Raw genomic sequence first — 56,611 nt, 5'->3', positions numbered from 1 at the left:
ACTCGGCGGCGTGGTCACGGTACTGGCGGTAGACCGAGACGCTCTTCCGTGTCGGCTCCACCACCAGGAAGGTCATGTCGAAGCGTGTGAACAGACCGGAGGCGAAGGCGTCGGCGCCGGCCGTCATGTCGACGACGACGTACTCGCCGGGCTCGTCCACGAGGTGGTTGAGGTAGAGCTCGACCGCGCCGAGCTTGGAGTGGTAGCAGGCTACGCCGAGGTCGCTCTCGTCGAAGGCGCCCGTCACCATGAGTGATACTCCGCTCACCTCCTGGACGTGGTGGGCGTGGATCTCGTCGTCGCCCAGCAGGCGCAGCAGGCGGGAGCCACGGCCCGGCGGGGTCGTCTTGACCATGGCATCGCGGGACGGGATGCGCGGGTTCGTGCCCCGCAGATGGTCCTTGATCTCACCGGTGCGCGCGCTGAGCGGCGGCGCGGCGAAGGATTCGTCCTCGTCGAGGCCAAGGGCGTACGCCAAATGCTGGTTGATGTCGCCGTCGATGGCGACGACCGGTGCACCGGAGCGCGCCAGGTGACAGGAGAAGAGCGCGGACAGGGTGGTCTTCCCGCTCCCGCCTTTGCCGACGAATGCCACGCGCATGACTAAGACTCCTTGTTGAAAATGGATGTCATGAGCATAGACTGGGTGTGTGGCGGCGGCCTGTCAAATCACGACCCGCCAACTGCCCGCGTGGCACGGCGAGTTGGTTCGCCCGATCGGGCTAACGGCGTCTGGCGGCGCATGGAGCCGGGCCGGTGTGAGCACGCAGGCGTTGGATGCGCTGCGGCGGCACGTGTCGGCGTGCACGCATTGCCGTCCGAATACGGCGCTCGGCTTCCTGGAGTAGGTCGCCGAGCGGGCCGACTGCCGTAGCCGGAGGGTGATGACGTGGAGTTTCTGGAGCCGGACACCGCAGAACCGGGCTGAACGCATGCGAATGAGACCAGGGCTGAGATCAGCGTTGAAGTCGACTCGGTAATCGAACATACCGCACCCGCGGCGAACTCGTTCGTCACCATTCGGCTGGCACTCGTGCGCCGTGGGCCCGGAGACGGCCCGAGCGGGGGCCGCATCGTGGAAATAACGCAGAATGGGTAGAAATATCCCATACCGCAGGGGAAGCCCCCTGGCGGCCGTGCGGCCGTGGAGAGTCCAACGACCGGGCGAAGGCGGAGTCCCGCGCAGTACATGGCGGATGCACGCCCCCATGCCTGCCCCGGAAGGAGCACGACACCATGGACATCGGCATCGGACTACCAGCCCTGCGCCCTGATCCGGACCTCTCGATCGCGGCCTGGGCGAGACGCGCCGAGGAGCGCGGCTTCACCACACTCGGCACCATCGACCGCGTGGTCTACGACAACTACGAGTCTCTGACCGCACTGGCCGTTGCGGCCGGAGCCACCTCCCGCATCCGGCTGACCACCGCCATCCTGCTGGCGCCACTGCGGTCGAACCACACCCTGTTCGCCAAGTCCGCCGCCACGCTCGACCGCCTCTCCGGCGGCCGGCTCGTCCTGGGCCTCGCCCCCGGCATCCGCGAGGACGACTACAGCGCGAGCGGGGTCGACTACCAGCGCCGCGGCAAGCTGTTCGACGCACTGCTGGAGCAGGCCGCCCGGCAGTGGCAGGACCCTGGCGATGGCATCGGACCACGCCCGGCCACAGTCGGCGGCCCCCCACTGCTGTTCGGCGGGTCCACGAAGCCAACGCTGCGCCGCATGACCACCCACGGCGTCGGCTGGATCGGCAGCGCCAGTGGGGTGGCGGACTTCCGTGCCCTCTTGCCACAGGTCAAGCAAGCGTGGCATGACGCGGGCAGGACGGGCGCGCCCCGCCTGATGGGCACCGCAAACTTCGCGCTGGGACCGGACGGGGAACAGCGCCTGCGCACCCGCATCCTTGACTACTACGCCTCCGCCGACGAAACCGCAGGCGCCTACGCCGAGCAAAGCGTCGAAGCCGGTCTGACCACGCCCGAACAGGTGGCCCGCGAGGTCGCTGCCTACGCCGAGGCGGGCTGCGACGAACTCGTCCTCTTCCCCAACGGTGGCGGCCTGGAACAGGTGGACCTGCTCGCCGACGCGGCCGGGCTGTGACCGCCCGTCGGAAAGCGCCACGTCGCTTCGCTCGATCACGTTCGAACCTGCAGGCCCCGCTTTGTATGGGCGGATGTGAGGGGCGACCGTGGCGCGCAGGCCACTCCGGCTTTGGAGGGTCGCAGGCCATCGGCGTATCTCGGCTGGGGCGCAGCCGTCGCTGCGGGCGGGCAGGGCGAACAGGACTGGTGGGGCGATCCAGGGCGTGACCTACGGGTTCTCTGCCTTGGCCGGAGCCCGGCGGCCCGTACCCCCACGCACCCCGAGTCCCCGTCAGTCTTCGTCCGTTCTGGCATGAGAGCGGCACGGCTCCGGGGGCCATTTGGGCGTGGCTGGTGGTCGCAGGGCTGCTTATGCGTACTCGACGGCTTCCTGTCCACGGATAGTCCACGGGCGCTGATGCCTGTTCGCATGTGCCGGACCGGACTACGGGACGAGTCGGGGCGGGGCTGCTGTTGTTGGAGGTGATCGCGGACAAGTGTGGGGTGGGGAGCTCGGTTTCGGCAAGATCGTGTATGCAAGTTCACCCTGGTGGACGGGGGGAGCGGGCCTCCGGTTCGCGCGCGCGCGTGACGCCGACACGCCTGGCGCCGGTTCCTGACTCAACACACACCATCACAAAAGGTGTCTTTGGTCAGAATTACTGCTCAACGGGACAATTTGGCTGTAAACATTGATGTGCCGACTAGGCAGGCGCATCAGGCACCTGCCGTGAAAGGAGCACGGAATGCGGGTTTCCCGTTTTGCCGCCGCGCTGGGCGTCGCGACCGCCGTCCTGCTGGGCGGTGCCACTGGTGCCAGCGCCGCAACCTATGCGCCCTCCGTGGTATCTCATGCCACGCACGACCGTGATCACGACCATGATGACTACGGGCGCGGCGACCGCGAGGGCCGCTGGGACAACCACCACGAGGGCCGTTGGGGCAACCACCGCTGGGACAACCACCGCTGGGACAACCACCGCTGGGACAACCACCGCTGGGACAACCACCGCTGGGACAACCACCGCTGGGACAACCGGCACCACTGAAGCCACGGCCGCAACGGTCACCGCTGACCGCCCTTGGGGTGCCCTCCGCTGTTGGGGGAGGGCACCCCTTCCGTGTGCCCCGTATGCCTACTGCATGACCGACGAGATCTTCCGCGGCTGGACGCGATCTGCGATCCACTCGATTCCGACCGCAGCGATCTGGATCCGTACATCGGTGTCGTGCCCGCGTTCAACGCGCGTTGGGTGCTGGATATCGGCTGCGGGGCGATGTGCGACACCCGCTTCAGAGTTCGATCCGTGGGTGCTCTGACGCACCTCCGCCCGGGCCACCCAGTCCCCGGCTGGCCGCTGGACTCCGGGGGTGTTCGCCGACGTTGATGTCAGCGATGGATGTCAGCAGGCGGGCGTTGACCCCGGATCTTGGACACTTGAGACGTAGATCTTGAGGATCTGAGAACGGACATCTCATGGTCATGAAGCACTACCCACCGGAGTTCAAGGCGGACGCGGTCGCGCTGTACCAGTCGCGTCCCGGAGCGACGATCAGGTCGGTCGCCGCTGATCGTGGAGTCAATCCGGAGACGCTGCGGAACTGGGTACGGGGCCGGGGCGAACCGGCCGAGGGGGCGCCGGACGGAGGCGCCGGTGGAGCCGCCCACGCCGCTGGAAGCAGGAGAACGCGGCCCTGCGCGAGAAGGTCCGCGAGCTCGAAGAGGAGCGCGAGATCCTGTGGAAGGCGGCGAAGTATTTCGCCGGGGAGACGCGCTGGTGAGGAGCCGTCAACCAACTACTGCCCGATTTGATGTTGCATTCGTGCTCGGCGGTCGCGCTCTGGAGGGCCTCGATCGTGCGGGGTGGGTGGGTCCGCCGGGGCTGGGCGAGGACTGCGGCGACGTCGGGGGCGGCGAAGGCCGGCAGCGGCATGGTCCGGTGGGCGTGGTAGCTCAGGGTGTTGCGGTCTCGGCCGAGCAGTCGGGCCGTCAGGGTGAGGGTGACGGTGTTCCGGCGGCTCAGGACGACGGCCGGCACGCGGTGGCGGTCGTCGAGGAAGCCGAAACCGGGGTTGTACCCACGCGCCAGGCCGACGCCGAGGGCGGGCGCCTGCACCGCGACAGTCATGGCGAGGGCGGCGCCGATCGCGGCGAGGGCGGTGCGGTTGGTGGGCGGCGGGGTGGACGGCAGGCGAAGGCATCCGGGATATCGGTCGGAACGGCCGTCGGTTGGCGAGCCGCACCGACCTTGGAGGAGCGGGCAGTTAGCCCCGCAACCCCGGCCGCCCCTATTCCGCGTGAGGCCGGTCACAGGCCCCGCGGCCGCCGTCCGGCACGGGCCGCCCGGCCGGTCTGCCGCATCAGCAGGGTGGGGTTGTCCCGCCAGGGCAAGGTGCCGTCGCAGGCACCGCCTCGCCACCGCAAGGACGTCGGGACCGTGCAAGGTCGACACGCCGCCGATGTTGCACGGCCCGCGATGCACTGAGACCCGCACCCTCCCCGTTGCGTGCGGGTCTCGTCATGTCCGGCCCGCGCCCGCCCATGGACTCCGGATGACCTCCCCATTTCCGAGCTGCATGCTGGGTAGAGCGGCTGTTGTCGCCCGTACGATGATCGCGTGACAGCCCGCCGCACCCTTGGCAATGGCCCCCAGGACGCGCACAGCATCCGCGCCGCCCAGGCCGACCTCCTCGACGCGCTCCCGGGATTCCGTCTCCCCGACCTTGACGAGCTGCGGGCCCGTGGAGTGTTCGGTGCCCACCCGGCGACGTCCCCGAGCCGGCAACCTAGGTCAATGGCGCATCTCGACTGCGGCGAGCCGTAGTTGGCCGTGGTTGACCGCACGATGTGACACGGCTGCGGCACACGACCGCTTCGTCCCGAACGCGATCGGGCCCCTTGGCGACCTTGCTCAGGAGGCACTGATCTACCCGTTCCGGCTCCAATGTTGTCCGTTACCGTCCGGGACGGTAACGGTGCGGCCGTCTCGGTCGGCCCCCTGTTTGGCCCCCTCATCCTGTCCGCCCACGGTTTGTTTGACGTCCTGTTCCATGACGAACCCCGCTGCCGCAGGGCGGTCAGCGGTCGCTCTGCGACAGCGGGGTGTGGAGCGGGGGCGGGTCAGGCGCCGGTGCCCGCCTGGAAGGCCGTCAGGTTTGCGGCGGAGGAGACGGGCACCGCGCCGCCTGTCCAGTCCACCTTCAGGGAGTCCTTCTCGTCCGGCGGGGTGATCAGGATCCCCGTGGGCGTGGCCTTGCTGGCCCCACTGACCTCGGGGTTGCCGAAGCTCAGTCCGGCCCAGGCGCTCTTGCCCGGCGCCAGCGTGATCTTCGTGGGGCTTCCGGAGCCGCGCTTGGGGTCCGGTCCCAGCTGCTTACCGGAGGCGTCCACGAAGGCGGCGCCCGGGTAGCCCTCGATGGTGCAGGTGCGCCCGGAGAAGTTGGTCACGATGAGGGGGAAGTTCTCTTGCCCGGCGCCCGGGTTGTTCTCGCCGACGTGCCCGCGCAGTTCGGACGCGTTGCAGCGAGTGCTCGCGGCGCCGCTCCCGGAGGTCGGCGTGCTGCCGGAGCCATTCGACGAACCGGTGTTGGCGGAGGTGCCGCCCGTGTTCGTCGTGGTGTCGGCGGCGCTCGAGTTGTCACCGGAGTCCGGCTGGGCCGTCCCGGACGCCGTCTGCGGAGCACTAGCGGTGCCTTGGCCGTCGTTGCAGGCTGTGAGCAGGCTCAGGGCAACTACCGCGCCGAGCGCGGACACCACGCGTCGTGCCGTCAGGAAGGTGGCCGTGCTGCCGGGGTCCGGGCTCGCCGTGTCGCGCCGGAAGGTCGCCATGTCTGTTTGCTCCTTGGAACTTACGGCCCGAGACGAGCCTGTGTGTGAACGGTGCTGTGCGCCCGGTCATCCCTGTCCGATGCGTGCCGGCGCGGGAAAGTTCGCGTGTATCTCCGTGCTGTGGGGGGCGTTCCCGCAGTGCCGTGTCAGCTGGTGACCCGCACCCAGTCCAGGACGCGGTCGGTCGCGTCGCTGCCGCCGTCCTGGCGCAGCTGTACATACACCCGGGGCTGGTTCTGGCCACCGGCCGGACTGAGGGCAGCCTCCGTGGCGGGTCTCTTGCCGCCCGCGCAGTCGTTCCAGATGTGTATCCGCCCCTGCCAGGCGGTGCCCCGGCGGTCGTGGCCGATGGCGTCCTTCAAGTGGTGTAAGCGATCAATGTAGTAAGCGCGTTGGCTTCTGGCCCACACGAAGCCGTCCAGGCGAGCGGTCGGCGCAGCCAGTCTCAGGGCCACGTTCACAGGGTCTCTGGGTCCACCGGCTGACCCCCGGACCCCAGGTCCATCGCGCTCCTGCTCTGCTGGATGGTCTCCTGGACGTGACGCTCGATCTCCCTCGGATTCAGGCCGAGTGCCTTGCCTGTGTGCACCGCCCAGACTTCGGCGCGAAGATTGGTCTCGAAATCCAGATCGGCCCGCACGTTCTCCCGTGCGGCTTGCCGATTCTGGCTCACCATCACGAACGTGGACAGGAAAATGGCTTCCAGGCTCACGATCATGGTGAGCAGCCCGAACGGGTAAGGATCGAAGACCGCTACCGAGCCGAACAGCCCGAGGTTGAGAGCGATCCACACCGCAAACCAGACGGCATGGACGTAGACGAACCCCATCGTGCCCGCGAGGGCAGTGATCGCGTCTGCGAACCGGTCTTGCGACGTGCGCATCCTGGCGAACACGAGCTGCTCGTGGCGCAAGCGGGGATCGAGGCGATGAGTACCGCCGGAAGCGGAGCTCGATCGGAAGGCGCGGTCTCCGGAGCGTGCGGTCATTGTGGCAGCCGTTGTTAGCCTTCCCGTGTCGAACCCGTTGCTTCGCAGGGAAGACAAGGCACGGCCCGTATCTGTGACACCCCCTGCGCCTTCTGCCTCGTGCGGGACCGAAGGACGCCAAGCTTCAGATCGACCACATCGTCGCGGGCGGGAGCTCCGGCACAGCTTCGTGTCGCTGCTCTCAGACCATGGCATCCCGCTTCCAGCCGGGCGAACTGTTCGTCAGGCATTTTGGGCAAGTTCGCGGGGCCGGCGGACTTCAGTGCCGCCACCCCACCCTCACGCCATGCACGCCGCCAGCGTTCCACCGAACGCTCACTCACCCGCAGCTCCCGGGCGACCAACGCAGTCCTGTCACCCCGGGCGAACCTTGCCGCGGCCTCCAGCCGGATCGGTTCACGAACGGCCGCCGCTCAGCGGTCAGACCCCCACCCTGCGCATACCGCATGCTTCCGGCATACCGCAACGATCACCCGCCGTCACGACCCGACGCTAACCCGAGAACCTCAGTAGACACTCAGCTGCGCGCACAACCCACAGAAGGAAGTCGCCTCCAGCGCCTGCGACCTACCAGGGTCGGCTTCGCCGACGGGCTGCAACACCCCCCGTGTTGCAGCTGCCTGTGACCGGACAGCCTGGACAGCAGCAGCAGCTTCGCCTACAGCTGTCCGGCTGATTTTCACTGGTCACGGGCCCAACCGGACAGCCGGACAGCTGGGACACCCACAGCGACCTCAGCTGGCCTTGGCCGGCCGCCTCGCGACCACCAGCATCGCCAGGCCGATAAACCCCCTATCTCTCCCAGGCCGCCGAACGGGAAATGCGTCTTCGGGCTGTCGAATATCTGGAGGGCAAGGCACGCAGCGCCATCAGCAACGACGCGTAGCCCCACAGGCGCGGCCGGGACACCTTGTTGCGCAGCCACGGCCGCAGGTCCGCGGTGCCGCTGATCGGCATGAACATGATGCGCCGGGCCGGCGGTCTGGACCAACAACCTGGTGTCCCTGCTCTTCGGTATCGGCATTTACGCGCAGTTCGCCTTCCTGCCCGGGTTCGTGCAGACCCCGAAGTCCACCGGCTACGGCCTCGGCGCCAGCATCACCGAGTCCGGGCTGATCCTGCTGCCGCAGAGCGCGACCGTGTTCCTGACGGGCCGGGGCTCCGGCCGCTTGGCGGCGCGCATCGGCGGCAAGGCCGTCGTGGTGCTCGGCGCGCTCATCAGCACCGGCGCGATGACAATGCTGGCCTTCGCGCACAGCCACACCTGGGAGCTGTACGTGGCCACGGCTGTCATGGGTGCCGGCTTCGGGCTGGCCTTCCCGGCCATGTCGAGCCTGATCGTGAAGGCGGTGCCGCCCGAGCAGACCGGTGTGGCCAGCGGTATGAACGCCAACATCCGTACCATCGGCGGCTCCGTCGGCGCCGCCCTGATGGCCAGCGTGGTCACCGCGAGCCCGGCCGCCGACGGCCTGCCCCGCGAGGCCGGCTACACCAACGGGTTCACCATGCTGAGCGGCGCGCTGCTGATCGCCGCGGTCGCCGGGTTGCTCATCCCGGTGGGGCGCCGGAGCAGCCGCGTCGAATACGTGCAGGAGTCGCAGGAGTCGCATCCATTCCGGACTACGCCGGCGACCCGGCCGGGACCTTGAAGCCGACCACGTTCTACTACAAGGCGATTCGGACAGCCGGGCAGTCGACTTCGTGCCGATGAGGCCGTGGGCAAAACAATGACCGGGCAAGCCGCTTGCACTGAATAAGACGCTTACAAGGAGACCCCATGACGCTGTACGACATTCCCCTCCACACGCTGACCGGCGAGCCGACCACCCTTGGCGCGTACCGCGGCCAGGCGGTCCTGCTGGTGAACGTCGCCTCCCGGTGCGGGCTCACCCCGCAGTACGCAGGCCTGGAGCGGCTTCAGAAGACGTACGGGGACCGCGGCTTCACCGTGCTCGGTGTGCCGTGCAACCAGTTCGCGGGCCAGGAGCCGGGGAGCGCGGAGGAGATCCAGACGTTCTGCTCGGCGACGTACGGGGTCAGCTTCCCGCTGCTGGCGAAGGTCGACGTGAACGGTGACGGACGGCACCCGCTGTACGCGGAACTGACGCAGCTCGCGGACGCGGACGGCGAGGCGGGCGACGTCCAGTGGAACTTCGAGAAGTTCCTGATCTCCCCGGCGGGCGAGCCGGTGGCCCGCATCCGCCCCCGCACGGAGCCGGAGGCCCCGGAGCTCGTGACGGCGATCGAGGCCCTGCTCCCCGCCTGACGGGCAGCATTGTGCCGGGCGGGCTGATATTCAGCCCGCCCGGCACAATCTTCTAAGCGCATGCCCCCCATGGGGCCGAACGCCGCCGATCATGGCACAGCCAATTCACCCCGCCCGCGAGACGTGGCACCGTCGGCGGACCTCAGGCACGAGCAAGCTCCCGAACGCGATCGGGCGTTCCCTGACCGTGGTTGGGGACCGCTGACATGGCCGTTTGACTCCAGCAGTGTCCGTTACTGTCCGGGACAGTCTTGGTGCGGCTGCCTCACTTGGCCCCCGAGTTGGCGACACAGTGGCTGTATCCGCGCTGGTCAGCACCCATGCGTTGCGCGGCTTGCCGGGTTCAGCACAGCGTCCAACCCGGTAGAAAAGCTTGTAACTCAGCCGTGGTCGGGGGACGGAAACCAGGCTGAGTCACGGGTGCTTAGATACGACGCGGCGCGGGCCCCACCGCAACCGGGCGCCGCAGCGCGAGCGGCGACCGGCGCGCGGCAGCGCCGGTCGGTGTCGTACGCGTGGGTAGGCGAACCAGGGCGTTCGGTGCTCAGAGGTGTGGCCCCTAGGCGGCGAGGTCGCTGGCGCGGAGGCGGAAAACCTGGAGCCGCATGTCGTAGTACTTGTCGGTCTCGCCGACCCACTCCATGCCGATACGGCGGATGGTGGCTTCGCCCCGGTTGTTGGTGGGCCGGGCCACGGCGAGGATCTCGTCGAGTCCTTCGTCAAAGGCCCACTTGGCGATGGCAAGGCCGGCCTCGGTGGCGTACCCGTGCCCCCAGGCGCTGGGCAGCAGTTGCCACCCCATCTCCATGTCCCCGCCACGAGGCGGCAACGGCAGGAGCACGGCGCCTCCGATGAGGCGCTGATCGTCACGCAGTTCGATGGCCCACCGCCCGGCGGGCCACAGGAGCCGGTGGTCCTCCCCCATCCACTGCTGGAGCACCAGCCGCATGGCGCTGACATCCGGAACGAGATCCATGGCCGGACTCAGCCAGCGTGAGACCCCTGAGTCCCCATAGATGGCAAGCGCCTCTTCGGCGTCCTCGATCCGCCACGGGCGAAGGGTCAATCGTTCAGTTACCAGCTCAGCTGACATGCATCAACTCTAGCTGTACGTGCGGACGGCGGCCGGAGAGGTGCTCGTGGAGGCGTCGGGGGCCGGTACCGGTGACCGGGAGCCGGAACCGGGGATCCACTGGGCCGCAGGAGCACCCCCACAGTCTGGGGTGCCTCGCCTGCGACGCCGCATCTTCATGGTGTAACGCGCCGGGACAGACGACGCCTTGCTTGAAGACCGCTTGCTCCCGAACGCGATCAGACCCCTCGTAACCTTGATCTGGAGGCACTGACCAGCTCGTTCGACTCCGGTGCTGTCCATCACTGTCCGGGACGGTCTTGGTGCGGTTGCCGCGTTTGGCCCCCTGTATGGCCCTCCGAAGTTCGTACCTCCAGATCGCATCCGAGCTGTTCAGGGCCTGATTACCAGGTGAGCGGGTGATGGTGGCGTACGTCAGTGGTCGCACCGTTACTCGTCCCGGGCGACATCGCGTGGCGTCGATGTCCGCCCGAGGGATGGGAGTCGGGCAGGTTCTCAGTCACAGTGGACGTACTCGGTCGAGGGGGAAGCCGTGGCGGGGGAAGGAAGACCGATGACGGAACCCGGTCTGTTCGAGCTGGAAGCCGTCGTGGTGGGGCAGCCGAAGCGTTCACGGTGGCGCAGATACGTGGGCCCCGCCCTGGCCGTGTCCACCGTGAAGGGGACCCCGCTCGCCTGGGTCACGTACACCGACGACACGTACTCCGTCCTCACGAAAACGTCCGGCGAGTTCATCGTCCGTATTGAGCAGTTCGGGCCGGTGGAGTTCCGCTTCACCGACGCCGCGGACCGGGAGGTCGGCACCGCCGGTGCCCGTGGACTCATCAAGACCCGGCAGCTGAGCCTCCAGACGGAGCAGGGACGCCAACTCCTCCTCACGCGGCCGGGTCTCCTGTACGCCGAATGGCATCTCACGGAGACCGATCCGGAAGGGGGCCCGGCGCCGGAGATTCTCGGCCGGGTCACGGTGAGCACCATCGACTCGTGGATCGGGTTGCAGCAGTACGTTGTCGAAATGGACCCTCGCCTGGACGCCTCCGAACGGCGGACCGTCGTCGCCTCGGTCGTCTGTCTGCACCTGCTCCGCCGGCCTCCGGGTGCCAGCACCGCGCCGGCGTGAGAGGGGCCCTGGTGCTGTGCCCGGGACGGTTCACCGGGTCGTGTTGGGTGTCAGCGCGGTCGCCGGAGGAAGGCGACAAAGGCGCAGAGCTGGTCGTCCTAGCCGCGACGTACTCCTTCTCGGGCGGTAGCTGATTGGTTTAGCGCGCCGGCCGGGTTGGATCGGGACGGGGACAGGAGCGGAGGCCCGGCTGGCGGCCAGACCGCGCGCGGTGAGCGGAACAAGCTGTCCGTCCGTCGCGCTGGCGATTGCCTCGGCTCTCGCCGCACAGGCTCACTCACCCCCGCTGGGAGTGACGTTTTCCTTGATCCACTCCCCGCTCACTCCCCAGAGGCTTCCCAAGAACGCATCAGGCCCGGTCTCCTGAGAAGGAGACCGGGCCTGACCTGGTGTTTCAGCTGTCGGGGTGGCGGGATTTGAACCCACGACCTCTTCGTCCCGAACGCGATCAGGCCCTTTGTGACCTTGGTTCGGGGTTACTGACCTGCTCGTTCGCCTCCGGCACAGTCCATCACTGTCCGGGACAGTCTTGATGTGGTTACTGCGTTTGTCCCCCCGTTTGGCCCCCGAGCTCCGGCCCATCCAGGTCACATCTGCGCTGCTCAGAACCTCAATACGACTGCCTCGTACTGGCGGGAGAGGGTTATTCCGACCGCGCACAATTCCCCTCCGAACCAGGAGTCCTCTCGTCGGGACTCGGCAACTTGTCAGGAGACCGTCACCGGGGTGTCCCGCAGGGTGACGTTGGCGTGGCTCTCCTGGAAGCTCTGGTCTGAAACGAGGGTCAGCCGGGCCGTGGACTGGAACTCCTGCAGGGCTTTGGAGCCGCAGGAGACCATCGTGGTCTTGAGCTTGGCGATGGTCAGGGCGAGCCCTTCGTTGAGGTCGCCTGCGTAGGGGACGTAGCCGTCCACGCCTTCCTCGAAGACCAGCTCCTGGCCTCCCTGGCCGTAGCGCTGCCAGTTGCGGGCCCGGTTCGAGCCCTCTCCCCAGTACTCCTTCACGAAGCCGTCGCGGGTGGGCAGCTTCGCGCCGGCCGCCTGGTCGAAGCGTGCGAAGTAACGCCCCATCATGACGAAGTCGGCTCCCATCGCCAGCGCCAGGGCCACGTGGTAGTCGTGCACCAGCCCGCCATCGGAGCAGATCGGCACGTACTCGCCGGTGCGTTCGCGGAAGGCATCCCGGGCTGCCGCGACGTCCAGCACAGCGCTGGCCTGGCCGCGGCCGATGCCTTTCTGGTCCCGAGTGATGCAGATGGAGCCGCCTCCCACCCCGACCTTGACGAAGTCCGCCCCCGCCTCGGCGAGAAAGGTGAACGCCTCGCTGTCGACCACGTTGCCTCCACCGACCGGGATCTCTGGATAGTGCTTCTTCACCCAGGTCAGAGCTTGCGCCTGCCAGTCGCTGTAGCCGTCGGACGAATCGAAGCACAGCGCGTCCACGCCCGCCTCCAGCAGGGCTTGGACGCGCTCTTGATAGTCGTGGGTGTTGATACCCGCGCCCACGCGCAGACGCTTGGCAGCGTCCACAAGCTGGTTCGGGAAGCGCTTGTTGTCCGTGTAGTCGGAACGGAACACCAGATGCTGAAGGTGACCCTCGGTATCCAGTACCGGGAGGCAGTCCAGCCGTTCGTCCCACAGCCGCGCGTTGGCCTCGGAAAGCGTGATGTCGGGCCCGGCATGGGCCAGGTCGGCAATAGCGGTCATCCGGCCACTGACCGGTCCGTCCAGGTCATGGCGCTGGGGGTGGAAGTCCCGGGAGGTCACCATGCCGAGCAGGCGGCCGGTGGCGGTCCCGTCGTGGGTGACCGCGGCGGTGCTGTGACCGGTGCGGCGCATGACGTCGACCAGGAGGCTCAGGCTGTCGTCGGGACGGACGTTGGTGTCGCTGGTGACGAATCCGGCCTTGAAGTTCTTCACCTGGCGGACCGCTGCAGCCTGGTCCTGGATCGGCTGGTTGTGGTGCAGGAAGCTGAGACCGCCGTTGCGCGCGAGCGCGATCGCGAGATCGGGTGTGCTGACGGCCTGCATGATCGCGGATGTGAACGGGGACTGCAGCTCGATCGCTGACGCCTCGCCCGCGATGTGCCGCACCAGGGGCGTGCGCAGGTCAACGGTCGCAGCCGAGCAGTCGGTCCGAGTCCGGTTCGGCAAGAGCAGAAACTCGTTGAACGTCCGTGAGACCTCGGCGATGATCTGTGCCACTCGTTCCTCCTGGCCCGTCGGCCGGGGCCCGACTGCCCCGCCGTGAGGATCGCCCCCGTATCCCAGGGCCTGGGCAGGCAGAGACCCGCACAGCAGCCGTGGAGGTGCCACCAACTGCGGCAGAGCTCTGACCGGCCCGTGGATCGAACGGGGTGCGGTCGTGACCTGGCACCTTATCGATTAACCCAGCCACTGTACGAATCGTGGCCCTCACCGGCAGCCGCCACCCCTCTAGAAGGCGGCGCAATCTGAGTTCAGATCGAGGCCCTTGAGCCCCTAACCTCTGACGATGCGGAAGGGATGCCCAGCCGGATCGGTGAGGATCCGCCACCTGTCCTCATGCGCCTGATGATCCGGCTTGCTTTCCTGATACCGACCGGTCCCCCAGCCGACCCGACTTCGTCCCGAACGCGATCAGGCCGCTCCTGACCTTGCTCTGGGATCTCTGACGTGCTCGTCCGGCTGCGGCACAGTCCATTACAGTCCGGGGCGGTCTTGATGGGGCTGCCTCGTTTGGCCCCCTGTTTGGCCCCCCGACAGTTGGCCTTCAGGTCGTATCAGGGCTGGTGAGGGACGGATGGGGTGTGGGACTGTCAGGCGTCCGTCGTCCCGTGCCGTACGGCCTTCTTAACTGCCTGCTCGGCTTCGTGCCGCGGCGAGCTGAGCCTCACCGTGCGTGCGCAGGAGAATGCACGGGCCCTGATGGAGCAGCCCGGGCTCGTTGTTCCCGAAGGTGATGACGGGCACCGTGGGGAGGCGTTAGAGGCCGGTGATGTCAAGCCAGAGGCCGTCGTCGGGGTCCGGCATGCACAGGCTGCCGGTGACGCGCACGACGCTGCCGGGCTGCAACTCCGTGAGGACGACGCGGGCCCGGTCGGGGTCGCCCGCGAACGCGAAAGGCCGTGTCTCTCACTGAGAGACACGGCCTGACCTGCATTTTTCGAGTCGAGGTGGCGGGATTTGAACCCACGACCTCTTCGTCTCGAATAATGTGCGGAAAGATCGCTGGCCAGGACTACTTGACTCCTGTGCAGGTCAGGGCGTTGGTACGAGTTGGTTCCCGTGGGTGGCGATCCGCGCGGCTTTCTTGATCCACTCCCCGTTCACTCCCCAGGGCCGGCGCGTTGCCTGGCCATCCGACTACGGCGCCCCCGCCGGTCGGTCGTTGGTGCTGCTGGCCGTCGGGCCGCCAGCCCTGGGAGACCCCACGCTGGCTATGGAGCCTCAAACAGACTGTGGGAGATCAGGGCCGCAAGATTCTCTGCCCGGGACTCGATGACACGCATCCGAGTCAGCCATTCCTCAACCTGCGGTTCACGTCAAAGACGCAGGTCGGAGCGTTGGGAGGTGTCGGTCTCGGGTGGGGGTGTCGGAGATCTGATCTCAAGATCATCTCCGGGCTTTCTCCATAGCTGCCTTCAGTTTTTCAGGCGAGCCCTGGCCCCACCAGGGTGGGGCATTGAGCGACACTGCCGCCACACGTCCCCTGCCCATCACAGGGTTTACGCATTCGAGCGAGAGCTAGGGAGTGTCTTCAAATTCCCGTCTGCCCGGCGCTGTGTGGTGCGCACGCTCCCTAGGGCATTCCGGGAGGGACGGGCTCCGCGGTACCGTGCCGCGCCACGAACACGAACTCCCTGCCCGGCCGGTCGGGTGCGTCGCGTACGTCCTCGACGACGAAGCCGTGCTCGTGCAAGTCCCGCTCGATCTCCGTACGTTCGCGGAAGCGGAGTGTCGATTCCGAGGTCAGTACGTCCCCGTCCGCAGCGAACACGTGCGTACCCCGGAAGCTCACCAGCGGCAGGCTCACGTCCGTCAGCTCGGCCCAGGTCTCGACGTGGCCGACGCCCGGGATGTCCGTCATGCGGTACGTGGTCTCGCGCGTCCACTCCGCCCACTCCTCCCACACGCGCTGCGCCGGATCGCGCGTCTCGAAGACAAGCCGCCCGCCGGGCCGCAGCGCCTCGTACGCGCCGCGCAGCGTCGTACGCCACGCCTGCGGATCGGCGATCGCCTGGGCGACGTTCCCGGTCATCGTCACCAGGTCGATCTGCCGCACAGTCCTATCGTTGGCTGATGCGAGCACACCCTATTGACCGCCCGGCTGATCTCGACATGGTTCGTGAGTTCCTATGACCGCGTGGCCGACAACTACGCCCACATGGTGGTGACGACGGGGGTCGGCGACATCCGTCGCCATCCATGGCTCAAGGCGTCGATCGACGCCTTCGCCGACACCGTGAGGGAGCTTGGGCCTGTCCTCGACGTCGGCTGCGGACCCGGAACGGTGATCGCCTACCTCGCCGAACGCGGACTCGACGTGTCCGGGGTGGATCTCTCTCCCCGCATGATCGAGAACGCGCGCCGTCTTCATCCGCACTGCCGCTTCAGTGTCGCCTCTGCCACTGACCTCGACCTTGGTGAAGCGTCCCTTGGCGGCGTGCTCGGGTGGTGGTCACTGTTCAACCTCCCCCGTGACGTCCTTCCCCAGGTTCTCGCCCTGTTCGCGCGCGAGTTGAAGCCGGGCGGGCACTTCATCACCGGGACACACGTCGGCGACGAAGACGCGGTGCGCACCGAGGCCTACGGGGGCGTACCCGTTCGTTGGACGACACACAAATGGCGACCGGAACAACTCGTGGACCTGATTGAGCAGGCCGGCCTGCACCCGGTCGCCGAACTCCGCCTCCCTCCGGAGGAGTACAGCGGGCCGGGGCTAGTCGTCATGGCCAGGCGCCCCGGCTGACGATCAGGCGTCGGAAGCGGCACAGGGTTTCCTGCCGGGACCCATCACCTACGATCCGGTTGATCACCGAATCGGGGAGGGGACATGGCCGAGGGCCGGGAAACGGACGCGGTCGCCGAGAGGCCGGTGGAGCTGGCCTACCGGCCGACCGTCGGCGAATTGGCGTCCGCGCTGCGGGCACGCGCGAGGAGCACCGGCGCGGGACGCTTTCAGCGCGGGGCGCTGGTCTGGACGGTGGCGGTCACGACCGTCGGCGCCCTGCTGTCGGCGGCTGGCTCCGGCCACCGGGACACACCGTGGCCGCTGTATGCGGGGGTGGTGGTCTTCGTCGCCTTCATGACTGCGGTGCCGTGGTTGCAGGCGCGCCGCCTCCACCGGCTCGCCGAACGGCAGGGGGACATCTGCGGGACGGTCGACGACACCGGAGTCCGGCTCACCACCGCGCACAGCTCGGCCAGCCTCGACTGGCACCTCTACTCGCGCTATGTCGAGACGCCGGAGCTGTTCGTGCTTCTCAGCGCCGACAAGTCCGCCGTCGGCTTCGTCGTCCTGCCCAAGCGGGCCGTGGCGGACCCGGAAGAGGTGGACCGGCTGCGGGCGGTCCTCGACCGGCGGCTCGTGCGCGCGGACGACGCCGAGGCGTCCGGAAGCCCGCGGAGCCGGGGCCGGGCCGTCGGCCGCGGGGTCGGCTCCGTCGGACTGTTGCTGCTGGGGCTGCTGCTGTTCTTCTTCGCCTTCGCCGCCGTCCAACACGCCGCGCACCCGGGCCGCTTTCCCGGGATCCAGAACAACACCGCCCCGATATCGGCCGTCATGCTGGGGCTGGGGGCGCTTGCGGTCGCCGGGGCTTGGTGGCTCGTACGGCGGATGACGGCCATGCGGATCGTGACCGCCGTGCTCGCCGTCCTTGTCCTGCTGGCCGGTGGCGCCGCCCTGTACCGCGTTGGGCCGATGCTCCACTGCTGGGGCTCGGACCGGATCGCCCGCGGGCCCGAGGGCGCCTACGTCTGCTACGACTTCTGAGCGGGCCACGGTCTCCGAGCGGGCCCGGAGATCATCTCTCGGCGGTGGCCCGCAGAAGCCGCGCAGTCAGCTGCGCCCGGTCGCCGAACTTCGGCTCCCTGCAGATGAGCAAAGCGGGCCGGGCCTGGTCGTCATGGCCAAGCGCCCCGCCTGAAGACCTACATCCTGCGCGGGAGCGCTGTGCCTTCCGTGCAGCGAGGGCTCCTCGCCCAGTGCCAGCTTCTCGACGACACCCAAGGCGTCCAGGTCCAGCGCAAGGCCCGTCGCGAGTACGAGAACCCGCTGGAGATGAGGGCCTCCAGCATGGCCCGGCCGGAGACCCCCAGGATGTCGGAGACCACCGCGGACAGTTTGATCCCGGCGTCCTCCAGCAGTTTCTCCAGCCGCTGTGCCTCGCGGGTGCGTTCGCGGATGACCTCGGTGCGGTAGCGGGTCAGGTCACGCAGCTGCCGGATCGGCTCCGGAGGCACGAACGAGGGCCGCACCAAGCCGTGTTCGACCAGGCGGGCGATCCACTCGGAGTCCTTCACGTCGGTCTTGCGGCCGGGCACCGCCTTCATGTGCCGGGCGTTGAGGAGCCAGGTCTCCATGTCGTGTTCGAGCAGGTAGAACACGGGCTTCCAGTAGGCGCCGGTGGCCTCCATACCGGCCACCGTGATGCCTTCGTCCAGGAGCCAGTCCCGCATCGCCAGCAGCCCGGAGGTCACCGAGGAGAAGGTACGAGTCTCACGGCGACGACGCTTTCCCGCACCGGGCACGCGGATCGTCACCTTCACGTCCACCTTGCTGATGTCGATCCCCGCACAGCGTTCGTGGATCACGTCCATTGCCTGGCACCCCCTCCCGATCGCGGCCGCGCGAGCACGTGACCGGCCGGCGGGGGTCCGGCAGGCAGAAGAAACTGATTCACGTGCTCGAAGCAACACATCCGGGTGCCTGACGTTGGACCCCCAGCGTCCTACTGAGACACAGGCTCGGATCGCACCAAGTTTCCTCGACGTCCGCCGGGCGGCCACACACCGATTTTCACGCCCACCGGGTGGGGCCGTCAGGCCCCCGGAGTACTGAGACGGCCGCCCATGGTCCTGGAGCGGACCTTGCCACCATGGCACGTCCAGGCTGTCAGCCGGGATGACCTTGACTCTCGCCAGAATTTTCTCGTCGAGGGCCCATACGAGTGCGCGCAACTCACGCGCTCTCTTCCTGGGCAGCGCGTGAAGCACGGCTTCGAGGTGACCGCGGAAGTCGACGCTGCAACACCCGCACTCAAGGATGCCGCAATCAGGACCGGTCCGCGCCCAGGCCGTTGCGGTGGCCGGCCGGATGGTTGCGGCAACCACTGTCCCCGGTCACTGCTGTCGGGGCCGATCTCTGTGGCCGGGAACATGGACAACCTTTTCCCGCATAGTGATGATCTTCTTGACCCTTTCTTGTCGTTGTGAAGCGGACGTGCGGCCGAGTTGGGACAACGCGGCTCTTCGCGTGCTGTTCCGACTCTGTGGAGATCCGCATGCTGCATGGCTACACCTATCCGCTGTCGCCGCGGTGCACGGCGAATCTCGCTCCTGCTCCGCCGTGGCGTTACGCCGGGGACACCGTCGGCGTGGAGTTCTGGACGGATCCGGCGGCCGCGGAAGCGACGCTTCCGGACGGGCTGAGTCCGGACCCGGACTCCGCAGGACGCGCGGTGACGCTGTTCGTCGATTGGCAGTTATCCGCGGGGCACGAGGAATATCCCGACCCGGTGCGCAGCCTGTACCGCGAGTTCATGGTGCTGGTGGACGCCCGGTGGCGGGGCCGACCGGTCGTGTGGTGCCCGTACATCTATGTCGACAATGACCTGCTCATGGCCCGCGGGTGGGTGCAGGACTTAAAGGCCGAGGGCCTGGTGAACTTCGGGACCGATCTGGACAACCCGAACTTCGCCGACGTGGCCACGGCGCTGGGCATCCACGGCCGCGGAGTGGAGCCACCGGATGAACCGGTGGAGGCGCTGCGCGCCGCGTTTGACCACCGGGGCCCGGCCCTGGCGGAGGCGATGACCGCGCGGCAGGAGCTATCCGTACCGCCGACCATCACGTTCGACCAGGTCAAGGGATTCGCCCTCTACGCGGCCCGCACCGTGCTGTCCGGAAGGGGCGACGAACTTCTCGATCCGGCCCGGACCGACGTCATGCGACGCCACTCCTCATCCGTTTGGCGTGCGTAACGGGCACCGCGGAAACCGAACACGGGCAACCGGGTGGCGGCCCACGGCACTCGTGGCACATCGGAGGACTCGCCCTGCCGTCGGCAGGGGCCGCCGCCGTGCGACGCCCCAGGGCCAAGACAGGCGATGACCGTACAGAGCAACGGACCGACGGTCCACGACAACCCTCAAGGAGCTCGGTGCCGGCGATGCCCGGTGCCGTGGTCACCGTCCGGTCGCAGGAGGGGACTACGCACCATCGGGGCTCGTTTCCTCGCCGTCGTCCGGTTCATTACGGCGGGCGGCGCCGCCCGCCCCGACGACCTGGCCGAGGCGAGGGCCAGTCACGCGCCGGGCCTTGATCGTCTCAGATCGAATGAGCAGTAAAGGGAACTCTTCCTTGCCGATCCATCAGTTTTTTTCTGGCAAACAGCATCGAGACGGGCAGCGGGTGACTTTGCGGCCTGGAGTGGACCTGGCGGGGCGCACGGCCGAGCTGAATCTGATCGACTCGGTGCTCGCAGGGGAGTACCGGGCCGGCCCCGGCGTGCTGCTGCGTGGCGACCCCGGGGTGGGGAAGAGCGCGCTGCTGAATGCCGCAGCGGAACGGGCCGCAGCAGTCGACAGGCGTGTACTGCGCGCCTCCGGTGTGGAGTTCGAGGCCGGGATGGACTTTTCGGCGCTGCATCAGTTGCTCTACCCGCTGCGTGAGCGGGCCGACCGGATCGCCGACCACCATCGCGACGCCCTCCACCACATCCTCGGCCTCGCGCCGGGACCCTCGCCGGACCCGCTGGTCGCCTCGACGGCCCTGCTCGCCCTGCTCGACGACCTCGCGGCCGATCGTCCGCTGCTGTTGATCGTCGACAACGTGCAGTGGGTCGACCGCGCCAGCGCGACCGCGTTGGGATTCGCCGTCCGCCGCATCGACGGCACCCCCATCGTCTTCCTGGCCGCCAGCCGGACCGGGGCGGACGGCTTCGTCCACCACATCCGGCTACGCGAACGTATGATCGAGCCGCTGTCTGAGCAGTCGGCGGCCACGGTGCTGGACACCCGGTGGCCGAGGCTGGCGCCGAGCGTACGGCGGCGGCTGCTCGCCGAAGCCGCCTGCAACCCGCTCGCACTGGTGGAGTTGCCCACGGCACTCACCGGCCGGCAGCGCCTCGGCCAGGACCCACTACCCGCCCTCCTGCCCTTTTCCGGGCGGCTGGAGGAGACCTTCACCGCTTCCGTCAAAAGGCTGCCCGCACCCACCCGAAAGCTGCTGTTGCTGGCCGCGCTGGACACCGACGCCGGCTTGACCACCATTCAGACGGCCGCGCAGTGCTCCTCGGCCGGCGACGACCTCGCCCCGGCGTGGCAGGCGAATCTGGTCCACGACGATACGGCCACCGGTCACCTGTCGTTCCGCCATCCCCTGATCCGCGCGGCGATCGTGCGCGCGGCACTGCCGGGTGAACGCCGGGCCGCGCACCAGGCCATGGCAGCGGCCCTGGTCGACAAGCCCGAGCGCCGTGCGTGGCATCTGGCCGAGGCCGCGACCGGACCGGACGAGACGGTGGCCCGGGCGCTGGACGAAGCGGCCCTGTCCGCCTGGCGGCGCAGCAACCCGTCCGGCGCCGCGGACCAGGCGTCGGACGAGGATGCCGTCTCCGACCGGCGGCGCGCCGGTGCGGCCGCCGCGGTAGCCGCGCTCATGCGGGCCGGCGGACTCAGCCCACACCCGGCCGACCGGTCCCGCCGGCTGGTCGAGGCCGCCTACCTCGCCACCATCACCGGTCAACTCGAGCAGGTGAACCGGTTGCTGGCCGATGCCGGACAGGCACCAGACTCCCCGTCCGGGCTGGTCTTCGCCGCCACGGCCCACCTCCTCGCGCATGAGGGCGACGTCAATGCCGCCCACCAGCTGCTGGCCCGGGCACTCGACGAGGTGGCCGACACCGCCAAGAACGACAACTGGGACCACCACGGGGTCCTGTACGCCCTGCTGGTTGTCAGCCTCTATACCCTCCGGCCCGAGCCGTGGCAGCTTCTCCATACCGCAATGGCCCGCCTCGCACCGGAGGCGGTAGCCCCGTTCCGGCTGCTATACGACGCATACGTGCACCCTGCCCGTGCCTCCGACTCGATACGGGAGCGCCTCGCCGACGGCTTCACGGCACTGCCCACCGACGCGGCACCCTGGCAGATCATGCCCCTGGCCTACGCGGCCCTCGCGATGGACGCCCTGTCCGACTACCGGTATCTGGTCCGCCGCATGATCGAACGGGAACGCGACGGCGGCGCGATCGCCATGGTCATTCCCGGGTTGATGCTGCTCTGTCAGGACTCCTACGCCCGCGGGGAGTGGGACGAGGCCGAGGACCTGGGGCGGGAGGGTCTGGAGCTGGCATCGGCCTACGGCTACCACCTCCTGGAGGGTCATCTCCGGGCCATACTGGCAGCGGGCGCGGCTGTTCGCGGCGACATGGACCTCGCCGAGGCCCGCAGCGAGCGGACCACGGTCTGGGCGGCGCCCCGCGGCATCGCGAGGTCGGAAGCGTACGCCTGGTCGGCTCGCCGCCACGCGGCCATGGGCCAAGGCGACTACGAGGAAGCACTCGCCCAGGCGTCCCGGGTCACCCCACCCGGGACACCCACTTCCGGTGTCCCCGGCCGTTGGATGGTCCACGACCTGGTCGAGGCGGCGGTTCACAGCGGTCGCATCGATCAGGCCCGCGCCCACGTCGCCGCCGCCCATCAGGCAGGCATCCACGACATCTCTCCCCGCACCGCGCTGATCACCGCGGGGGCCGCAGCCCTGGCCGCGGACGACGACGATGCCGGCGCGTTGTTCGAGGCAGCCCTGTCCCTACCCGAAGCCGCCCGGTGGCCGTGGGATTACGCGCGCGTCCAGCTCGCCTACGGACAATGGCTACGCCGCACCCGCGACATCGCTGCCGCCCGCGCGCACCTGAGCGCCGCCATCGAAATCTTCGAGCGGATCGGCGCCAGAACGATGGCGCAGCGGGCCCGCGAGGAGCTACGCGCCACCGGCGTGGCCACCACCCGGCCGGACACACCGATGTCCGCGCTGACCGCGCAGGAACGGCAGATCGCCGAACTGGCCGCCACTGGCCTGAGCAACAAGCAGATCGGCGAACGGCTCTTCCTGTCCCACCGCACCGTCGGCTCCCATCTGCACCGGCTGTATCCCAAGCTCGGGATCACCTCACGCGCCGCGCTCCGCGCCGCCCTGGAGGCGATGGCACCCGACGAGAACGACCAGGCCGCACAGCCGGAGGCGGAAAGCGGAGCATGACGTGAAACGCGCCGAGCACAACGCGGAGGATGCGGAGCACTACGCGTCGTTCGCGATCGACTACGCCGCTGCCGTGATCCTGGAGGCGGAATCTGCCTCACTGGAGGCGTTGCTGGCCCGTGCGGAGGCCGAAGCCCTGGCCAACAGGTAGGAAGGTCGGCGGTCGGCCGACCGCCCCAGCCACGACGCAACCCCTTTTTCTGATGTCAGCTGGCCGCCAGCTCGCGTCGCGCGGCCGGGCGGACCGGGCCGGAGCGGGGCGAAGACAGGGAGCGGCGGCCCGGGGAGCCGGGCCGCGCGCGGCGAGCGGTAGCGAGCCGCCTTGAACCCGTAGAGAACATTTCTACTCACGTGCGCGCAGTGACAGCGTTCCGGGTCAGCGTGTTCAGGTCCCAGGAGCCCGGGTCGCCGATGTGCACGTCCAGCGTCGGGTGCTCCGGCGTTCCGCCCACGTCAACGTCGGCATCGCCACAGGCCCGGCCGGGCTGCTCGTGGTCGATCTGGACCTGCCCAAGTCCGGCGACAGCCCAGGCACCCTCGTCGGGCAGACCGAGCTCACGGAGCTCGGCGTACGCGCCGGACGCGAAGTCCCCTCCACCGACACCGTATGCACGCCCTCTGGCGGGTGGCACCTGTAATTCTCCGTTCCCACCGGCTCATGGACGAACTGACCGAACAGTGGGAGGAGGGGTTGGAGGCACGGTTGGCCATGCATCCACGGTCCCCGGTACGTGTGCTCTCAGCCTTGCTGAGAGCGCGTCTGGGGTGACGGTGGGGAGTGGATTTCCATGATCCACTCCCCAACCACTCCCGAGAGACCCCGGAACGCCAGTCAGGGCCGGTTTCCCCTTGAAGGGAAACCGGCCCTGAACTGGTGTTTCAGCTGTCGGGGTGGCGGGATTTGAACCCACGACCTCTTCGTCCCGAACGAAGCGCGCTGCCAAGCTGCGCTACACCCCGATGTCGCTGCTTGTCGCTGCGACGTCGTTTACTTTAGCCCACTGGTGGCTGGAGACGAAATCCGGTTTTGCCGTGGCGGCGGATCGGGTTCGGGCGGGCGTGGTCGAGGGTGACCAGGAGGACCGCCAGGGCGTAGACGGCGAGGCCGAGGAGGAGGGCGTTGGCCAGCGTGCTGCGGTATCCGTGCTGGTCGACGTCCAGGAACGGGTAGAGGTAGCGGTCGGCCGTGCCCGGGATCAGGAGCTCGCCGCGGGCCAGGGAGAAGGCCAGGTAGGCCAGGGGGTAGAGGAGCCACGCGGCGATCTGGCGCAGGTGCAGGCGGCCCGGCGTGGTGAGCAGGAGCCAGTCCAGGAGCGCCGCCACCGGGGTCACCGTGTGGAGGAGTTGGAGGGCGATCCACTGGCCGTGCCAGGCGGCCGGCGGTTCCGTCGCACTGGTCATGGAGAACGGGGGCGTCGTGTGGCCCAGGAGCAGGTGGTAGACCAGGCCCGTCGTCGTGACGTAGAGAAGTGTGGCGCCTGTCAACGAGGGCGAGAGGGGGCGGCGTGCCGTCCATGCCCGGTGGGCTGCGGCGATCATGATCGCGGCCAGCAGTGCGTTGCTCTGGACGCTGAAGTAGCTCAGCATCCGGCCCGGGGAGCCCAGTAGCAACTCGAGTGTCACGCCCACCGTCGCAGTCAGGGCGGTCAGGAGGCGGAACACCGCGGTCAGGGGGTGGCGGGTGGGCTCCACCACCGCCGTGGCCGGGACATGTGAGGGCAGCAGGGGGGAAGTGCTGGGGACCGGAGGCAGGTCCGGCATGTCCCTGGGTATCGGTGCCGTCATGCCCTCACGCTAAGCAGGGCCGACAAAAGGGGCGATACGGGCGAGCCGGTTGGGTTACGCCCAGCCCAGCCCAGCCCCGCCCGGTACAGCCGCCGCTAGTCCCGCCCCACCAACGTCAGCAACGTCGCCTCCGGCGGGCACGCGAACCGTACCGGTGTGTAGCGGTTCGTGCCGCAGCCCGCCGAGACGTGCAGGTACGACGTCCGGCCCTCAGCCGTGTGCGTGGACAGGCCCTTCACACGGTCCGTGTCCAGATCGCAGTTGGTGACCAGGGCGCCGTAGAAGGGGATGCACAGCTGGCCGCCGTGCGTGTGGCCGGCCAGGATCAGGGGGTAGTCGTCGGCCGTGTACGCGTCCAGGACGCGCAGATACGGCGCGTGGACCACGCCCATCGAGAAGTCAGCCGTGCTCGACGGGCCGCCGGCCACCTGGAGGTAGCGGTCGCGCTTGATGTGCGGGTCGTCCAGGCCCGTCAGCTCGACATCGACGCCCTCGATCTTCAGCGTGCCCCGGGTGTTCGTCAGGTTCAGCCAGCCCGCCGCGTCGAAGCCGTCCCGCAGGTCCTCCCACGGGTTGTGGATCGCGCCCACGGCCGCGGCGTTGCCGTTCAGGCCGTGCCGGCCGCTGGCCTTCTCCAGCAAGTAGCGGGCGGGGTTGCCGGGTTTGGGGCCGTAGTAGTCGTTGGAGCCGAAGACGTACGCGCCCGGGAAATCCATCAGCGGGCCCAGCGCGTCCAGGACCTCCGGGACTCCTTCCGGGTCCGACAGGTTGTCACCGGTGTTGATCACGAAGTCCGGACGCAGGCCCGCCAGCGAGCGCAGCCAGCGCTGCTTCTTGCGCTGTCCGCCCACCATGTGGATGTCGGAGACCTGGAGCACACGCAGCGGGCGCATGCCCGGAGGCAGGACCGGGACCGTCACCCGGCGGAGGCGGAAGGAGCGGGCCTCGAAGCCCGCCGCGTACACCAGACCGGCGGCGCCGGCCGCCACGATTCCCAGGGGTACTCCGTATCGCGCGCGCATACGACCATCGTGTCAGAACCCCGGCCTCTCCCGGAAACCGGACCGTCCACCCGCTCCCCAACGGCCTCCGCCAAGTGCCTCGCCAACGGCCCGGCAAGAGGCCCGCCCAGGGCCCGTGGGCTAAATCAGGGGGCATCGGCGCCTGCACACCTGCGACAATCGACCCCATGACCACCACGCTCAAGTCGAAGCTTCACGACGACCTCAACGCCGCGATCAAGGAGCGGGACGAGCTGCGCTCCTCGACGCTCCGGCTGACGCTCGCCGCGATCACCAAGGAGGAGGTCGCGGGCAGGGAGAAGCGCGAGCTCTCCGACGACGAGGTCCTCAAGGTGATCACCAAGGAGGCCAAGAAGCGCCGTGAGGCCGCCGACGCCTTCGCGCAGGGTGGTCGCCCGGAGCAGGCCGAGCGGGAGAAGGCGGAGGGTGAGCTCCTCGCCGAGTACCTGCCCAAGCAGCTCTCGGACGACGAGCTGAACGCGATCGTGGCCCAGGCCGTCGAGGAGGCCAAGGCGGCCGGCGCCGAGGGTCCGCGGGCCATCGGTGCCGTGATGAAGATCGTGAACCCGAAGGTGGCCGGGCAGGCCGAGGGCGGCCGCGTCGCGGCGGCGGTCAAGAAGCTCCTCCAGGGCTGAGCCACCCCGCACAGCAATACGGCAACGGGGCCGCACCCTGCTCAAGGGCGCGGCCCCGTAGGCCCTGATCTCGGCTCAGGCTCCGGCTCAGCCGTGCTTCCGCCCGTTCGTCCCCCCGGTCTGCCCCTGGACGAAGCCCCCGGGGAAGGAGAACGAGGGCGTCGGGAAGACCCCGCCGTTCGCGCCGCCGAAGAGGCCGCCGTTGCCGTTACCGCCGTTGTTCCCCTTGCCGTCGCCGTTGTGCCCGTCGCCCTTGTCCTTCGCGGGGTCGGGGATGTCGACGAGGTTGAAGTCCGGGGCCTGCTTGCCCTCCAGCGCGCCGGTCATCATGTCGCGCCAGATCGGTCCGGGGACTTCACCGCCGTACACCTTGGCGTGCGGGACGCCGCCGATGCTGATGTTGACCATCTTGCGGTTGTGCGCCGGGTCGCCGACCCAGACCGCCCCCGCCATGTTCGGCGTGTAGCCGACGAACCAGGCCGCGTAACGGTAGTCCGTCGTACCGGTCTTGCCCGCGCTCGGCCGGTTGCTGAGGCCGGCCTCCTGGCCCGTGCCGTCCTCGACCACGCCCTTCAGCAGCGTGTTGACGGTGTCCGCGGTGTTCTCCGACATCGCCCGCGAGCAGGTCGACTTCGGCACATCGAAGGACTTCTTCTCGCTGCCCACGGTCTGCGTGATCGACTCGATGGCGATCGGCGTGCAGTACATGCCGCGCGAGGCGAAGGTCGCGTACGCGTTCGCCATGGTCAGCGGGGACATCTCCTGGGTGCCGAGCGCGATGGACGGCGCCTGGTCGATCTTGCGGCCGTCCGCGCGGGCCACGCCCATCTTCTGCGCCATCGTGGTGACCGGGCAGATGCCGATGTCGCCGATGAGCTGCACGTAGTAGGTGTTGACCGACTTGGCGGTCGCCTCCTTCATGCCGTACGGCCCGTGCTCTTCCTGGTTCTCGTTCGTCAGCTTGGCCTGCTTGGTGTTGAGCCAGGTCTTGCCGTCGCACGCGGCGACCTGGCTCGGGTAGGGCATCTCGTACGGCGACGGGTACTCCTGCGTCGCCGGTTTGCCGCCCTCGATGGCGGCTGCGGCCACGATCGGCTTGAACGTCGAACCGACCTGGTAGCCCAGGCCGCCGCCCAAGTCCTTGTCCACAGACAGGTTGATCTGCGTCTCGTCCTTCCCGAAGCCGTACGGTCGTGACTGGCCCATCGCGAGGATCTTGCCCGTGCCGGGCTCGACGACGGTCGCGGCGGTCGCCACCTCGTCGCTCTTGTACACGTGCTGCTTTATCGACGACTGGACCGATCGCTGTGCCTGCGGGTCGAGTGTCGTACGGATCGTCAGACCGCCCTGGTTCCAGACCTTCGCGCGCGCCTCCCGGGTCTTGCCGAAGACCGGGTCGTTGAGGAACACCTCGCGCACGTAGTCACAGAAGAAGCCGGCGCCCGAGACCGCGGTGATGCAACCGTTCTTCGGCTGGCTGGGGTGCAGGCCGAGCGGCTGCTTCATCGCCTTGTCGGCCTCCTGCCGGGAGATGTCCCCGACCTCGGCCATGCGCGCGATCACGGTGTTACGGCGCTTGGTCGCCTCTGCCTCGTCGTTGACCGGGTCGTACCGGCTCGGTGACTGGACGATGCCGGCCAGCAGCGCGGCCTCGGGGAGCGTGAGGTCCTTGGCGTGCTTGGAGAAGTAGCGCTGGGAGGCCGCCTCGACGCCGTAGGCCTGCTCGCCGAAGAACGTGATGTTCAGGTAGTTCTCGAGGATCTTCTTCTTGCCGAGCTTGTCCTCGATCTGGATCGCGTACTTCAGCTCCTGGATCTTGCGGCCCAGAGTCTGTTGGGTGGCCTGGGCGACCTTGGTCGGGTCGTCGCCGGCCTCCTCGATGAAGTAGTTCTTCACCAGTTGCTGCGTGAGCGTCGAGGCGCCCTGGGAGACGCCGCCGCTCTGCGCGTTCTTGTTGAGGGCGCGCAGGACGCCCTTGAGGTCGATCGCGCCGTGCTCGTAGAAGCGCGAGTCCTCGATGGCGACGATCGCCTTCTGCATGTACGGCGAGATCTCCTTGAGGTCGACCACCGTACGGTCGCGGGAGTAGACCGTGGCGATCTGGCCGCCCTGGTTGTCCAGGATCGTGGTCCGCTGGCTCAGCTGCGGGCTCTTCAGGTTCGCGGGGATCTCGTCGAAGCCCTGGACCGAGCCCTTGGCCGCGAGTCCGAGCGCGCCTGCCGCGGGCAGGGCGATGCCTGCCATGACGGCTCCTGCGAGCACACTGACACCGAGGAACTTGGCGGCCTGCTGCGTTGGCGACAGACCACCGCCCGAGCGCTTCTTTGGCATGAGGGCAGCCTACGTTCTCATTCGCCGGACACGCGTATATGCCTTGGCCTAAGCTGCTCTCAACTGTCACAGCAGTGCGGCCACGTATCAATACGTCCGGCGACCCCGAATCGTTCCGGATCATCTCGACTTTCTTCGACGGATCCTCCGCCGGACATGTCGGGGTGTGTTGACGGCGTGTCCGAATTCGCCTCGTGTGTCATCCGGCGTCCGTTGTGGCGCACCACGGCTGTCCTGGTTTGCCGGGATGATCACGCATGTCGCCAGCTCACTCCCGCGGGTGATCTGCCGCTTACCCATAGTCCGTTCGGGCCATTCAAGATTGGGCCCGAAGGGGGTGTTGCGCTGTGCCCACCTTCCGTAACGTCCTCAACTGGCGGCGGTGAATATGCCGCTGCCGCCGTGGGGGAGCCTCGATTCGGGAGAGGACGGCGCCGGTATGGGCTGGGTTACCGACTGGAGTGCGCAGGCCGCCTGCCGCACTACCGATCCGGATGAACTGTTCGTTCAGGGAGCAGCGCAGAACAGGGCCAAGGCGGTGTGCACCGGATGTCCGGTACGCACCGAATGCCTGGCCGACGCGCTGGACAACCGCGTCGAGTTCGGCGTGTGGGGAGGCATGACGGAGCGGGAGCGCCGCGCACTCCTGCGCCGGCGGCCCACCGTGACCTCGTGGCGCAGGCTCCTGGAGACCGCGCGCTCGGAGTACGAGCGGGGAGCCGGCATCGTGCCCCTCGACAACGACGAGGTGTACGAGAACTACGCGGCGGTCAGCTGAGGGGGCGCCTGCCCTCACGCCTCGGTAGGTGTTTCGGGCAGCTCCGGCCGGTTGGCCGCGAGCCGGTCCCCGATGTCCCGCAGTCCTGCGAGGTCGTGCACATCGCCGGGCAGCGCGGCCACTTCCACCACGGCCACCTCGGGGTGCCGGGCGGTGAAGCGGTCACGCGTGCGCTGTTCACGGGAGAGCAACTGCATGCGATCGGCGTGCAGCCTCAACAGGCCTGCGGTGAGCTGGTCGATGTCCCGCTCCGCGCCGGGGGAATGGCGCTCGGATGCGGGAGATTCTGAATTGCCGTACGTGTCGGGAGAGTTACGAAGTCCAGCTTTCCCGCCACCCTGATCCACAATGCGGGGCTCCTCAAGATTTTCCGCGGCGGCGAGCGCCCGCTCGGCCGACAGCCGGTCGGCGCCGCTGCCGTGGACCCGGTTGAGCACCAGTCCGACGAGCGGCATGTCCTCCGCGGCCAGCCGCTCCACGAAGTACGCGGCCTCGCGCAGCGCGTCCCGCTCCGGGGCCGCCACCACCAGGAACGCGGTACCGGGCGCCTGAAGCAGTTTGTACGTCGCGTCCGCGCGCGTACGGAACCCGCCGAACGTCGTGTCCATCGCGGCCACGAACGTCTGTACGTCCTTCAGCAGCTGACCGCCGAGCAGCTTGCCCAGCGTGCCGGTCATGATCGACATTCCGACGTTGAGGAAGGCCATGCCCGCGCGCCCGCCCAGCTTGGCGGGAGCCGTCAACAGCCGGATCAGCCGCCCGTCCAGGAAGGAACCGAGCCGCTTCGGCGCGTCCAGGAAGTCCAGCGCCGACCGGGACGGCGGTGTGTCGACGACGATGAGGTCCCATTCGTCCCTGGCCCGCAGCTGCCCCAGCTTCTCCATCGCCATGTACTCCTGCGTGCCCGCGAAGCCCGCAGAGAGCGACTGGTAGAAGGGGTTGGCCAGGATCGCGGCCGCCCGCTCGGAGTCCGCATGCGCCTCGACGACCTCGTCGAAGGTGCGCTTCATGTCGAGCATCATGGCGTGCAGTTCGCCCTTGCCGTCCGTGCCTTTCACCCGGCGCGGCACATTGTCCAGCGAGTCGATGCCCATGGACTGGGCGAGACGCCGGGCCGGGTCGATCGTCAGGACGACCACCTTGCGGCCCCGTTCGGCCGCCCGTAGTCCCAGTGCCGCCGCGGTCGTGGTCTTGCCGACGCCGCCCGAACCGCAGCACACCACGATCCGGGTTTTCGGGTCGTCGAGCAGTTCGTCGACGTCCAGCACGCGTGCGGGGGAGAGACGATGGCGGGCGGCGTCCTTCTTGTGGGCCGGGTCCGGACTCATGACATCCCCTGCTTCCGCAGCTCGGTGGCGAGTTCGTACAGCCCCGCCAGGTCCATGCCCTCGGCGAGCAGCGGCAGTTCGTGCAGCGGCAGGCCCAGCTCGCCCAGGGCCGCGCGCTGCTCCTGCTCCAGCGCGTACCGCTCCGCGTACTCCGCGGCCTGCGTCAGCAGCGGGTCCACCAGTCTTTCGGCGTTGCCACCGCGGCGCGCACCGCCGAGGCCGGCGGCCGAGAGCGACTGGGCGACGGCGGTGCGCGGCACGGTCCGTACGAGATCCAGGTCGGCCGCGTCCAGCACCCGGGGCCGCACCATGTTCACGACGATCCGGCCCACCGGCAGCCGCGCCGCCCGCAGTTCGGAGATGCCGTCCGCGGTCTCCTGGACCGGCATCTCCTCGAGCAGTGTGACCAGGTGCACGGCGGTCTCCGGCGACTTCAGCACCCGCATCACGGCCTGCGCCTGATTGTGTATCGGGCCGATCTTCGCCAGGCCGGCCACCTCGTCGTTGACGTTCAGGAAGCGGGTGATGCGGCCGGTGGGTGGGGCGTCCATGACGACGTAGTCGTAGACGAAGCGGCCTGACTTGTCCTTGCGCCGCACCGCCTCGCACGCCTTGCCGGTCAGCAGGACGTCCCTGAGGCCCGGCGCGATGGTGGTGGCGAAGTCGATCGCACCGAGCTTCTTCAGCGCCCGGCCGGCGCTGCCCAGCTTGTAGAACATCTGGAGGTAGTCCAGAAGGGCCAGTTCGGGATCGATGGCGAGGGCGTGGACCTCACCGCCCCCGGGAGCGACGGCGATCTTCCGCTCCTCGTAGGGCAGCGCCTCCGTCTCGAAGAGCTGTGCGATGCCCTGCCTGCCCTCCACCTCGACGAGAAGCGTCCGCTTCCCCTCGGTGGCGAGGGCAAGCGCGAGGGCCGCGGCGACCGTCGTCTTTCCGGTCCCGCCCTTACCGCTGACGACCTGGAGCCTGCTCACGTCTTCGAGACTAACCAGTCCGACCGACGCCTACGCGGGAGGCTGTGGATAACAGCGGCTACAGTCGGCCACATGACCAAGTGGGAATACGCAACCGTGCCGCTGCTCGTCCATGCCACGAAGCAGATTCTGGACACCTGGGGCGAGGACGGCTGGGAGCTCGTCCAGGTCGTGCCCGGACCGAACAACCCCGAGCAGCTCGTTGCCTACCTGAAGCGGGAGAAGCAGTCGTGAGCGCGGTCGAGGAGAAGCTGGCCGAACTCGGCCTGACCCTGCCCGAGGTCGTACCGCCGCTGGCCGCCTACCAGCCGGCCGTGCGGTCGGGCGTGTACGTGTACACCTCCGGCCAGCTCCCGATGGTGGAGGGCAAGCTCCCGGTCACCGGCAAGGTCGGCGCGGAGGTCACCGCCGAAGAGGCCAAGGACCTGGCCCGCGTCTGCGCGCTGAACGCCCTGGCCGCCGTGAAGTCCGTTGCCGGCGACCTGGACCGCATCGCGCGCGTGGTGAAGGTCACCGGCTTCGTCGCCTCGGCCGCCGACTTCACCGGCCAGCCCGGCGTCATCAACGGCGCGAGCGAACTGCTGGGCGCGGTCCTCGGCGACAAGGGCGTGCACGCACGCAGCGCGGTTGGCGTCGCGGTACTGCCGCTGGACGCGTCGGTGGAGGTCGAGATCCAGGTCGAGCTGGAGGCGTGAGGGCCTGTTGGCCGGCCCCGTTACTGCCTGTCGGCTGGGAGCCGTAACGGGCTGCCCGCCGGAATGGGTGAAGGCCGGCCCGCCGCATCGGCAAGGGCCTGGCCACTGGATCCGTAGGGCTTGGATTGCCGGCTGGATGCGCAGGGCTTGCCCGGCGGATCGGCAGGGGCTCGCCGCTGGCGCCGTCGGGGCCTGCCCTCGGATCGGCAAGGATTGGCCCGCCGGAGCCGTTGTGGCCTGCCCGTCGGACCCGGAAGGGCCTGCCCCACCGACCCCTCTCGAACATTCGCGCACATCGGGATAGCCTCCGCCCATGGCGAATGGGCAGTGGTATCCCCCGGAGTGGCCGGAACGTATCCGCGCGCTCGCGGAAGGCACCCTCACGCCGGTGCCCGCCAGGCGCGCGGCCACGGTGCTGCTGCTGAAGGACTCGCCGGACCCGTCTTCCGGACCCGCCGTTCACATGCTGCGCAGACGCGCCTCCATGGCTTTCGCCGGAGGCGCGTACGCGTATCCCGGCGGCGGTGTCGACCCCCGCGACGACGACCACCAGATCCGCTGGGCCGGCCCCACACGCGCGTGGTGGGCAGAGCGGCTCGGCGTCGACGAGAGGGGCGCCCAGGCGATCGTCTGCGCGGCCGTCCGGGAGACGTACGAGGAGGCGGGCGTCCTGCTCGCCGGCCCCACCCCCGACTCGGTCGTCGGCGACACCACCGGCGAGGACTGGGAATCCGACCGCGCCGCCCTGGTCGCCCGCGACCTGTCCTTCGCCGAGTTCCTGGACCGCCGCGGACTGGTGCTGCGCTCCGACCTGCTGGGCGCCTGGACCCGCTGGATCACCCCGGAGTTCGAGTCCCGCCGCTACGACACCTGGTTCTTCGTCGCCGCCCTCCCCGAGGGCCAACGCACCCGCAACGCCTCCACGGAGGCCGACCGCACCGTGTGGATCCGGCCGCACGAGGCCGCCGACGGGTACGACAAGGGCGAGCTGATGATGATGCCGCCCACCATCGCGACGCTGCGTCAGCTGTTCCCGTACGACACCGCCGCCGAGGTGCTCGCCGCCGCGCCCGCGCGGGACATGACGCCGGTCCTGGCCCGCGCCCGCCTCGTGGACGACGAGATCGTCCTGGCCTGGCCGGGCCACGACGAGTTCACCAAGCGCATACCGACCGCCCCGACCGGTGGAGGCCCCGCATGACGGACGCAGCAACCCTGCCCGGCCAGCCGCGGGGCCAGGTTGTGTCGGGTCCCGCCACCGCACGGGCCGTCAACGTCCTTGCGCCCAACGCCTCCCCGATGACCCTGGACGGCACCAACACCTGGATCGTCGCCGAGCCGGACTCCGACCTGGCCGTGGTGATCGACCCCGGCCCCCTGGACGACGCCCACCTGCGCGCCGTCGTGGACACGGCCGAGCGGGCCGGCCGACGCGTCGCCCTGACCCTCCTCACCCACGGCCACCCCGACCACGCGGAGGGCGCAGCCCGCTTCGCCGAGCTGACCGGTACGAAGGTGCGCGCGCTGGATCCCGCGCTGCGCCTCGGCGACGAGGGTCTGGACGCCGGGGACGTGGTGGCCGTCGGCGGCCTCGAGCTGCGCGTCGTACCGGCCCCCGGCCACACCGCGGACTCCCTGTGCTTCCATCTCCCGGCCGACCGGGCGGTCCTCACCGGTGACACCATCCTCGGCCGCGGTACGACGGTCGTCGCGCACCCCGACGGCCGCCTCGGCGACTACCTGGACTCGCTACGGCGGCTGCGCTCCCTCACGGTCGACGACGGCGTCCAGACGGTCCTGCCGGGCCATGGCCCGGTTCTGGAGGACGCCCAGGGCGCCGTCGAGTTCTACCTCGCCCACCGGGCCCACCGACTCGCCCAGGTGGAGACGGCCGTGGAGGACGGCTTCCGCACGCCCGCCGACGTCGTCGCCCACGTCTACGCGGACGTGGACCGCTCCCTGTGGCCCGCGGCGGAACTGTCCGTCCGGGCCCAGCTGGACTATCTGCGCGACCACGGGCTGATCTAGTCGGCCTCTGGTTGGCCTCTAGTCGGGCCGCGGGGCCTTCACGCCGTGCACGCGCGCGTACTCCTCGGCGAGCCACGGTCCGAGGTCGTCGACGTACGACCGCAGGACGACGGGATCGCCGCACGGGTGGTACCCGCGTACGGCCGCCGCCCGCAGCTGCGCCGCCCGCCGCGGGTAGTAAGCGGCGAACGCCTCGGCCATCTCCCGCAGATCGCTGGTCCAGCCGTTCCAGCGGGGCATGACGAGCGTGAACGCGGTGCGGACGAGGTGCCGCGACATGAACCGTACGAGGGGCCGCCTGGCCTCTTCGCTGTCCTCGGCGCCGGAGATCCGCTCCCGCCAGCGCGGCAGGAACAGGGCGAGGTCGCCGTTGGTCTCGCGGGCGAGCAGGGAGTCGGGGCGGTAGCGGGGCAGGTGCTCGGCGAGGTCCTCCCCGAGCAGCGGCGTGCACAGGCAGGCCACGAACCACCCCAGGTCGTACCGCTCCAGCTCGCTCAGCAGCCGCGCCCGGTCGTACAGCAGCGTGCCCACCCCGTCGACCTGCGGAAACTCCGTGTCGACCGTCTCGCCGAGCGTGCGGGCGGCCTCCCGGTCCGCGTCGGTCGGTTCCTCCCGGAGGGCCACCAGCAGATCGAGATCGCTACGCTCCACGCGCGCGGTGCCGCGCGGAATCGACCCGTAGAGGTACGCGCTGTGCAGCCGAGCGCCGAAGGTGTCCGGCAGCCGGTCCCGAGCGGCGGCGACGACCGGGCGGAAGGCGCTTGGGACGCGCGCGAGGGAGCCTTCGCGCTCGATGAATCCCTGCGCGTCGAGACCGGGACGGTGAAGTGTTTCGGCCATGCGCTCACTGTGCCGCGACGGGAGGACCGGAGCGGCTCATTTTCGGCGCGGGCCGGCACTCATCAGCCCGTCCGGCGCTTGACGACGAGGCCGTTCAGGCCGAACGCGGGGGCTGGGGGCGGCAGCCCCCAGGGACGGTCACCGCGACCGCTTGGCGAGCCTTTCGACGTCCAGCAGAATGACCGCCCGCGCCTCCAGGCGGAGCCACCCGCGCTGGGCGAAGTCCGCCAGCGCCTTGTTCACGGTCTCGCGGGACGCGCCGACCAGCTGGGCCAGCTCCTCCTGCGTGAGGTCGTGGACGACGTGGATGCCCTCCTCGGACTGCACGCCGAAGCGGCGGGAGAGGTCCAGCAGGGCCCGCGCCACACGGCCGGGTACGTCGGAGAAGACCAGGTCGGACATGGCGTCGTTGGTCTTGCGCAGTCGGCGGGCGACGGCGCGCAGCAGGGCGGTGGCCACCTCGGGGCGGACGTTCAGCCAGGGCTGGAGGTCGCCGTGGCCCAGGCCCAGCATCTTGACCTCGGTCAGCGCGGTGGCGGTCGCCGTGCGCGGGCCCGGGTCGAAGAGGGCCAGCTCGCCGATCAGCTCGCCGGGGCCGACGACGGCGAGCATGTTCTCGCGGCCGTCGGGGGAGGTGCGGTGGAGCTTGACCTTGCCCTCGGTGACGACGTACAGCCGGTCGCCCGGGTCGCCCTCGTGGAACAGGGAGTCGCCACGCGCGAGGGTCATCTCACTCATGGAGGCGCGCAGCTCCGCGGACTGCTCGTCATCGAGCGCCGCAAAGAGCGGGTTGCGCCGCAGAACGTCGTCCACGAGTTCTCTCCTTGTCGACCTGCTCAGGGGATCTTGCTCCCCCGTGTACCAGGGGACCGTGCTCCCCATTTTGCTGGACGGTCCAAACAGTGTGATCTGTCACAAGGATGCCGCACAGGTGTGCCGAGGTAAGCGGCAGGGGTCCAATTGGGCGCTGATCTTCGGGGTCCGGGGCGGATGTCGGTGCCGGGCTCTAGGCTGGCCGGGTGTCCAAATCGCCGGTGAGAGCACAGGCCAAGGGGGCTGGGCGGGTGGTTGTACGTCGTGATTCCGCTGTGGGCGAACAGGACCCGGGTGGCGGTGAGGAAAGGGTGAAAACGGAGAAAAAGGCGCCTGTGGAGAGGATGGCGGGCAAGAAGACGGCGGCCAAGAAGGCGCCCGCGAAGAAGGCGGCAGCCACGAAGACGGTGGCCAAGAAGGCACAGCCGCCCGCCAAGAAAGCCGCCGCGAAGGCCACCCCCACCAAGCCGCGCCGCAACGAGTCGCACACCGCCCTGGTGCGCCGAGCCCGCCGTATCAACCGCGAGCTCGCCGAGGTCTACCCCTACGCCCACCCCGAGCTGGATTTCGAGAACGCTTTCCAACTCCTGGTCGCCACGGTCCTGTCCGCCCAGACCACCGACCTCAGGGTCAACCAGACCACGCCCGCGCTGTTCGCCAGGTACCCCACCCCCGAGGATCTGGCCGCCGCCAACCCGGAGGAGGTCGAGGAGATCCTGAGGCCCACCGGGTTCTTCCGGGCCAAGACCAAGTCGGCCATAGGGCTGTCGAAGGCCCTCGCCGAGCAGTTCGGCGGCGAGGTCCCCGGCAGGCTGGAGGACCTCGTCAAGCTGCCCGGCGTCGGTCGCAAGACCGCCTTCGTCGTGCTCGGCAACGCCTTCGGGCGGCCCGGCATCACCGTTGACACGCACTTCCAGCGGCTGGTACGGCGCTGGCAGTGGACCGAGGAGACCGACCCCGACAAGATCGAGGCGGCCGTCGGCGCGCTGTTCCCCAAGAGCGAGTGGACGGACCTGTCCCACCACGTGATCTGGCACGGCCGGCGCATCTGTCACGCCCGCAAGCCAGCCTGCGGCGCCTGCCCGATCGCCCCCCTCTGCCCGGCCTACGGCGAGGGCGAGACCGATCCGGAGAAGGCGAAGAAACTCCTGAAGTACGAGAAGGGCGGTTTCCCGGGCCAGCGCCTCAAGCCACCGCAGTCGTACCTCGACGCGGGCGGCAAACCGGCGCCGCCCCTGGGGGCCGCGTGACGCTCCGGGCGGAGCGGCCGCTGTGGTCAACACGGGTTGACCGGTTGGAACGATCGCGGACCCGCGGGGCGTTGGAGACGGCAGAACGGGGGTGGCCATGACACACAAGAGCCATACGCAGGACGGCCCGGTGAGGGTCGGCAGGGACGGTCCGGTGACGGTCAGCAAGGAGGGCCTGCCGGGCTGGCTGGACCCGGTGGTGCACGCGGTGGAGACGATCGAGCCGCTCCAGCTCAGCCGCTTCCTGCCGCCCGAGGACGGGGCGGGGCGGCAGTCAGCCGTGCTGATCCTGTTCGGAGACGGCGAGCGCGGCCCCGAGCTGCTGCTCATGGAGCGGGCGAGTTCCCTGCGCTCCCACGCGGGCCAGCCCTCCTTCCCCGGTGGCGCCCTCGACCCCGAGGACGGCGACCCGACGGCCGACGGGCCGCTGCGGGCTGCTCTCCGCGAGGCCGAGGAGGAGACCGGGCTCGACCCCGCCGGCGTCCAGCTCTTCGGCGTGCTGCCCAAGCTCTACATCCCGGTCAGCGGCTTCGTCGTCACGCCGGTGCTCGGCTGGTGGCGTGCGCCGAGCCCGGTCGGCGTGGTCGATCCGAACGAGACCGCGCGGGTCTTCACGGTCCCCGTGGCGGATCTCACGGACCCCGCGAACAGAGCCACCACGGTCCACCCCAGCGGCCACCGAGGTCCGGCATTCCTGGTCGAATCGGCTCTGGTCTGGGGTTTCACGGCAGGGATCATCGACCGCCTGCTGCACTACGCGGGCTGGGAGCGACCCTGGGACCGCGAGAACCAGGTCCCACTCGACTGGCGGTCATGACAGGGTGTCTGCCGTGAATGTGCTGGACATCCTGTTGCTGCTCGCGGCCGTGTGGTTCGCGATCGTGGGTTATCGCCAGGGGTTCGTCGTCGGCATCCTGTCGGTGATCGGCTTCCTGGGCGGCGGTCTCGTCGCTGTGTACGTACTGCCCGTCATCTGGGACGCCCTCACCGACAACGCGGAGGTCAGCACGACCGCCGCCGTCGTCGCGGTGGTCGTCGTCATCGTCTGCGCCTCCATCGGCCAGGCCCTGACCACCCACCTCGGCAACAAGCTTCGCCGGTACATCACCTGGTCCCCGGCCCGCGCCCTGGACGCCACCGGCGGCGCCCTGGTGAACGTCGTCGCGATGCTGCTGGTCGCCTGGCTGATCGGCTCGGCCCTCGCCGGGACGACACTGCCGACGCTCGGCAAGGAGGTCCGCAGCTCCTCGGTGCTGCAGGGCGTCTCGCGGGCGCTGCCGAACCGGGCCGACACCTGGTTCGCGGACTTCTCCACGGTCCTCGCGCAGAACGGCTTCCCCCAGGTCTTCAGCCCGTTCTCCAACGAGCCGATCACCGACGTCCGGCCGCCCGACCCGGCCCTCGCGGGCAGCGCCGTCGCCATCCGCTCACAGAAGTCCATCGTGAAGGTGATGGGTACGGCCCAGGGCTGCGGCAAAGTCCTGGAGGGCACCGGCTTCGTCTTCGCCGACCGCCGTGTGATGACCAACGCGCACGTCGTGGGCGGCGTCGATGAGCCCACCGTGCAGATAGGCGGCGAGGGCCGCAAGTACGACGCCCGGGTCGTGCTGTACGACTGGCGGCGCGACATCGCCGTCCTCGACGTACCCGACCTGAGGGCGCGTGCCCTGCAGTTCTCGTCCAAGGACGCGGCGAGCGGCGACGGCGCGATCGTCGCGGGCTTCCCGGAGAACGGGTCGTACGACGTCCGTGCCGCGCGCGTGCGCGGGCGCATCACGGCCAACGGCCCGGACATCTACCACCGCGACACGGTCCGCCGTGACGTCTACTCGCTGTACGCGATCGTCCGCCAGGGCAACTCCGGCGGCCCCCTGCTCACGCCCGACGGCAAGGTCTACGGCGTGGTGTTCGCGAAGTCCCTCGACGACGCCGAAACCGGCTATGCGCTCACGGCGGACGAGATCCAGCAGGACATCGCCAAGGGACGTACGGCGAACGAGCAGGTCGGCACCGACAGCTGCGCCCTGTAGAAGGCCGGCAGCCGCGGCGGAGACCGTGAACCGCGCAGGAGGCCGTCAGCCGCGCGGATGGCGCAGACGTACCGAGACCCAGCGGGCCCGGCGGCGCAGGATGCGCGGAATCCCCACCCGGAGGTCCGCGCCCGGCGTCTGCGGGGTGCCTCGCTGGTGGGAGCTCAGACCGCCGGACGAGCGGCGGTTGCGGGGTGCGTCACTGTAGTCGTGCGTCCAGCCCATACCCCGACGTCTGCCCCTGCCCCAAGGTCGATAACCGCCCCGGGGTCCCTCAATTGGCCTATGCGCCGGGCATGTGGCCGTTCGTAGGACAGGCGTTCAGATCCGGGTACCGGGCGCGATCGAAGGGTCACCAACCGTGCCCGTCCGGTCACCGATCGGGTTCGGGATCCTTGAGCCAGTTGATCAGCTCGGTGGAGAAGACCGCCGGGTCCTCCTCGTGCGGGAAGTGGCCGAGACCGTCGAACAGCCGCCAGCGGTACGGCGCTTCGACGTACTCGCCCGAACCGGCCGCGCTGCGGGTGCGCAGTACCGGGTCCAGGGAGCCGTGCAGATGCAGCGTCGGCACCCGCACCGGCCGCTTCATGCGCCGGTTGAACTGGATGCCGTCCGGCCGGGCGAGCGAGCGAACCAGCCAGCGGTACGGCTCGATGGCGCAGTGCGCGGTCGAGGGGATGCACATGGCCCGGCGGTACGTCTCCACCGCCGCGTCGTCCGGCAGCCGCGGCCCGGACCAGTCCCGGATCAGCCGGCCCACGAGCGCGGCGTCGTCGGCGGTGAGCTGCCGCTCCGGGATCCACGGCCGCTGGAACCCCCAGATGTAGGAGCTCGCGGCACTCTGCCGGGGGTCGCGCAGCATCGCCGAGCGCCAGCGCCGGGGGTGCGGCATGGACACGACCGCGAGCCGTCGTACGAGCTTCGGGCGCATCGCGGCCGCCGTCCACGCCAGATAGCCGCCGAGGTCGTGGCCGACGAGCGCGGCGTCCGGCTCGCCGAGCGAGCGGATCACGCCGGTGACGTCGAGTGCGAGGTTCGCGGGGTCGTACCCGCGCGGTGTGCGGTCGCTGCCGCCGACGCCCCGCAGGTCCATCGCCACGGCCCGGAACCCGGCGTCGGCGAGCGCGGTCAGCTGGTGCCGCCACGTCCACCAGAACTGGGGGAAGCCGTGCAGCAGCAGCACGAGTGGGCCGTCGCCCAGCTCGGTGATGTGGAAGCGCGCGCCGTTGGCGGCGACGTCCCGGTGAGTCCAGGGGCCTTCGGCGCGTACGGCCGAGGCGGCGGCGGGATCCGTCATGACGCCGAGCGTGCCACAGCCTCGATGGCCTCGGGTACCCGATCCTGCGGAAGCTCGGGACGCGGGTGGGGCTTGGCGTTCTGCAGGACGCCCGCCGTCTCCTTCACGGACGCCGCGACCTTCTGCGGGCCCTGGCTCTTCTTGGCCTTCTTCGCGAAGGCCAGTCCGATCAGAGCGAGGACGACGGCGATGATCACGTTGGCCGCGAAGGACAGCAGGAAGCAGATCGCGAGGTTCCAGTGGCTCCAGGTCCGAATGCCGTACGCGAGCGCGAAGTTGAGCATCGGCAGGGAGAACAACAGGAGCCCGCCGGCCACCGAGAACGCGCCGCCGCTCGCCACACCGCGCTTGACGTCCTGCTTGAGCTGGGCTTTGGCCAGCGCGATCTCGTCGTGCACCAGCGCCGACATCTCGGTCGTCGCGGAGGCGAACAGCTGGCCGATGCTGCGTTCGGCGCCGACCGGGCTGCCGTCGGGTGCGCTCATCGCGGTCTCCCTCTTCTGCGTACGTCGCTCGTACGGTTCCGTCTTCTGCCTGACTGCGTATGGTCCCGTATTTTGTACCGTCTCGTCAGATCATGCCGGACCGTCGTCCTCCTCGCCTGCCCCGCCCGCGACTTCGGCAAGTCCGTGGCGTTCCGCGGCCCGTTCGGCGGCGATGCGCCGGTGCTCGGCTGCCTTCCGCTCGTAGATCCCCGCCATCCGCAGGTGGTACGCCGGGTCGTCCTCCTCGTAGATGTCCGGGATGCCGTCGTGGTCCTCGTCGCGCTCCTCGTCCTCGCACATCCGGCGGTACTTGGCGTTGCGCAGCTTCAGCAGCGCCGTCGCGCACACGGCCGCGATCAGCGACCCGGTCAGTACGGCGGCCTTCACCTCGTCCGTCAGCACCGCGTCGCCCTCGAAGGCGAGTTCGCCGATGAGGAGCGAGACGGTGAATCCGATGCCGGCGAGCGTGGCGATGGCGAAGACGTCGGCCCAGGCGAGGTCGTCGCTGAGGGAGGCACGGGTGAAGCGGACGGTCAGCCAGGTGCCGCCGAAGATGCCGACCGCCTTGCCGATGACCAGCCCGAGCACCACTCCGAGCGTCTCCGGCTCGGTGAACACGTCCCGAATCGCCCCGCCCGATACCGCCACCCCGGCGCTGAACAGCGCGAACAGCGGTACGGCCAGTCCCGCCGACAGGGGGCGCACGAGGTGCTCGATGTGCTCGCCGGGGGAGTGCTGCTCACCTTTGTGAGTGGTGCAGCGCAGCATCAGGCCCATTGCGACGCCCGCGATGGTCGCGTGGACGCCGCTGTTGTACATCAGTCCCCAGATGACGAGCGCGAGCGGGACGTACACGTACCAGCCGCGCACGCCCTTGCGCAGCAGCAGCCAGAAGACGACGAGTCCGACGACGGCGCCGCCGAGCGCGGCGAAGTCGATCCGGTCGGTGAAGAAGACGGCGATGATCAGGATCGCGAACAGATCGTCGACGACCGCCAGCGTCAGCAGGAAGGCGCGCAGGGCGCTGGGCAGGGACGTGCCGATGACCGCGAGCACGGCCAGCGCGAAGGCGATGTCGGTGGCGGTCGGCACCGCCCAGCCCTGTGTCGAGCCGCCACTGGTGAGGGCGGTGAGGGTGTAGACGAGCGCCGGTACGGCCATGCCGCACAGCGCGGCGACCACCGGGAGCACGGCCGCCTTGGGGTCGCGCAGGTCGCCGGCGACGAGTTCGCGTTTGAGCTCGATCCCGGCGACGAAGAAGAAGACGGCCAGCAGCCCGTCGGCGGCCCAGTGGGAGACGGAGAGGTCGAGGCCGAGGGCCGCGGGGCCCAGGTGGTAGTGGGCGACGTTCTCGTAACTGTCGTGCAGCGCCGGTATGTTCGCCCAGATCAGCGCCGAGACCGCGGCGATCAGGAGCAGCACACCGCCGACGGTCTCGGTGCGCAGCGCGTCCGTGACGAACGTCCGCTCGGGCAGCGAGAGGCGGTCGAAGATCTTGCGACGGGTGGGGGTGCTGGGCGCGGTCACGGGGGGACCTCCGGTCGGTGGGCACGGCTGAGCACATGCCGACCAGACTTCCCGGCGCACCTTGAGGATCTTGTCGCGTCCAAAACGCTTTGCTTACTTTACCTAAGGTGCGATCGGTAGAGTGCGGGTGAATTCCACGTTATGCGCAAAAGGGGTGCCCCGCCGGTGCGGGACACCCCTTGGCGATCGGGGACTCAGTCCTCGCTAGGCGCCGCCGGGAGCTTCGCCTGGATGAAGTCCATGACCGTCGAGTCCGTCAGCGTGGTCACGTCCCCGAGCTGGCGGTTCTCGGCGACGTCACGCAGGAGACGCCGCATGATCTTGCCGGAGCGGGTCTTCGGCAGCTCCGCCACCGGCAGGATCCGCTTCGGCTTGGCGATCGGCCCGAGCGTGGCCCCGACGTGGTCGCGGAGTTCGCCTGCGAGGTTGTCGTGCTCGGAGGCCGTACCGCGCAGGATCACGAACGCGACGATGGCCTGCCCGGTCGTCTCATCGGCCGCGCCGACCACGGCCGCCTCGGCGACGGACGGGTGCGACACCAGGGCCGACTCGACCTCGGTCGTCGAGATGTTGTGCCCGGACACGAGCATCACGTCGTCGACGCGGCCGAGCAGCCAGATGTCGCCGTCGTCGTCCTTCTTCGCCCCGTCGCCGGCGAAGTACTTGCCCTCGAAGCGCGACCAGTACGTGTCGAGGAACCGCTGGTCGTCGCCCCAGATGGTGCGCAGCATCGACGGCCACGGCGCGGTCAGCACCAGGTAGCCACCACCGCCGTTCGGCACCTCGTTGGCCTCGTCGTCCACGACGGTCGCCGAGATGCCGGGCAGCGGCCGCTGCGCCGAGCCGGGCTTCGTCTCGGTCACGCCCGGCAACGGCGAGATCATCATCGCGCCGGTCTCGGTCTGCCACCACGTGTCGACGATCGGGGCCTTGTCGCCACCGATGTGCTTGCGGTACCAGATCCACGCCTCGGGGTTGATCGGCTCACCGACCGACCCCAGCACGCGCAGGCTGGACAGGTCGAACTTCGCGGGGATGTCGTCGCCCCACTTCATGAACGTACGGATCGCGGTCGGCGCCGTGTACAGGATCGTCACCCCGTACTTCTGCACGATCTCCCAGAAGCGGCCCTGGTGCGGAGTGTCCGGCGTGCCCTCGTACATGACCTGGGTCGCGCCGTTGGCCAGCGGCCCGTACACGATGTACGAGTGGCCGGTGACCCAGCCGACGTCGGCCGTACACCAGTACACGTCCGTCTCCGGCTTGAGGTCGAAGACCGCGTGGTGGGTGTACGCCACCTGGGTGAGGTAGCCGCCCGACGTGTGCAGGATGCCCTTCGGCTTCCCCGTCGTACCGGACGTGTAGAGGATGAACAGCGGGTGCTCCGCCTCGAACGCCTCCGGCGTGTGCTCGGCCGACTGCCGCTCGACGATCTCGTGCCACCACACGTCCCGCTCGTCGTTCCAGGCGACGTCCTGGCCGGTGCGCCGTACGACGAGGACGTGCTCCACGTTGTCCACGCGCGCGATCGCGTCGTCCACGGCCGGCTTGAGCGCGGACGGCTTGCCGCGCCGCCAGCCGCCGTCCGATGTGATGACGATCTTGGCGTCGGCGTCCAGGATGCGGGTCGCGAGCGCGTCCGCCGAGAAGCCGCCGAAGACCACCGAGTGCGCGGCGCCGATCCGGGCCGAGGCCAGCATCGCGATCGCGGTCTCGGGGATCATCGGCATGTAGATCGCGACCCGGTCGCCCGCCCGGACCCCGAGCTCGAGGAGCGCGTTCGCGGCCTTGGAGACCTCGTCCTTCAGTTCGGCGTAGGTGATCGCTCGGCTGTCGCCGGGCTCGCCCTCGAAGTGGATGGCCACCCGGTCGCCGAGCCCTGCCTCGACATGCCGGTCCACGCAGTTGTACGCGACGTTGAGCCTGCCGTCCTCGAACCACTTGGCGAACGGCGGGTTCGACCAGTCCAGCGTCTGAGTCGGTTCCACGGCCCAGGTCAGCCGGCGGGCCTGCTCGGCCCAGAAGCCGAGCCTGTCAGCCTTGGCCTGTTCATACGCCTCTGCCGTCACGTTGGCGTTCGCGGCCAGTTCGGCGGGGGGCGCGAACCTGCGCTCTTCCTTGAGCAGGTTGGCCAGGCTTTCGTTGCTCACGACATCTCCCTTTCGAAGGGTGTCCGTTGTGTCCCAGGCCACAGCTCATCAGACCCGGGGGCCCGATGACAAGGGTCGACCGGAAATTGGTTTAGACCTGTGTGTGCGGTCGGGGCTACCTCTACCCACGGACGCCACCCGGCCGGAGTTCAGCCCTGCGGCGAGGCCCACCGCATCGAGGCCCACCGGCGGAAGGGCGACGAGGGATAACGGTGGCTTGCCCACGGCAGGTGACCCCGGCTCTCCGAAGAGTTCTACCGGCGCCACAGGAACACACCACCGCACCGACGCGCTGCTGCCCGCCCCGGCGTGTCGCCACCATCAGCGCATCACCTTGCGCGGATGCCCTCGGCGCGCGGCCGCCCGCACCGCGCGCCGAGGGCATCCGGCCGGCTCACGCCGGGCTGGGCACCTCCTCCGCACCCGACACGTGCTTGAACACCTTGTCCACTTCGTCCCCAGCAGCATCCGCATCCGCCCCGCCGAGCAGATACGCCTGCGCCTCGCCCACGTGGAAGTACATCCCGTGCAGCTCCAGCGCACCCTCCTCCAGGGCCCGTGCCACCGAGTCATGGGAGCGCAGATGCTCCAACTGCTGGACCACGTTGGTCAGACAGAGCTGCTCCACCGTGTCGGCGGCGGCCCGCCCCGCCAGCCGTGCCCAGGGCCGGTCGCCGTCGGCCATCCGCCGCAGGCTCGGCAGCCCGTGTCGCAGCCACCGCGCGAGCGGTGTGCGCCCGCCCCCGGGCTCGGAGCTGAGCAGTGCCTGCATGGCCCCGCACCCGGAGTGCCCGCACACCGTGATGGACCGCACCTTCAGCACGTCCACCGCGTACTCGATCGCCGCCGCCACCGAGTCGTCGCCACTCTCCTCGCCCGGCAAGGGCACCAGGTTGCCGACATTGCGGACGACGAAGAGGTCGCCGGGACCGCTGGAGGTGATCATCGACGTGACGAGCCGTGAGTCGGCACAGGTGAGGAACAGCTGGGACGGCTCCTGTCCCTCCCGCGCCAACCGCGCCAGCTCACTCCGCACCAGGGGCGCGGTGTTGCGCTGGAACGCGCTGATGCCACGGGCGAGTTCATGGCTGCCGGAAGTGGCATCGACCTTGGCCTCGGTGCCTGTGCCTGTGCCTGTGCCCGTGCCGGTCCCGTTGTCGGCGCCGGGGTCGGGCGCTCCGTCCGGGTGCCCGGTGCCGCCAGGTTCCGGTTGCCCGGTCGTACCGACGCTCGCCCGGCCGCCGGACGGCATGTCGCACTGGTGGTTGCGCCACGGCGTCCACGGCCGGCAACGGCACTCGGTCGAAGCCGTCGGCTCGGGGGTCCGCAGCCCGGTGCGGCAGCCGGTCAGCTCGACGGCACCGCCCTGTCCAGTGTGCGCGGCCCGCCAGTCCTGCAGTGACTCGTACGCCGCGTGGTCCATGAACGAACCGTCCAACTCCACGACGGCGTGGGCGCCTTGGGGTACGCGATGCAGGGCCCGGCTCAGGCGGGGCACGGCGAGGAATGTCAACTGCCCTCTTACATGTACGTGATGGACACCTTCCATCTCTTCGTGCGTGATGCGGGTGCGGGCGAGGCGGTGCAGGGCGACGGCGACGGCCACGGCGACCCCGAGCGCCACGCCCTCCAGCACGCCGAGGAACACCACGCCGAGTGTGGTGACGGCGTACACCGGCACTTCTCTGTGGCGGGTCACCGTGCGGATGTGGTGCAGGGACACCATCTGGATGCCGACGGCCATCACCAGGGCGGCGAGTGAGGCGAGTGGGATGAGATCCAGGATCGGGACCATCAGCAGCGCGGCGACTACTACGAGAACGCCGTGCAGCATCGTGGAGTTCCGGCTCACGGCACCGGAATGCACATTCGCCGCGCTGCGCACCGCAACCCCGGTGACGGGCAGGCCGCCGAGGGCTCCGGACACGATGTTGGCGGCGCCCTGACCGCGCAGTTCCCGGTCCAGGTCCGAGCGAGGCACGGGCGGTCCGCCGCGGGCGGTCGTCAGCTTGTCGACGGCCACGGCGGACAGCAGCGACTCCACGCCGGCGACCAGCGTGATGGTGAGGACGGCGGTCGCGATGCCCAGCACCGGACCCTCGGGCAGTTGCGGAAGGGCGTGGTTGGACCAGGAGGGCAGATCGACGCGGGCCAGGCGCAGCCCGGTGACCGAGGCGACTGCGGTGGCCGCGGCGACGGCGACGAGGGCGGCCGGGATCTTCCGCGCGACACGTCCGGCGCGCCCGGGAATCCGGGGCCACACCATCAGCACGGCCAGGGTCAGGGCACTCATCGACACCGCCGCGGGGTGCAGGTTCGCCAACTGGGCGGGCAGCGCGAGGGCGTTGTCGATGACGGAGCTCTGCGGTGTGCCGCCGAGGACGATGTGCAGCTGGGCGACGGCGATGGTGACGCCGATGCCGGCGAGCATGCCGTGCACCACGGCGGGGCTGACGGCGAGCGCGGAGCGGGCCACGCGCAGCCAGCCCAGGCCCAGTTGGGCGAGTCCGGCGAGGACGGTGATGGCGCACGTCGTACGCCAGCCGTACTGGTGGATCAGGTCGGCGGTGACGACCGTGAGTCCTGCGGCGGGGCCGCTGACCTGGAGCGGGCAGCCGCCCAGGCGTCCGGCGACGAGTCCGCCGACGGCTGCGGCCACCAGGCCGGCCTGGAGCGGGGCGCCGGTGGCGAGGGCGATACCGAGGGACAGCGGCAGGGCGATCAGGAAGACCGCGATCGCCGCGGACACGTCGGCGCCCGCGATGCCGCGGCGCCGGGGTGGGGTCGGGGGCGGGCTGTGCGGAGGGTGGTTCCGCTTCGTACGGCTCGGGTTGGCGGTGTGGAGTCTGATGGCTCGGGCGAGGCCGAGGGCCTGGCATCGGGTGTGGACGCAGGCTGACATTTTTTTCCCGTCTCCTCCGGGGCAGCGCGGTCGCGGAAGGGGTGGTCCCCCGTCGGGAACGGGGGTGAGTCGCGGCCGTGGGTCACGGCGTGCTGCGGCGGGATGAATCAACGCTCAGTAAATGAATCGTAATGCAGAGTAAAGGCCAAGTACGGATGTTCGGGGCAAATGGTGCATCGATTCACCCACCGGGATGAAATGAGCATTTCATCGGCTCGTCTTGCTAACTCCTTCTCGGCCCCGTGCGACCTTGGCGGCGCTGTCGGCGCAAACCGGCACATCACCAGAAATCGCCCTCATCAGCGTTCGCCTGAGAGAAGGAAGAAGGTGGGCGGAACATGGCCGCCACTCAGAGGATCGCCGCGGGTGCCATGGTCGCCGCGGCCTGTGCCGCGTCGCTCGCCGGTTGCGAGAGCGGCTCCAGCGGTTCCAAGGAAGGGGCGTCCGGCCCGCAGCAGGGAGCTCCGGCGCCCAGGAGCGTGGTCCGTCTGATCGGCGACGGCTCCACCGCGTACACCGGGTCACAGCCGCATCTGCCCCGACCCGAGCGGCTCAAGCCCGGCCAGAAGCCTCCCCAGTTCGTGGTGTTCTCCTGGGACGGCGCGGGCGAGGACAGCCAGAAGCTGTTCTCCCACTTCCGCAAGGTCGCCAAGGACAACCACGCGAACATGACGTTCTTCCTCAGCGGCGTGTACATGCTGCCGGAGGAGAAGCGCGACCTCTATCACCCCCCGCAGCACTCGCCGGGCCGCTCCGAGATCGGTTTCAACGATGAGAAGGGCATCGCCGACACCGCCAAGCAACTGCGGCTGGCCTGGCTTGAGGGCAACGAGATCGGCACCCACTTCAACGGCCACTTCTGCGGCGCCGGCGGCGGGGTCGGCGAGTGGTCGGTGGATGAATGGAAGAGCGAGATCGCCCAGGCCAAGCAGTTCGTGAAGACCTGGAAGACCAACAGCGGCCTGACGAAGCTCGCGCCGCTGCCCTTCGACTACGACAAGGAGCTCATCGGCGCCCGCACGCCCTGCCAGGAGGGGCAGAAGAACTTCATGCATGCGGCCCGCGAACTGGGCTTCCGTTATGACACGAGCGGTGTCGAAAACCAGGTCTGGCCCAAGAAGAAGGAGGGCCTGTGGGACCTGTCGATGCAGCTCGTGCCCTTCCCCGGGCACACCTACGAGCAGCTGACCATGGACTACAACTTCATGGTCAACCAGTCCGGCACCTCGACCCAGGGCGACCCCGACAAGTACGGCTACTGGGGCGACCAGATGCGGGACGGTCTGCTCAAGGGCTTCTACCGGGCCTACGACGGCAACCGCGCGCCGCTGGTCATCGGCAACCACTTCGAGTCCTGGAACGGCGGCACCTATATGCGTGCCCTCGACGAGGTCGTTCAGCAGGTGTGCAACAAGCCCGAAGTGCGCTGCGTGTCCTTCCGGCAGCTCGCTGACTGGCTCGACGCCCAGGACCCGCAGACCCTGGCCAAGCTGCGCACCCTGAACGTCGGCGAGGCGCCCAGGCAGGGCTGGGCGTCGCTGCTCTCGAGCCGCCCGGCCCCGGCCCCGAAGGGGGTGCCGGGGGCGCCGGCGGCCAAGTAGCAGCCGTCAGACGGGGGTTGCCACACCCTCGCCGAGCACGAAACCGGGGTCGACCTGCGCTGCCAGGTCGACCCCCGTGCGCTCGTTGCCCCACGCGTCAGCGTTCTTCAGGTGGAAGTGCACCATCTGGCGTGTGTAGCGCTCCCAGTCCCGCAGCTCGTACGTCGCGTCGGCGGCGACCTGAAGCAGGCGCAGGGCACGGCGGTTGACGTCCTCCAGGAGCTCGAACCGCGGCGGCCGGCCCTTCTCCATTGCACGCACCCAGTCCGAGTGCCCGACGGTCACGAGCAGGTCGTCCCCGACCTCCGCGCGCAGGAAGTCGATGTCGTCCTGCCCCTGCACCTTGTTGCCGACGACCTTGAGGACGACCCCGAAGTCGTGGGCGTACTCCTTGTACTGGCGATAGACGGAGACTCCCTTCCGGGTCGGCTCGGCGACGAGGAACGTGATGTCGAAGCGGGTGAACAGGCCAGAGGCGAACGAGTCGGAGCCGGCGGTCATGTCGACCACCACGTACTCGTCGCTGCCGTCGGCCAGGTGGTTCAGATACAGCTCCACCGCTCCCGTCTTGGAGTGGTAGCAAGCGACCCCCAGGTCGGCGTCCGTGAAGGGCCCCGTGACCATCAAACGGACGGCGCCGCCGTCGAGTTCCACCGGCCGCGCGCAGGCGTCGTACACCGGATTGGGCTCCCGCACCCGCACCAGCCGCGAGCCCTCGCCCGGCGGGGTCGTCTTGATCATCGTCGCCGCCGAGGCGATGCGCGGGTTGGAGCCGCGCAGATAGTCCTTGATCAGCGACAGCCGCTCGCCCATCGCGGGCAGCGCGGCCGCCTCGACGTCGTCCAGGCCGAGGGCCGCTCCCAGGTGCTGGTTGATGTCGGCGTCGACGGCCACGACCGGCGCGCCGGCGGCCGTGAGATGGCGGATGAAGAGGGAGGAGAGCGTGGTCTTGCCGCTGCCGCCCTTTCCGACGAAAGCAATTTTCATGTTCACGAAGAGTAGTCACCTAATCGCTGTGGGTGTCAGGTGAAGTGAAGAAGACCACTCCTTCGTGGGGTTGGAGCGCGGGGGTGCGTAATGTCGTACTCATGAGTACGACAGGCGCGACCGCCGATCCGCTTGCGGCCCTGGGTTCGCTGCCCGGTGTGGCCGAGTCCGTGGAGTCCATGCGCAAGGCCGTGGACCGGGTCTACGGGCACCGGGTCATGCGGCGCCGCAGCAACGAGATCACCTCCGAGGCCGCGCTGCGCGGCGCCCGGGGTTCCGCCGCGCTGTCCGGCGCCGACTGGGCCCTGGAGGAGGTGCGGCGGCGCACCGACTTCAGCGTCGACGACGAGGCGCGTGTCATGGGCGCCGCCCTGCGGCTGACCGCGGAGGCGGGCCAACTGCTGTCCATCTGGCGGCAGTCGCCGCTGCGGGTGCTGGCCCGGCTGCACCTGGTGGCCGCGGCGAGCAACGAGGACGAGGTCGGCCGGCCCCGGCGCGACGGCGAACCCGTCCACGAGCCGCTGATCGAGCTGCCGCTGCCGGACGCGGACGAGGTGTCGGGCCGGCTGGAGGGTCTCTCGCAGCTGGTCATCGCGGGGAGTTCCGCACCCGCACTGGTGACGGCGGCCGTCGTGCACGGCGAGCTGCTCGCACTGCGCCCGTTCACCTCCCACAACGGGCTGGTCGCGCGCGCGGCCGAGCGGATCGTCCTGGTCGGCAGCGGCCTCGACCCGAAGTCGGTGTGCCCGGCCGAGGTGGGCCACGCCGAACTGGGCCGCGCGGCCTATCTGGCGGCCCTCGACGGCTATGTCTCCGGCACTCCGGAGGGCATGGCGGCGTGGATCGCCCACTGCGGCAGGGCGGTCGAGCTGGGTGCGCGCGAATCGACGGCGGTGTGCGAGGCGCTGCAGCGCGGGGCGGCCTGAAGGTCAGGGCCTCGACAGGGTTGCGGCGGTACGAGTGCTCGTACCGCCGCTGGCATGTTCACCGAGTTACCAGGCGTCCTCGATATGTTGCCCATCAGGTCGGGAACTTTGCCCGTCACCTGGTGCAGCTGGCCCGTAATCGACGGGTCGACGTCGCGTGGGTGCCCAGTGTTCATGCTAGGTCCGTGGGCCAAATGCGTTCTAAAGGTGATCCTCTCGGATGTCCTTTGGTCTCGCGGGCCGTTGTGTCCTTTGTACTGCAAGCCGGGAGCAAGCGGAACCCCTGCCCCTAGTTCTTTACTTTTAGGTTCAAACGCGATCCAACAGGGTCTAATCGGGCGTCGAAATCCCGCACGAACTCACCCGACCGGCGAAAGGCCGGATCACGCCGCCGAACTCCGGCGCCGGTTGGCGTACCAGACCAGTCCCGCCGTGGCCGCGGCCGCGCCTATGGCCGCCGCTGCGACCAGAACCGGACGCGGCGGCGCCGAGAGCGCGGGCAGTCGCTGCTTGAGCCGCACCGGGCGGTGGAAGTCCAGGATCGGCCACCCGCGCGCGAGTGCCTCGCGGCGCAGTGCCCGGTCCGGGTTCACCGCGTGCGGATGTCCGACGACCTCGAGCATCGGCAGGTCGGTCGCGGAGTCGCTGTAGGCGTAGCAGCGGTCGAGGTCGTACCCCTCGGACGCGGCCAGTTCCTTGATCGCCTCGGCCTTCGTCGGGCCGTACGCGTAGTACTCCACCTCTCCGGTGAAGCAGCCGTCGTCGCCCACGATCATCCGGGTGGCCACCACCCGGTCCGCGCCGAGCAGCTCGCCGATCGGCTCGACCACCTCGGCGCCCGACGTGGACACGATGACGACGTCGCGGCCGGCCGTGTGGTGCTCCTCGATGAGGGAGGCGGCCTCGTCGTAGATGATCGGGTCGATCAGGTCGTGCAGGGTCTCGGCGACGATCTCCTTCACCTGCTGGACGTTCCAGCCGCGGACGAGCCCGGAGAGGTACTCGCGCGTCCGCTCCATCTGGTCGTGGTCCATGCCGCCGACGAGGAAGACGAACTGGGCATACGCGGTACGCAAGGCGGCCCTGCGGTTGATCAGCCCGCCTTGGTAGAACGACTTGCTGAACGTGAGCGTGCTCGACTTCGCAATGACCGTCTTGTCCAGGTCAAAGAAGGCCGCTGTGCGGGGCAAGGAGTGGTTTTCCACGCCCCTGAGCATAGGCGCCCACCATTCGGCGTAAGGTGGGGCGCGTGGGTTTGCCTGAGAAGGCTCTCGGGTACACCATGGAAGTCACGGATCGTTCGCGACCGTGCTAACCCGGTCCGGCTCCTCCCCCCCCGAGTCGGCCGTGGGGACGACCCCCGCTCTCCCCCCCGGCGGGGGTCGTCGCATGTCCAGGCGGGGTTTCTCTCACTCCAGGCGGTCGCGAGACCGCGACAGGTCGGCATCGACCGTCCCTTTGGCATACCCGTGATCCGTCACTGTGGGTAGCCATAACGCTGCTCTGTGAAAGTCGCGGGGACCGGTGCACCGCTCACCGGTATGGGTGACAGCGATATTCACAACCACTGAGTTGTCCACAGTTTTCGACCAAGATCCACATTATTTCCGGGCCCGCTGCACCGTGATTCCAGCGCGCCGCGTCCATGGCGAGTTCATGGCCGGTTCCGTTTGTCGGCGCGCGTTTGGCCGGTTCGTATCGGCCGTTCATATGGAGGCCGGTTGCCGGTTCTTCACACGTTCGGGAATCGCGTGGCCGCGGAGGGCTGCGCGGTAGATGCAGCGAAGGGGGAGCACACGTGGCCGGAACTGTCACTCACGATCCGCCGCCCAGCACCGCAGGACGGCCGGGACGGCCGTTGATCGTCACCGAGGACGCCCAGCTTCTCGACGATCTGCTGCGCCTGTGCGCGGCGGCCGGCGCCACACCCGAGGTCCACCACGGAGTACCGGAGCGCGGCGGCGGCTGGGAAGCGGCGCCGCTCGTCCTGGTCGGCGACGACGCGGCGCGCCGGGTGCGTGGGGCCGCGCGCAGAAGGGGAGTGGTGCTGGTCGGCCGTGACCAGGACGACTCCGAGGTCTGGAAACGCGCCGTCCAGATCGGTGCCGACCACGTCCTGATGTTGCCCGACGGCGAGCAGTGGCTGGTCGACCGCATCGCCGACGTCGCCGAGGGCGTCGGCCGTCCGGCGCTCACCGTCGGCGTGGTCGGCGGACGCGGCGGGGCCGGAGCCTCCACGCTGGCCTGCGCGCTCGCCGTCACCTCCGCGCGTGAGGGAATGCGCACCCTGCTCGTGGACGCGGACCCGCTCGGCGGCGGACTCGACGTACTCCTCGGCGGCGAGACGGCCGAAGGACTGCGCTGGCCCGCCTTCGCCGCCTCGCGCGGCCGGGTCGGCGGCGGCGCCCTGGAGGAGTCGCTGCCCCAGCTGCACTCCCTGCGGGTGCTCAGCTGGGACCGCGGCGACTGCGTCGCCGTGCCGTCCCAGGCCGTGCGCGCGGTGCTGGCCGCCGCCCGCCGGCGTGGCGGCACGGTCGTCGTCGATCTGCCCCGCCGCCTGGACGACGGGGTCGCCGAGGCCCTGGCCCAGCTCGACCTCGCGCTCCTCGTGGTCCCCGCCGAACTGCGGGCCGTCGCGGCGGCCGGGCGGGTGGCGTCCGCCGTCGGCATGGTCGTCCGCGACCTGCGCGTGGCGGTACGGGGGCCGTACGCGCCCGGTCTGGACGACCGCGAGGTGGCCCGCCTGCTCGGCCTGCCGCTGGCCGGTGAAGTACCCGTGGAGTCGGGGCTGTTGCGTCCCCACGAGAGCGGCAAACCGCCCGGAGCGGCCGGCCGCGGACCGCTCGCCCGCTTCTGCAAGGGCTTCTGGGAGCGGACGCTGGTGGAAGCGGGTGGCGTATGAGCACGTTCCCCGGACCCGGTACGGCGGACGGTCCCCCGCTCCTGGACGGCGTACGGCGATGGCTGGCCGAGAGCGGAGCCGAACCGACACCCGCGCGCGTGGCGCAGGCGCTGCGCGAACAGGGACGGGTGCTCGGTGACGCCGAAGTCCTCGGCGCGGCCGAGCGGTTGCGCTCCGAACTGATCGGCAGCGGACCCCTCGAGCCGCTGCTCGCCGACCCGTCGGTCACCGACGTCCTGGTGTCGGCCCCGGACCGCGTCTGGGTCGATCGGGGCGGCGGACTCGAACTGACCCCGGTGACCTTCCCCGACGCGGCGGCGGTACGGCGACTCGCGCAGCGCCTGGCCGCGGTGGCTGGACGGCGGCTGGACGACGCGCGCCCCTGGGCCGACGCCCGCCTGCCCGACGGGACCCGGCTGCACGCGGTGCTGCCTCCGGTGGCGGTCGGCAGCACCTGTCTGTCCCTGCGGGTCGTACGGCCGCGGGCGTTCACGCTCGACGAACTGGTGGCGGCGGGCACGGTACCGCCCGGCGGGGACCGCGTCCTGCGGGCGCTCCTGGATGCGCGGTTGTCGTTCCTCATCAGCGGTGGGACGGGCTGCGGCAAGACGACTCTTTTGAGCGCGCTGCTCGGGCTGGTCGGACCGGGCGAGCGGATCGTGCTGGCGGAGGACTCGGCGGAACTGCGGCCCGATCACCCGCACGTCGTGCGGCTGGAGACCAGACCTGCCAACCAGGAGGGCGCCGGCCTGGTCACTCTCGAGGACCTGGTGCGGCAGGCGCTGCGGATGCGGCCCGACCGGCTGGTCGTGGGCGAGGTGCGCGGTCCGGAGGTCGTGCATCTGCTCGCGGCGCTCAATACGGGCCACGAAGGCGGCTGTTGCACGGTCCACGCCAATGCCGCCGCGGACGTCCCGGCTCGTCTGGAGGCGCTGGGTACGGCCGCCGGGCTCGACCGGGCCGCGCTGCACAGCCAGTTGGCGGCGGCGCTGTCGGTGGTGCTGCACCTCGTACGGGACCGGACCGGGCGGCGCCGGATCGCCGAGGTGCATGTGCTCGAGCGGGATCCCTCGGGGCTGGTGCGGACGGTTCCGGCGCTGCGCTGGGGCATGCGGGAGTTCGCGCGGGAGCAGGGGTGGGCGCGGCTGCGGGGGCTGCTTCGCGGTGGCGGTGGCGGAGCTCATGAGGGCTGCGGAGTTGATGGGCGTGTCGGGAGTGACGGAAGCGGCGGGCGCGACGAAGAGCGACGGGAATGGTGAAGGTGATGGGTGAGATGTCGATGGGTGCCGCCGCGGCGTGTGTCGGCGCAGCCGTCTGGATGCTGGGCGGGCGGCACCACGGGGCGCGGCGGGCGCGGTTGCTGCTCGCGGGCGGCGGGGTGGTGGGGACCGGGCCACCCTCGTGGGAGTGGGCCGTCGGTGAACTGCGGCGGCTGCGAGGGCGGTTGCGGGCCGAGTGGTGGGCGTTCGGCGCCGGGCTGGTGCTCGCGCTGCTGGGCGTGTCGGTGATTCCGGTCGCCGCGGGGGCGGCCGGGGTGCCGGTGCTGCGCCGGGTGCGGCTGGCCCGTGAGGTGCGGCAGGCCCGGGAGCGCCGCGGGGACGCGGTGATCGCCCTGTGCGGGGGACTCGCCGGTGAAGTGCGGTCGGGACGGCAGCCGGGCGAGGCGCTGTTGCGGGCAGCGCGGGACTCCGACGGGCTCGGGGAGGCGCAGGGTGCGGTGGTCGCGGCGGCGCGGTTCGGCGGGGACGTACCGGGCGCGCTCGCCGTGGCTGCCCGGCAGTCGGGTGCCGAGGGGCTGCTGGGGCTCGCGGCGTGCTGGCGGGTCGCCGTCGACCAGGGCGCCGGGCTCGCGGCCGGGCTCGACCGGCTCGACGCGGCCCTGCGGGCGGAACGGGACCAACGCGCCGACCTCCGCGCCCAGTTGGCGGGTGCCCGAGCGACCGCGGTGATGCTCGCAGCGCTGCCCGTCCTGGGGCTCCTGCTCGGCACGGCCATGGGCGCGAATCCGCTGCATGTGCTGCTGCACACCGGTGCGGGGCTGGGCTGCCTGGTGATCGGCGCTGTGCTCGAAGGTGCCGGGATGTGGTGGGCGGCGCGGATCGTGCGGCGAGCGGAGGCGACGTGAGCGCGGATGTCGTCCACAGGCTGGGGGTGGTCGCCCTGGCGGCGCTGCCCCTCGGGTGGCTGGTGCTGAGGCTGGTGGGGGTGCGGCGTGAGCGTCGGATACGGCGACGTCTGGCCTCGTTGGTGGTGCTGGAGGCGGCGGACGCCGGGCCCTCGTTGGCGGTGCGGGGTGTCGTACGACGCTGGGCGCCCGTGGCCGGGGCCGTGTGCGCCGGGTGGGTGCTGGTCGGCGGGGTCGCCGGGGTCCTGGTGGGCGTGGGCGTCGGTGTGGCGCTGTGGCGGTGGCGGCGCCGGCAGGGGGAGGAGAGCCGGGCGGAGGAGTTCGACGCCGCCGAGGCCGCACACCAACTCCCGCTCGC

General features: G+C 69.7%; 51 protein-coding genes, 1 tRNA gene and 2 pseudogenes (2 of these 54 running past the window's edge). 28 read left to right on the top strand and 26 right to left on the bottom strand.

Going from position 1 to position 56,611, the window contains the following annotated elements; translation table 11 throughout:
• Positions 1–601 carry the 5' portion of an ATP-binding protein gene (locus ACFYXB_RS04885; RefSeq protein ID WP_389577765.1) on the bottom strand. 359 nt of this gene lie to the left of the window's left edge, so only the first 601 of its 960 coding nucleotides appear in the window; its start codon is at positions 599–601; the stop codon falls past the left edge of the window.
• A 49-nt stretch (positions 602–650) separates the two neighbouring features.
• Between ACFYXB_RS04885 and ACFYXB_RS04880 the strand changes: the two genes are divergently transcribed.
• From ACFYXB_RS04880 to ACFYXB_RS04865, 4 genes and pseudogenes are all read left to right on the top strand, one after another.
• Entirely contained in the window at positions 651–848 is a 198-nt protein-coding gene (locus tag ACFYXB_RS04880) for a DUF6233 domain-containing protein (RefSeq protein ID WP_389577762.1), read from the top strand.
• Between the two features lie 388 nt (positions 849–1,236).
• A complete protein-coding gene (locus ACFYXB_RS04875) occupies positions 1,237–2,100 on the top strand; it encodes an LLM class flavin-dependent oxidoreductase (protein WP_389577760.1) in 864 nt (287 codons plus the stop codon).
• A gap of 727 nt (positions 2,101–2,827) precedes the next feature.
• Entirely contained in the window at positions 2,828–3,130 is a 303-nt protein-coding gene (locus ACFYXB_RS04870; RefSeq protein ID WP_389577757.1) for a hypothetical protein, read from the top strand.
• 428 nt (positions 3,131–3,558) lie between these two features.
• Positions 3,559–3,639 (top strand): annotated as a pseudogene (locus tag ACFYXB_RS04865) (hypothetical protein); the annotation flags it as partial.
• A gap of 22 nt (positions 3,640–3,661) precedes the next feature.
• Here the strand turns inward: ACFYXB_RS04865 and ACFYXB_RS04860 are convergent.
• The 5 genes from ACFYXB_RS04860 to ACFYXB_RS04840 form a co-directional block, all read right to left on the bottom strand.
• Positions 3,662–4,210 carry a hypothetical protein gene (locus ACFYXB_RS04860; protein WP_389578677.1) on the bottom strand — a complete coding sequence of 183 codons (549 nt, stop codon included), beginning with the start codon at positions 4,208–4,210 and terminating at the stop codon, positions 3,662–3,664.
• A gap of 992 nt (positions 4,211–5,202) precedes the next feature.
• Positions 5,203–5,910, bottom strand: a complete 708-nt coding sequence (locus tag ACFYXB_RS04855) for a DUF4232 domain-containing protein (RefSeq protein WP_389577754.1) — start codon at positions 5,908–5,910, stop codon at positions 5,203–5,205.
• A gap of 146 nt (positions 5,911–6,056) precedes the next feature.
• Positions 6,057–6,272: a hypothetical protein gene (locus ACFYXB_RS04850; RefSeq protein ID WP_389577751.1), complete on the bottom strand. Its 216-nt coding sequence runs from the start codon at positions 6,270–6,272 to the stop codon at positions 6,057–6,059.
• Positions 6,273–6,367: 95 nt separating this feature from the next.
• Positions 6,368–6,898: a DUF1003 domain-containing protein gene (locus ACFYXB_RS04845; RefSeq protein ID WP_389577748.1), complete on the bottom strand. Its 531-nt coding sequence runs from the start codon at positions 6,896–6,898 to the stop codon at positions 6,368–6,370.
• A 14-nt stretch (positions 6,899–6,912) separates the two neighbouring features.
• Complete coding sequence (locus ACFYXB_RS04840) at positions 6,913–7,242, bottom strand: helix-turn-helix domain-containing protein (RefSeq protein ID WP_389577746.1); 330 nt, start codon at positions 7,240–7,242, stop codon at positions 6,913–6,915.
• A 654-nt stretch (positions 7,243–7,896) separates the two neighbouring features.
• On the opposite strand from ACFYXB_RS04840, the gene ACFYXB_RS04835 reads away from it, so the two are divergent.
• Both ACFYXB_RS04835 and ACFYXB_RS04830 read left to right on the top strand, forming a co-directional pair.
• A complete protein-coding gene (locus ACFYXB_RS04835; protein ID WP_389577744.1) occupies positions 7,897–8,547 on the top strand; it encodes an MFS transporter in 651 nt (216 codons plus the stop codon).
• Between the two features lie 128 nt (positions 8,548–8,675).
• Positions 8,676–9,164: a glutathione peroxidase gene (locus ACFYXB_RS04830; RefSeq protein ID WP_389577741.1), complete on the top strand. Its 489-nt coding sequence runs from the start codon at positions 8,676–8,678 to the stop codon at positions 9,162–9,164.
• Positions 9,165–9,723: 559 nt separating this feature from the next.
• On the opposite strand, the gene ACFYXB_RS04825 is transcribed toward ACFYXB_RS04830, so the two are convergent.
• Positions 9,724–10,257 (bottom strand): GNAT family N-acetyltransferase, encoded by a 534-nt coding sequence (locus ACFYXB_RS04825; protein ID WP_351367532.1) that lies wholly within the window; start codon positions 10,255–10,257, stop codon positions 9,724–9,726.
• 553 nt (positions 10,258–10,810) lie between these two features.
• On the opposite strand from ACFYXB_RS04825, the gene ACFYXB_RS04820 reads away from it, so the two are divergent.
• Complete coding sequence (locus tag ACFYXB_RS04820) at positions 10,811–11,377, top strand: hypothetical protein (protein ID WP_389577739.1); 567 nt, start codon at positions 10,811–10,813, stop codon at positions 11,375–11,377.
• 707 nt (positions 11,378–12,084) lie between these two features.
• On the opposite strand, the gene ACFYXB_RS04815 is transcribed toward ACFYXB_RS04820, so the two are convergent.
• On the bottom strand, positions 12,085–13,581 hold the full coding sequence (locus ACFYXB_RS04815; RefSeq protein ID WP_389577736.1) for an IMP dehydrogenase: 1,497 nt from the start codon (positions 13,579–13,581) through the stop codon (positions 12,085–12,087).
• Positions 13,582–15,157: 1,576 nt separating this feature from the next.
• A pseudogene (locus ACFYXB_RS04810) lies at positions 15,158–15,634 on the bottom strand (SAM-dependent methyltransferase); the annotation flags it as partial.
• A gap of 39 nt (positions 15,635–15,673) precedes the next feature.
• Here ACFYXB_RS04810 and ACFYXB_RS04805 point away from each other — a divergent pair.
• Positions 15,674–16,327 carry a class I SAM-dependent methyltransferase gene (locus ACFYXB_RS04805; RefSeq protein WP_389577733.1) on the top strand — a complete coding sequence of 218 codons (654 nt, stop codon included), beginning with the start codon at positions 15,674–15,676 and terminating at the stop codon, positions 16,325–16,327.
• Positions 16,328–16,411: 84 nt separating this feature from the next.
• Positions 16,412–17,350, top strand: coding sequence for a YcxB family protein (locus ACFYXB_RS04800; protein ID WP_389577730.1), 939 nt, complete (start codon positions 16,412–16,414; stop codon positions 17,348–17,350).
• Positions 17,351–17,508: 158 nt separating this feature from the next.
• Here ACFYXB_RS04800 and ACFYXB_RS04795 read toward each other — a convergent pair whose 3' ends face one another.
• Positions 17,509–18,177: an IS110 family transposase gene (locus tag ACFYXB_RS04795; protein ID WP_389577727.1), complete on the bottom strand. Its 669-nt coding sequence runs from the start codon at positions 18,175–18,177 to the stop codon at positions 17,509–17,511.
• A 671-nt stretch (positions 18,178–18,848) separates the two neighbouring features.
• Between ACFYXB_RS04795 and ACFYXB_RS04790 the strand changes: the two genes are divergently transcribed.
• The 4 genes from ACFYXB_RS04790 (at position 18,849) to ACFYXB_RS04775 (ending at position 23,480) form a co-directional block, all read left to right on the top strand.
• Positions 18,849–19,559, top strand: coding sequence for an acetoacetate decarboxylase family protein (locus ACFYXB_RS04790; RefSeq protein WP_389577724.1), 711 nt, complete (start codon positions 18,849–18,851; stop codon positions 19,557–19,559).
• Positions 19,560–19,989: 430 nt separating this feature from the next.
• Entirely contained in the window at positions 19,990–22,842 is a 2,853-nt protein-coding gene (locus ACFYXB_RS04785) for an AAA family ATPase (protein WP_389577721.1), read from the top strand.
• 1 nt (position 22,843) lies between these two features.
• Positions 22,844–22,993, top strand: a complete 150-nt coding sequence (locus tag ACFYXB_RS04780) for a hypothetical protein (RefSeq protein ID WP_389577719.1) — start codon at positions 22,844–22,846, stop codon at positions 22,991–22,993.
• A gap of 262 nt (positions 22,994–23,255) precedes the next feature.
• The gene (locus ACFYXB_RS04775) at positions 23,256–23,480 is read left to right on the top strand and encodes a bifunctional DNA primase/polymerase (RefSeq protein ID WP_389577716.1); all 225 of its coding nucleotides are present in this window, start codon (positions 23,256–23,258) and stop codon (positions 23,478–23,480) included.
• 248 nt (positions 23,481–23,728) lie between these two features.
• Here the strand turns inward: ACFYXB_RS04775 and ACFYXB_RS04770 are convergent.
• From ACFYXB_RS04770 to ACFYXB_RS04760, 3 genes are all read right to left on the bottom strand, one after another.
• A tRNA-Pro gene (locus tag ACFYXB_RS04770) sits at positions 23,729–23,802 on the bottom strand.
• Positions 23,803–23,835: 33 nt separating this feature from the next.
• A complete protein-coding gene (locus tag ACFYXB_RS04765; RefSeq protein WP_351357971.1) occupies positions 23,836–24,627 on the bottom strand; it encodes a Pr6Pr family membrane protein in 792 nt (263 codons plus the stop codon).
• 95 nt (positions 24,628–24,722) lie between these two features.
• Positions 24,723–25,649 (bottom strand): metallophosphoesterase, encoded by a 927-nt coding sequence (locus ACFYXB_RS04760; protein WP_389577713.1) that lies wholly within the window; start codon positions 25,647–25,649, stop codon positions 24,723–24,725.
• Positions 25,650–25,816: 167 nt separating this feature from the next.
• On the opposite strand from ACFYXB_RS04760, the gene ACFYXB_RS04755 reads away from it, so the two are divergent.
• Positions 25,817–26,284 (top strand): GatB/YqeY domain-containing protein, encoded by a 468-nt coding sequence (locus ACFYXB_RS04755; RefSeq protein WP_389577710.1) that lies wholly within the window; start codon positions 25,817–25,819, stop codon positions 26,282–26,284.
• A gap of 87 nt (positions 26,285–26,371) precedes the next feature.
• On the opposite strand, the gene ACFYXB_RS04750 is transcribed toward ACFYXB_RS04755, so the two are convergent.
• On the bottom strand, positions 26,372–28,615 hold the full coding sequence (locus ACFYXB_RS04750; protein ID WP_389577707.1) for a transglycosylase domain-containing protein: 2,244 nt from the start codon (positions 28,613–28,615) through the stop codon (positions 26,372–26,374).
• 439 nt (positions 28,616–29,054) lie between these two features.
• Here ACFYXB_RS04750 and wblA point away from each other — a divergent pair, with 439 nt between their 5' ends.
• Positions 29,055–29,393 carry a transcriptional regulator WblA gene (gene wblA, locus ACFYXB_RS04745; protein ID WP_018547931.1) on the top strand — a complete coding sequence of 113 codons (339 nt, stop codon included), beginning with the start codon at positions 29,055–29,057 and terminating at the stop codon, positions 29,391–29,393.
• A 14-nt stretch (positions 29,394–29,407) separates the two neighbouring features.
• Here wblA and ACFYXB_RS04740 read toward each other — a convergent pair whose 3' ends face one another.
• Positions 29,408–30,721, bottom strand: coding sequence for an ArsA family ATPase (locus ACFYXB_RS04740; RefSeq protein ID WP_389577703.1), 1,314 nt, complete (start codon positions 30,719–30,721; stop codon positions 29,408–29,410).
• On the bottom strand, positions 30,718–31,695 hold the full coding sequence (locus ACFYXB_RS04735; protein ID WP_389577700.1) for an ArsA family ATPase: 978 nt from the start codon (positions 31,693–31,695) through the stop codon (positions 30,718–30,720). Before ACFYXB_RS04735 ends, ACFYXB_RS04740 begins: the two co-directional genes overlap by 4 nt.
• A gap of 72 nt (positions 31,696–31,767) precedes the next feature.
• On the opposite strand from ACFYXB_RS04735, the gene ACFYXB_RS04730 reads away from it, so the two are divergent.
• The 4 genes from ACFYXB_RS04730 (at position 31,768) to ACFYXB_RS04715 (ending at position 34,418) form a co-directional block, all read left to right on the top strand.
• Positions 31,768–31,929: a DUF4177 domain-containing protein gene (locus tag ACFYXB_RS04730; protein WP_121891618.1), complete on the top strand. Its 162-nt coding sequence runs from the start codon at positions 31,768–31,770 to the stop codon at positions 31,927–31,929.
• A complete protein-coding gene (locus tag ACFYXB_RS04725; RefSeq protein ID WP_351355218.1) occupies positions 31,926–32,390 on the top strand; it encodes a RidA family protein in 465 nt (154 codons plus the stop codon). The genes ACFYXB_RS04730 and ACFYXB_RS04725 overlap by 4 nt, the downstream gene beginning before the upstream one ends.
• A gap of 313 nt (positions 32,391–32,703) precedes the next feature.
• Positions 32,704–33,591: an NUDIX hydrolase gene (locus ACFYXB_RS04720; RefSeq protein WP_351355215.1), complete on the top strand. Its 888-nt coding sequence runs from the start codon at positions 32,704–32,706 to the stop codon at positions 33,589–33,591.
• Positions 33,588–34,418: an MBL fold metallo-hydrolase gene (locus ACFYXB_RS04715; protein WP_351355212.1), complete on the top strand. Its 831-nt coding sequence runs from the start codon at positions 33,588–33,590 to the stop codon at positions 34,416–34,418. Before ACFYXB_RS04720 ends, ACFYXB_RS04715 begins: the two co-directional genes overlap by 4 nt.
• 18 nt (positions 34,419–34,436) lie before the next feature.
• Here the strand turns inward: ACFYXB_RS04715 and ACFYXB_RS04710 are convergent, their stop codons facing one another.
• Positions 34,437–35,258 carry a nucleotidyltransferase domain-containing protein gene (locus ACFYXB_RS04710; RefSeq protein WP_389577696.1) on the bottom strand — a complete coding sequence of 274 codons (822 nt, stop codon included), beginning with the start codon at positions 35,256–35,258 and terminating at the stop codon, positions 34,437–34,439.
• Positions 35,259–35,396: 138 nt separating this feature from the next.
• A complete protein-coding gene (locus tag ACFYXB_RS04705; RefSeq protein WP_351355210.1) occupies positions 35,397–36,071 on the bottom strand; it encodes a Crp/Fnr family transcriptional regulator in 675 nt (224 codons plus the stop codon).
• Between the two features lie 344 nt (positions 36,072–36,415).
• Between ACFYXB_RS04705 and nth the strand changes: the two genes are divergently transcribed.
• The 3 genes from nth to ACFYXB_RS04690 all read left to right on the top strand — a co-directional run bounded on the left by nth (position 36,416) and on the right by ACFYXB_RS04690 (position 39,351).
• Positions 36,416–37,321: an endonuclease III gene (gene nth, locus ACFYXB_RS04700; RefSeq protein ID WP_389577693.1), complete on the top strand. Its 906-nt coding sequence runs from the start codon at positions 36,416–36,418 to the stop codon at positions 37,319–37,321.
• A gap of 97 nt (positions 37,322–37,418) precedes the next feature.
• Complete coding sequence (locus tag ACFYXB_RS04695; RefSeq protein WP_389577690.1) at positions 37,419–38,138, top strand: NUDIX hydrolase; 720 nt, start codon at positions 37,419–37,421, stop codon at positions 38,136–38,138.
• Between the two features lie 13 nt (positions 38,139–38,151).
• A complete protein-coding gene (locus tag ACFYXB_RS04690) occupies positions 38,152–39,351 on the top strand; it encodes a MarP family serine protease (RefSeq protein ID WP_389577687.1) in 1,200 nt (399 codons plus the stop codon).
• Between the two features lie 45 nt (positions 39,352–39,396).
• Here ACFYXB_RS04690 and ACFYXB_RS04685 read toward each other — a convergent pair whose 3' ends face one another.
• From ACFYXB_RS04685 to ACFYXB_RS04660, 6 genes are all read right to left on the bottom strand, one after another.
• The gene (locus ACFYXB_RS04685; RefSeq protein ID WP_389577684.1) at positions 39,397–39,576 is read right to left on the bottom strand and encodes a hypothetical protein; all 180 of its coding nucleotides are present in this window, start codon (positions 39,574–39,576) and stop codon (positions 39,397–39,399) included.
• Positions 39,577–39,724: 148 nt separating this feature from the next.
• Positions 39,725–40,648 carry an alpha/beta fold hydrolase gene (locus ACFYXB_RS04680; RefSeq protein WP_388499908.1) on the bottom strand — a complete coding sequence of 308 codons (924 nt, stop codon included), beginning with the start codon at positions 40,646–40,648 and terminating at the stop codon, positions 39,725–39,727.
• Positions 40,645–41,133, bottom strand: coding sequence for a phage holin family protein (locus tag ACFYXB_RS04675; protein WP_389577680.1), 489 nt, complete (start codon positions 41,131–41,133; stop codon positions 40,645–40,647). The genes ACFYXB_RS04680 and ACFYXB_RS04675 overlap by 4 nt, the downstream gene beginning before the upstream one ends.
• A gap of 90 nt (positions 41,134–41,223) precedes the next feature.
• A complete protein-coding gene (gene nhaA / locus ACFYXB_RS04670; protein WP_389577678.1) occupies positions 41,224–42,660 on the bottom strand; it encodes a Na+/H+ antiporter NhaA in 1,437 nt (478 codons plus the stop codon).
• 194 nt (positions 42,661–42,854) lie between these two features.
• Positions 42,855–44,810: an acetate--CoA ligase gene (gene acs, locus ACFYXB_RS04665; protein ID WP_389577675.1), complete on the bottom strand. Its 1,956-nt coding sequence runs from the start codon at positions 44,808–44,810 to the stop codon at positions 42,855–42,857.
• A 394-nt stretch (positions 44,811–45,204) separates the two neighbouring features.
• On the bottom strand, positions 45,205–47,712 hold the full coding sequence (locus tag ACFYXB_RS04660; RefSeq protein ID WP_389577672.1) for a bifunctional SulP family inorganic anion transporter/carbonic anhydrase: 2,508 nt from the start codon (positions 47,710–47,712) through the stop codon (positions 45,205–45,207).
• A gap of 338 nt (positions 47,713–48,050) precedes the next feature.
• Here ACFYXB_RS04660 and ACFYXB_RS04655 point away from each other — a divergent pair, with 338 nt between their 5' ends.
• On the top strand, positions 48,051–49,313 hold the full coding sequence (locus ACFYXB_RS04655; protein WP_389577669.1) for a hypothetical protein: 1,263 nt from the start codon (positions 48,051–48,053) through the stop codon (positions 49,311–49,313).
• A gap of 6 nt (positions 49,314–49,319) precedes the next feature.
• Here the strand turns inward: ACFYXB_RS04655 and ACFYXB_RS04650 are convergent, their stop codons facing one another.
• Positions 49,320–50,300, bottom strand: coding sequence for an ATP-binding protein (locus ACFYXB_RS04650; protein WP_389577666.1), 981 nt, complete (start codon positions 50,298–50,300; stop codon positions 49,320–49,322).
• 101 nt (positions 50,301–50,401) lie between these two features.
• On the opposite strand from ACFYXB_RS04650, the gene ACFYXB_RS04645 reads away from it, so the two are divergent.
• A complete protein-coding gene (locus tag ACFYXB_RS04645; RefSeq protein ID WP_389577663.1) occupies positions 50,402–51,226 on the top strand; it encodes an oxidoreductase in 825 nt (274 codons plus the stop codon).
• Positions 51,227–51,609: 383 nt separating this feature from the next.
• Here the strand turns inward: ACFYXB_RS04645 and ACFYXB_RS04640 are convergent, their stop codons facing one another.
• The gene (locus ACFYXB_RS04640; protein WP_351355174.1) at positions 51,610–52,443 is read right to left on the bottom strand and encodes an HAD family hydrolase; all 834 of its coding nucleotides are present in this window, start codon (positions 52,441–52,443) and stop codon (positions 51,610–51,612) included.
• A gap of 581 nt (positions 52,444–53,024) precedes the next feature.
• On the opposite strand from ACFYXB_RS04640, the gene ssd reads away from it, so the two are divergent.
• The 4 genes in view from ssd to ACFYXB_RS04620 are tightly spaced (at most 5 nt apart) and all read left to right on the top strand, a layout consistent with a single transcriptional unit that may run on beyond the window.
• Positions 53,025–54,128, top strand: coding sequence for a septum site-determining protein Ssd (ssd, locus tag ACFYXB_RS04635; RefSeq protein WP_389577661.1), 1,104 nt, complete (start codon positions 53,025–53,027; stop codon positions 54,126–54,128).
• Positions 54,125–55,387, top strand: coding sequence for a TadA family conjugal transfer-associated ATPase (locus ACFYXB_RS04630; protein WP_389577658.1), 1,263 nt, complete (start codon positions 54,125–54,127; stop codon positions 55,385–55,387). The genes ssd and ACFYXB_RS04630 overlap by 4 nt, the downstream gene beginning before the upstream one ends.
• Positions 55,388–55,392: 5 nt before the next feature.
• Positions 55,393–56,253 carry a type II secretion system F family protein gene (locus tag ACFYXB_RS04625; protein ID WP_389577655.1) on the top strand — a complete coding sequence of 287 codons (861 nt, stop codon included), beginning with the start codon at positions 55,393–55,395 and terminating at the stop codon, positions 56,251–56,253.
• Positions 56,250–56,611, top strand: partial view of a type II secretion system F family protein gene (locus ACFYXB_RS04620; protein WP_389577653.1) — the 5' end (the start) only. 424 nt of this gene lie beyond the right edge of the window; only the first 362 of its 786 coding nucleotides appear in the window; it begins with the start codon at positions 56,250–56,252; the stop codon falls past the right edge of the window. Before ACFYXB_RS04625 ends, ACFYXB_RS04620 begins: the two co-directional genes overlap by 4 nt.

The sequence above is a fragment of the Streptomyces sp. NPDC002619 genome, from assembly GCF_042889305.1.
In the GTDB taxonomy this organism is placed as follows: Bacteria; Actinomycetota; Actinomycetes; order Streptomycetales; family Streptomycetaceae; genus Streptomyces.
Note: the sequence above shows the minus strand (reverse complement) of the source record. Positions and strands in the feature narration are given on the sequence as shown.

Coding starts and splice junctions, on each gene's coding strand:
- ACFYXB_RS04875 (WP_389577760.1), top strand. CDS start 1,237: ATGGACATCGGCATCGGACTACCAGCCCTGCGCCCTGATCCGGACCTC.
- ACFYXB_RS04870 (WP_389577757.1), top strand. CDS start 2,828: ATGCGGGTTTCCCGTTTTGCCGCCGCGCTGGGCGTCGCGACCGCCGTC.
- ACFYXB_RS04860 (WP_389578677.1), bottom strand. CDS start 4,210: ATGACTGTCGCGGTGCAGGCGCCCGCCCTCGGCGTCGGCCTGGCGCGT.
- ACFYXB_RS04855 (WP_389577754.1), bottom strand. CDS start 5,910: ATGGCGACCTTCCGGCGCGACACGGCGAGCCCGGACCCCGGCAGCACG.
- ACFYXB_RS04845 (WP_389577748.1), bottom strand. CDS start 6,898: ATGACCGCACGCTCCGGAGACCGCGCCTTCCGATCGAGCTCCGCTTCC.
- ACFYXB_RS04830 (WP_389577741.1), top strand. CDS start 8,676: ATGACGCTGTACGACATTCCCCTCCACACGCTGACCGGCGAGCCGACC.
- ACFYXB_RS04825 (WP_351367532.1), bottom strand. CDS start 10,257: ATGTCAGCTGAGCTGGTAACTGAACGATTGACCCTTCGCCCGTGGCGG.
- ACFYXB_RS04820 (WP_389577739.1), top strand. CDS start 10,811: ATGACGGAACCCGGTCTGTTCGAGCTGGAAGCCGTCGTGGTGGGGCAG.
- ACFYXB_RS04800 (WP_389577730.1), top strand. CDS start 16,412: ATGGCCGAGGGCCGGGAAACGGACGCGGTCGCCGAGAGGCCGGTGGAG.
- ACFYXB_RS04795 (WP_389577727.1), bottom strand. CDS start 18,177: ATGGACGTGATCCACGAACGCTGTGCGGGGATCGACATCAGCAAGGTG.
- ACFYXB_RS04765 (WP_351357971.1), bottom strand. CDS start 24,627: ATGACGGCACCGATACCCAGGGACATGCCGGACCTGCCTCCGGTCCCC.
- ACFYXB_RS04760 (WP_389577713.1), bottom strand. CDS start 25,649: ATGCGCGCGCGATACGGAGTACCCCTGGGAATCGTGGCGGCCGGCGCC.
- ACFYXB_RS04755 (WP_389577710.1), top strand. CDS start 25,817: ATGACCACCACGCTCAAGTCGAAGCTTCACGACGACCTCAACGCCGCG.
- ACFYXB_RS04750 (WP_389577707.1), bottom strand. CDS start 28,615: ATGCCAAAGAAGCGCTCGGGCGGTGGTCTGTCGCCAACGCAGCAGGCC.
- wblA (WP_018547931.1), top strand. CDS start 29,055: ATGGGCTGGGTTACCGACTGGAGTGCGCAGGCCGCCTGCCGCACTACC.
- ACFYXB_RS04740 (WP_389577703.1), bottom strand. CDS start 30,721: ATGAGTCCGGACCCGGCCCACAAGAAGGACGCCGCCCGCCATCGTCTC.
- ACFYXB_RS04730 (WP_121891618.1), top strand. CDS start 31,768: ATGACCAAGTGGGAATACGCAACCGTGCCGCTGCTCGTCCATGCCACG.
- ACFYXB_RS04720 (WP_351355215.1), top strand. CDS start 32,704: ATGGCGAATGGGCAGTGGTATCCCCCGGAGTGGCCGGAACGTATCCGC.
- ACFYXB_RS04715 (WP_351355212.1), top strand. CDS start 33,588: ATGACGGACGCAGCAACCCTGCCCGGCCAGCCGCGGGGCCAGGTTGTG.
- ACFYXB_RS04710 (WP_389577696.1), bottom strand. CDS start 35,258: ATGGCCGAAACACTTCACCGTCCCGGTCTCGACGCGCAGGGATTCATC.
- nth (WP_389577693.1), top strand. CDS start 36,416: ATGGCGGGCAAGAAGACGGCGGCCAAGAAGGCGCCCGCGAAGAAGGCG.
- ACFYXB_RS04695 (WP_389577690.1), top strand. CDS start 37,419: ATGACACACAAGAGCCATACGCAGGACGGCCCGGTGAGGGTCGGCAGG.
- ACFYXB_RS04685 (WP_389577684.1), bottom strand. CDS start 39,576: ATGGGCTGGACGCACGACTACAGTGACGCACCCCGCAACCGCCGCTCG.
- ACFYXB_RS04680 (WP_388499908.1), bottom strand. CDS start 40,648: ATGACGGATCCCGCCGCCGCCTCGGCCGTACGCGCCGAAGGCCCCTGG.
- ACFYXB_RS04675 (WP_389577680.1), bottom strand. CDS start 41,133: ATGAGCGCACCCGACGGCAGCCCGGTCGGCGCCGAACGCAGCATCGGC.
- ACFYXB_RS04660 (WP_389577672.1), bottom strand. CDS start 47,712: ATGTCAGCCTGCGTCCACACCCGATGCCAGGCCCTCGGCCTCGCCCGA.
- ACFYXB_RS04655 (WP_389577669.1), top strand. CDS start 48,051: ATGGCCGCCACTCAGAGGATCGCCGCGGGTGCCATGGTCGCCGCGGCC.
- ACFYXB_RS04650 (WP_389577666.1), bottom strand. CDS start 50,300: ATGAAAATTGCTTTCGTCGGAAAGGGCGGCAGCGGCAAGACCACGCTC.
- ACFYXB_RS04645 (WP_389577663.1), top strand. CDS start 50,402: ATGAGTACGACAGGCGCGACCGCCGATCCGCTTGCGGCCCTGGGTTCG.
- ACFYXB_RS04640 (WP_351355174.1), bottom strand. CDS start 52,443: ATGCTCAGGGGCGTGGAAAACCACTCCTTGCCCCGCACAGCGGCCTTC.
- ACFYXB_RS04630 (WP_389577658.1), top strand. CDS start 54,125: ATGAGCACGTTCCCCGGACCCGGTACGGCGGACGGTCCCCCGCTCCTG.
- ACFYXB_RS04625 (WP_389577655.1), top strand. CDS start 55,393: ATGGGTGAGATGTCGATGGGTGCCGCCGCGGCGTGTGTCGGCGCAGCC.